At 71.0% G+C, this 57,671-nt stretch carries 44 protein-coding genes and 1 pseudogene (1 of these 45 only partly in view); 20 read left to right on the top strand and 25 right to left on the bottom strand.

What is annotated here, in order from left to right; translation table 11 throughout:
• Positions 1-106: 106 nt before the first annotated feature.
• Positions 107-1,195, bottom strand: coding sequence for an acyltransferase (locus tag ASG32_RS01550; RefSeq protein ID WP_056521737.1), 1,089 nt, complete (start codon positions 1,193-1,195; stop codon positions 107-109).
• Positions 1,196-1,585: 390 nt separating this feature from the next.
• Here ASG32_RS01550 and ASG32_RS01545 point away from each other — a divergent pair, with 390 nt between their 5' ends.
• The 8 genes from ASG32_RS01545 (at position 1,586) to ASG32_RS01510 (ending at position 11,313) form a co-directional block, all read left to right on the top strand.
• Positions 1,586-1,834, top strand: coding sequence for an acyl carrier protein (locus ASG32_RS01545; RefSeq protein WP_199866069.1), 249 nt, complete (start codon positions 1,586-1,588; stop codon positions 1,832-1,834).
• On the top strand, positions 1,831-2,994 hold the full coding sequence (locus tag ASG32_RS01540) for an acyl-CoA dehydrogenase family protein (protein WP_056521729.1): 1,164 nt from the start codon (positions 1,831-1,833) through the stop codon (positions 2,992-2,994). The genes ASG32_RS01545 and ASG32_RS01540 overlap by 4 nt, the downstream gene beginning before the upstream one ends.
• A complete protein-coding gene (locus tag ASG32_RS01535) occupies positions 2,994-3,950 on the top strand; it encodes an amino acid--[acyl-carrier-protein] ligase (protein ID WP_244491762.1) in 957 nt (318 codons plus the stop codon). Before ASG32_RS01540 ends, ASG32_RS01535 begins: the two co-directional genes overlap by 1 nt.
• Positions 3,951-3,954: 4 nt before the next feature.
• Complete coding sequence (locus ASG32_RS01530) at positions 3,955-4,926, top strand: DUF1839 family protein (protein WP_056521726.1); 972 nt, start codon at positions 3,955-3,957, stop codon at positions 4,924-4,926.
• Between the two features lie 8 nt (positions 4,927-4,934).
• On the top strand, positions 4,935-7,370 hold the full coding sequence (locus tag ASG32_RS01525) for a hypothetical protein (RefSeq protein WP_056521722.1): 2,436 nt from the start codon (positions 4,935-4,937) through the stop codon (positions 7,368-7,370).
• Entirely contained in the window at positions 7,360-9,144 is a 1,785-nt protein-coding gene (locus ASG32_RS01520; RefSeq protein ID WP_056521720.1) for an alpha/beta fold hydrolase, read from the top strand. Before ASG32_RS01525 ends, ASG32_RS01520 begins: the two co-directional genes overlap by 11 nt.
• Entirely contained in the window at positions 9,141-10,424 is a 1,284-nt protein-coding gene (locus ASG32_RS01515; RefSeq protein ID WP_056521717.1) for a hypothetical protein, read from the top strand. Before ASG32_RS01520 ends, ASG32_RS01515 begins: the two co-directional genes overlap by 4 nt.
• A 64-nt stretch (positions 10,425-10,488) precedes the next feature.
• Positions 10,489-11,313, top strand: a complete 825-nt coding sequence (locus ASG32_RS01510; protein WP_056521714.1) for an alpha/beta hydrolase — start codon at positions 10,489-10,491, stop codon at positions 11,311-11,313.
• 72 nt (positions 11,314-11,385) lie between these two features.
• Here the strand turns inward: ASG32_RS01510 and cydB are convergent, their stop codons facing one another.
• Together cydB and ASG32_RS01500 are read right to left on the bottom strand one after the other, a co-directional pair.
• Complete coding sequence (gene cydB, locus ASG32_RS01505; RefSeq protein ID WP_056521711.1) at positions 11,386-12,399, bottom strand: cytochrome d ubiquinol oxidase subunit II; 1,014 nt, start codon at positions 12,397-12,399, stop codon at positions 11,386-11,388.
• A 4-nt stretch (positions 12,400-12,403) separates the two neighbouring features.
• Positions 12,404-13,846: pseudogene (locus tag ASG32_RS01500) on the bottom strand (cytochrome ubiquinol oxidase subunit I).
• 184 nt (positions 13,847-14,030) lie between these two features.
• Here ASG32_RS01500 and ASG32_RS01495 point away from each other — a divergent pair.
• A complete protein-coding gene (locus ASG32_RS01495; protein ID WP_056522259.1) occupies positions 14,031-14,843 on the top strand; it encodes a universal stress protein in 813 nt (270 codons plus the stop codon).
• 48 nt (positions 14,844-14,891) lie between these two features.
• Here ASG32_RS01495 and ASG32_RS01490 read toward each other — a convergent pair whose 3' ends face one another.
• Together ASG32_RS01490 and ASG32_RS01485 are read right to left on the bottom strand one after the other, a co-directional pair.
• Positions 14,892-15,842: a substrate-binding domain-containing protein gene (locus tag ASG32_RS01490; RefSeq protein ID WP_056521708.1), complete on the bottom strand. Its 951-nt coding sequence runs from the start codon at positions 15,840-15,842 to the stop codon at positions 14,892-14,894.
• Between the two features lie 36 nt (positions 15,843-15,878).
• The gene (locus tag ASG32_RS01485; RefSeq protein WP_244491761.1) at positions 15,879-17,609 is read right to left on the bottom strand and encodes a methyl-accepting chemotaxis protein; all 1,731 of its coding nucleotides are present in this window, start codon (positions 17,607-17,609) and stop codon (positions 15,879-15,881) included.
• Between the two features lie 892 nt (positions 17,610-18,501).
• On the opposite strand from ASG32_RS01485, the gene ASG32_RS33655 reads away from it, so the two are divergent.
• Both ASG32_RS33655 and ASG32_RS01480 read left to right on the top strand, forming a co-directional pair.
• Positions 18,502-18,690 carry a hypothetical protein gene (locus ASG32_RS33655; RefSeq protein ID WP_157861888.1) on the top strand — a complete coding sequence of 63 codons (189 nt, stop codon included), beginning with the start codon at positions 18,502-18,504 and terminating at the stop codon, positions 18,688-18,690.
• A gap of 233 nt (positions 18,691-18,923) precedes the next feature.
• Positions 18,924-19,625: an HWE histidine kinase domain-containing protein gene (locus ASG32_RS01480; RefSeq protein ID WP_244491760.1), complete on the top strand. Its 702-nt coding sequence runs from the start codon at positions 18,924-18,926 to the stop codon at positions 19,623-19,625.
• A 25-nt stretch (positions 19,626-19,650) separates the two neighbouring features.
• On the opposite strand, the gene ASG32_RS01475 is transcribed toward ASG32_RS01480, so the two are convergent.
• Both ASG32_RS01475 and pucL read right to left on the bottom strand, forming a co-directional pair.
• Positions 19,651-21,135 carry a PAS domain-containing methyl-accepting chemotaxis protein gene (locus ASG32_RS01475; protein ID WP_056521697.1) on the bottom strand — a complete coding sequence of 495 codons (1,485 nt, stop codon included), beginning with the start codon at positions 21,133-21,135 and terminating at the stop codon, positions 19,651-19,653.
• 413 nt (positions 21,136-21,548) lie between these two features.
• Entirely contained in the window at positions 21,549-22,391 is an 843-nt protein-coding gene (gene pucL / locus ASG32_RS01470) for a factor-independent urate hydroxylase (RefSeq protein ID WP_056521695.1), read from the bottom strand.
• Positions 22,392-22,564: 173 nt separating this feature from the next.
• Between pucL and ASG32_RS01465 the strand changes: the two genes are divergently transcribed.
• From ASG32_RS01465 to ASG32_RS01455, 3 genes are read left to right on the top strand one after another with little or no spacing between them, the layout of a single operon-like run.
• The gene (locus tag ASG32_RS01465; protein ID WP_056521692.1) at positions 22,565-23,404 is read left to right on the top strand and encodes an FAD binding domain-containing protein; all 840 of its coding nucleotides are present in this window, start codon (positions 22,565-22,567) and stop codon (positions 23,402-23,404) included.
• Positions 23,401-26,136 carry a molybdopterin cofactor-binding domain-containing protein gene (locus tag ASG32_RS01460; RefSeq protein WP_056521689.1) on the top strand — a complete coding sequence of 912 codons (2,736 nt, stop codon included), beginning with the start codon at positions 23,401-23,403 and terminating at the stop codon, positions 26,134-26,136. The genes ASG32_RS01465 and ASG32_RS01460 overlap by 4 nt, the downstream gene beginning before the upstream one ends.
• A complete protein-coding gene (locus tag ASG32_RS01455) occupies positions 26,136-27,476 on the top strand; it encodes an NCS2 family permease (protein ID WP_056521686.1) in 1,341 nt (446 codons plus the stop codon). The genes ASG32_RS01460 and ASG32_RS01455 overlap by 1 nt, the downstream gene beginning before the upstream one ends.
• 16 nt (positions 27,477-27,492) lie before the next feature.
• Here ASG32_RS01455 and ASG32_RS01450 read toward each other — a convergent pair whose 3' ends face one another.
• The 10 genes from ASG32_RS01450 to ASG32_RS01405 all read right to left on the bottom strand — a co-directional run bounded on the left by ASG32_RS01450 (position 27,493) and on the right by ASG32_RS01405 (position 37,608).
• Entirely contained in the window at positions 27,493-27,939 is a 447-nt protein-coding gene (locus tag ASG32_RS01450; RefSeq protein ID WP_056521681.1) for a PTS sugar transporter subunit IIA, read from the bottom strand.
• A 45-nt stretch (positions 27,940-27,984) separates the two neighbouring features.
• Positions 27,985-28,713: a response regulator transcription factor gene (locus tag ASG32_RS01445; RefSeq protein ID WP_056521678.1), complete on the bottom strand. Its 729-nt coding sequence runs from the start codon at positions 28,711-28,713 to the stop codon at positions 27,985-27,987.
• On the bottom strand, positions 28,710-31,427 hold the full coding sequence (locus tag ASG32_RS01440) for a sensor histidine kinase KdpD (protein ID WP_056522257.1): 2,718 nt from the start codon (positions 31,425-31,427) through the stop codon (positions 28,710-28,712). Before ASG32_RS01440 ends, ASG32_RS01445 begins: the two co-directional genes overlap by 4 nt.
• Positions 31,428-31,627: 200 nt before the next feature.
• Entirely contained in the window at positions 31,628-32,233 is a 606-nt protein-coding gene (locus tag ASG32_RS01435) for a K(+)-transporting ATPase subunit C (protein WP_056521675.1), read from the bottom strand.
• Between the two features lie 21 nt (positions 32,234-32,254).
• Entirely contained in the window at positions 32,255-34,345 is a 2,091-nt protein-coding gene (gene kdpB / locus ASG32_RS01430; RefSeq protein WP_056521672.1) for a potassium-transporting ATPase subunit KdpB, read from the bottom strand.
• 106 nt (positions 34,346-34,451) lie between these two features.
• Positions 34,452-34,646: a hypothetical protein gene (locus ASG32_RS01425; RefSeq protein WP_056521668.1), complete on the bottom strand. Its 195-nt coding sequence runs from the start codon at positions 34,644-34,646 to the stop codon at positions 34,452-34,454.
• A gap of 1 nt (position 34,647) precedes the next feature.
• The gene (gene kdpA, locus ASG32_RS01420; protein WP_056521664.1) at positions 34,648-36,363 is read right to left on the bottom strand and encodes a potassium-transporting ATPase subunit KdpA; all 1,716 of its coding nucleotides are present in this window, start codon (positions 36,361-36,363) and stop codon (positions 34,648-34,650) included.
• A 23-nt stretch (positions 36,364-36,386) separates the two neighbouring features.
• Entirely contained in the window at positions 36,387-36,476 is a 90-nt protein-coding gene (locus ASG32_RS01415) for a K(+)-transporting ATPase subunit F (protein WP_020091582.1), read from the bottom strand.
• A 482-nt stretch (positions 36,477-36,958) separates the two neighbouring features.
• Positions 36,959-37,099, bottom strand: coding sequence for a hypothetical protein (locus tag ASG32_RS34310; protein ID WP_020091584.1), 141 nt, complete (start codon positions 37,097-37,099; stop codon positions 36,959-36,961).
• Between the two features lie 299 nt (positions 37,100-37,398).
• The gene (locus ASG32_RS01405) at positions 37,399-37,608 is read right to left on the bottom strand and encodes a hypothetical protein (protein ID WP_020091585.1); all 210 of its coding nucleotides are present in this window, start codon (positions 37,606-37,608) and stop codon (positions 37,399-37,401) included.
• 302 nt (positions 37,609-37,910) lie between these two features.
• Here ASG32_RS01405 and ASG32_RS01400 point away from each other — a divergent pair, with 302 nt between their 5' ends.
• The 4 genes from ASG32_RS01400 (at position 37,911) to ASG32_RS01385 (ending at position 42,916) form a co-directional block, all read left to right on the top strand.
• A complete protein-coding gene (locus ASG32_RS01400; protein WP_056521657.1) occupies positions 37,911-40,838 on the top strand; it encodes a response regulator in 2,928 nt (975 codons plus the stop codon).
• A 49-nt stretch (positions 40,839-40,887) separates the two neighbouring features.
• Entirely contained in the window at positions 40,888-41,247 is a 360-nt protein-coding gene (locus tag ASG32_RS01395) for a response regulator (RefSeq protein WP_026604690.1), read from the top strand.
• A gap of 33 nt (positions 41,248-41,280) precedes the next feature.
• Positions 41,281-42,336, top strand: a complete 1,056-nt coding sequence (locus tag ASG32_RS01390) for an adenylate/guanylate cyclase domain-containing protein (RefSeq protein WP_056521654.1) — start codon at positions 41,281-41,283, stop codon at positions 42,334-42,336.
• A 97-nt stretch (positions 42,337-42,433) separates the two neighbouring features.
• Positions 42,434-42,916 carry a DUF1203 domain-containing protein gene (locus tag ASG32_RS01385; protein WP_056521652.1) on the top strand — a complete coding sequence of 161 codons (483 nt, stop codon included), beginning with the start codon at positions 42,434-42,436 and terminating at the stop codon, positions 42,914-42,916.
• A gap of 43 nt (positions 42,917-42,959) precedes the next feature.
• On the opposite strand, the gene ASG32_RS01380 is transcribed toward ASG32_RS01385, so the two are convergent.
• The 4 genes from ASG32_RS01380 to ASG32_RS01365 form a co-directional block, all read right to left on the bottom strand.
• Entirely contained in the window at positions 42,960-45,821 is a 2,862-nt protein-coding gene (locus ASG32_RS01380) for an EAL domain-containing protein (RefSeq protein WP_056521649.1), read from the bottom strand.
• Entirely contained in the window at positions 45,818-46,627 is an 810-nt protein-coding gene (locus ASG32_RS01375; RefSeq protein ID WP_056521646.1) for a substrate-binding domain-containing protein, read from the bottom strand. Before ASG32_RS01375 ends, ASG32_RS01380 begins: the two co-directional genes overlap by 4 nt.
• Before the next feature lie 75 nt (positions 46,628-46,702).
• Entirely contained in the window at positions 46,703-47,740 is a 1,038-nt protein-coding gene (locus tag ASG32_RS01370; RefSeq protein WP_056521643.1) for a 2Fe-2S iron-sulfur cluster-binding protein, read from the bottom strand.
• A gap of 14 nt (positions 47,741-47,754) precedes the next feature.
• Positions 47,755-49,527 (bottom strand): ethylbenzene dehydrogenase-related protein, encoded by a 1,773-nt coding sequence (locus tag ASG32_RS01365; protein WP_056521640.1) that lies wholly within the window; start codon positions 49,525-49,527, stop codon positions 47,755-47,757.
• Positions 49,528-50,276: 749 nt separating this feature from the next.
• On the opposite strand from ASG32_RS01365, the gene ASG32_RS01360 reads away from it, so the two are divergent.
• Positions 50,277-51,878, top strand: coding sequence for a porin (locus tag ASG32_RS01360; RefSeq protein WP_082557713.1), 1,602 nt, complete (start codon positions 50,277-50,279; stop codon positions 51,876-51,878).
• Positions 51,879-52,440: 562 nt separating this feature from the next.
• Positions 52,441-52,734: a hypothetical protein gene (locus ASG32_RS01355; RefSeq protein WP_020091594.1), complete on the top strand. Its 294-nt coding sequence runs from the start codon at positions 52,441-52,443 to the stop codon at positions 52,732-52,734.
• A 78-nt stretch (positions 52,735-52,812) separates the two neighbouring features.
• On the opposite strand, the gene ASG32_RS01350 is transcribed toward ASG32_RS01355, so the two are convergent.
• The 4 genes in view from ASG32_RS01350 to ASG32_RS01335 are tightly spaced (at most 5 nt apart) and all read right to left on the bottom strand, a layout consistent with a single transcriptional unit that may run on beyond the window.
• Positions 52,813-54,198, bottom strand: a complete 1,386-nt coding sequence (locus ASG32_RS01350) for an ATP-binding protein (protein ID WP_020091595.1) — start codon at positions 54,196-54,198, stop codon at positions 52,813-52,815.
• Entirely contained in the window at positions 54,185-55,036 is an 852-nt protein-coding gene (locus tag ASG32_RS01345) for a response regulator transcription factor (RefSeq protein WP_348271879.1), read from the bottom strand. Before ASG32_RS01345 ends, ASG32_RS01350 begins: the two co-directional genes overlap by 14 nt.
• A gap of 5 nt (positions 55,037-55,041) precedes the next feature.
• Entirely contained in the window at positions 55,042-56,427 is a 1,386-nt protein-coding gene (locus tag ASG32_RS01340) for an efflux RND transporter periplasmic adaptor subunit (protein WP_056521636.1), read from the bottom strand.
• On the bottom strand, positions 56,427-57,671 hold the 3' portion of the coding sequence (locus ASG32_RS01335) for an efflux RND transporter permease subunit (RefSeq protein ID WP_056521633.1). The gene runs 2,022 nt beyond the window's last position; 1,245 of the gene's 3,267 nt are visible here — the last part of the coding sequence; the start codon falls outside the window, past its right edge; it ends in the stop codon at positions 56,427-56,429. Before ASG32_RS01335 ends, ASG32_RS01340 begins: the two co-directional genes overlap by 1 nt.

Genomic DNA, 57,671 nt, shown 5'->3' with positions numbered 1-57,671 from the left:
ACGTTAAGCGAAGGGTGTTCTCAGACCTGCAATCTTCGGCATGACTCGCCGTGGGTGCCCGCTGCGCCAGGTCGGCACACCTGCGGCGGGGGCCCGGCTGCGCGGCCTACGAAGCGGCCGGAACGGGCAGGGGATCGGGCGAGGGCCGCCGGTCGAGCCGGCGCCGCAGGGCCGCGATCACCGGCGTCTCGACATACCGGAACAGCAACTCGCCGGCGGCGACCGCCGCCGGGAACGCGATCGCGAAGATCAGGGCGGCGCGCGCGAAGCCGGGCGCGACGACGAGCGCCGCGATCTTGGCGGCGCTGTGCAGCAGCAGGTTGTGGACCAGGTAGAAGGAATAGCTGGCATTGCCCTGCGACAGCAGCCAGCGCGACTTCAGGGCGATGCCGCCCCGCTCCAGCAGCAGCATCGCACCGACGATCAGGACGGCCGCTGACCCCCAGATCAGCGGGCGCGCGAAGCCGGACAGCTCGGGGCTGACGCCGAGCGCGTCGGTCACGATCTGGCCGCCGAGGATGAGCAGAAGAGCGGCCGCGACGGCCGCGCACACCACGCGCCGGACCGGGAAGCCCGCGGCCGGCGCCCGGAGCCGCAGGTAGGCGTATCCCAGCCCGATGCCGGCGGCGAACTCGATCAGGATCGGCTTCGTGTAGTACGCCCAGTAGAGATTCGACGCGGGCAGCAATCCGAGCAGGATCAGCGCCAGGAAGATCGCGGCCGCACCGAACGCCCGGAAGGCGGGTCTCGGCACCATGAGCAGCGCCGCGAAGACCACGTAGAAGAACATCTCGTAATTGAGTGTCCAGCCCACGGAGTTGAGCGGCTCGACGAAGCCGCCGCGGGAGAACGGCAGGAACAGCAGGGACTGGACGACGTAATCTGGCCGGATATCCACGATCCCGATGGGCTTCAGGCCCGTCAGCGCGATCAGCGCCAGGGCGAGCGTGACGAGCCAGTAGACCGGGACAACGCGCGACGCGCGGCGGAGCAGGAACTCGCCCGGGCTCTCGCGGCGCCCGCTCGTGCTCACGAACATGATGAACCCGGAGAGCACGAAGAATACGTCGACCCCGCTCGCGCCGAAGGCGAACAGATCCGGCCTCGGCAGCACGGGGCCGATGTAGAGGCCGAAATGCGTGAGGAAGACGAGGTACGAGGCGACGGCGCGCAGGATTTGGAGGTTGTAGATCATCGCGCGCCGGCTGATCGCTGGGCCCGCCCGGGACGGGCGACGTCGCGCCCTTATGGCCGAGATGGCCCCGCCGCGTCACGACGAGTCCGGAAACGTCCTAAATGGCCCGCGTCTCGAATTTAAGATCAGGCGGGGCATTTACACGCATGAGTTGCTAAATGCGCGAAATCTCTGGACGGACGATCACGAAAGCAAGAGCTGGAAAGTGATCGTAAAGGTGGTGCCGCCGAATGTAGGCCGCCGGCCACATCCGGTTCCTGTTTGCACGGCGCGCAACCCTGTGTCGCCCTCTACGGACCGCTATTTACTATTAATCAATAGATAATTTGACGCCGAGCCGATCCGTTCAATAGCGTTGTGATAACTGGAATAAGGAGTTCCGCCTTGAACATCGCTCAAGACATCCGTGAGATTCTCGGGGCGAACGAAGCCTTCGCCGGGAAGGCCGACCAGCTCTCCGAGGATGACAGCCTGTTCGATCTCGGGCTGGACTCGTTCGGTTCCGTCCAGCTGATGCTGGGCCTCGAGGAGCGTTTCAGCATCGAGTTCCCCGACGAGCTCCTGAACCGCAGGTCCTTCTCGTCGATCCGCGCGATCCGCGAGGCCGTCTCCACCCTGATCCAGCAGGAAGCCGCATGAGCACGCTCGCCGCGCGCGCCGAGCGGGCCGCGGCGGTGGCGGCGCACCACGCCGACGCCGTCGACCGCGAAGGCCGCTTTCCCGCGGAGGCCGTGGCCGCGATGAGGGCCGAGCGGCTGCTCGGCCTCCAGATCCCGGGCCAGTTCGGCGGGGAGGGGGCGGGGCTGACGCAGATCGCCGAGCTGTGCAGCACGCTCGGGCAGGCCTGCAGCGCGGCCGCGATGGTCTTCGCGATGCACCACATCAAGGTCTCCAGCCTCGTGACCCACGGCCTCGACAGCCCGTGGCACGGGCGCCTGATGGAGCGCATCGCGCGCGAGCAGCTGCTGGTCGCCTCCTCGACCACGGAGGCGGGCATCGGCGGCGACCTGCGCAACAGCCTCTGTGCCGTGGAGACGACCGGCGAGGTCTTCGCCCTCGGCAAGGACGCGTCGGTGATCTCCTACGGCGCCCACGCCGACCTGATCCTCGCCACGGCCCGGCGCCATCCGGACGCCGCGACGTCCGATCAGGTCCTCGTCGCGCTGATGGCCGACCAGATCTCCCTCGCGCGAACGGGCGACTGGGACACGCTCGGGATGCGCGGGACCTGCAGCGACGGCTTCCGCCTGGAGGCGCGGAACGTCCCGGTCGAGCAGATCCTGCCGAAGCCGTTCGCGGAGATCGCCGCCCAGTCGATGCTGGCCTCCTCGCACCTGCTGTGGAGCAGCGTCTGGTACGGAATCGCGACCTACGCGGTCGACCGCGCCCGCGCCTTCGTGCAGGCCGAGGCGCGGCGCCGGCCCGGGCAGGTCCCGCCGACCGCGACGCGCCTCGCCGAGGTCTCCAGCGCGCATCAGGCCATGCGCGGCACCATCGTGTCGGCCCTGCGCCGCTTCGAGGACGCGCACGGGGACGCCGACACGATCGGCTCCGTCGGCTTCTGCGTGATGCTCAACAACCTGAAGATCACCGTCTCCGACATGGCGGTCGACATCGTCCGGCGGGCGCTCGCGATCGTCGGCCTCGCCGGCTACCGCAACGACACGCCCTTCAGCCTGGGCCGGCCGCTGCGCGACGTCCTCTCCGCGCCGCTGATGATCGGCAACGACCGCATCCTCGCCAACACCGCCAAGCTCCTGCTCGTGCAGAAGGGCAGCGGCCAGCTCATGAGCGCGTGATGGAATCGATCTCCTCTCCCCCCGGCGACGTCGTGCTCGAGGACGAGCTGGCCGGCGGCCCGACCTTCCTCGACCGCCTGTTCGATCACGGCCTGCTCGTCCGGACCGGCGTCGACGGCCTCTACGGCCGCAGCGGCGGCTTCGAGAGCGTCGTCGACGCCCTCGACCGGATGATCACGCGACTCGGGGCCACCGAGGAGGCCGAGGTGCTGCGCTTCCCGCCGGCCATGAGCCGCCCGGCCTTCGAGCGCAGCGGCTACCTGAAGGGCTTCCCGAACCTCGCCGGCACCGTACACAGCTTCTGCGGCGACGCGCGCGGCCATGCCGAGATCCTCGCCTGCCTCGAAGCTGGGACCGACTGGACCGGGCAGCAGGAGGCCACCGACATCGTGCTGACGCCAGCGGCCTGCTACCCGGTCTACCCGGTCGCCGCCGCGCGGGGCGCGCTGCCGGCCGAGGGCCGCCTGTTCGACCTGCAATCCTACTGCTTCCGGCGCGAGCCCTCGCTCGAGCCGACCCGGATGCAGCTGTTCCGGATGCGCGAATACGTGCGCATGGGCAGCCCCGAGCAGGTCTTGGCCTTCCGCGAAGCCTGGCTCGAGCGCGGCACGGCCATGATCCGCGCCCTCGGTCTCCCGCTCGCGATCGACGCGGCCAACGACCCGTTCTTCGGCCGCGCCGGCCGGATGCTCGCCAACAACCAGCGGGCGCAGGGACTGAAGTTCGAGCTGAACGTCCCGGTCAACAGCGTCGACAAGCCGACGGCCTGCCTCAGCTTCAACTATCACCAAGACCATTTCGGCAGCACCTGGGAGCTGCGCCAGGCCGACGGCGGGGTCGCCCACACGGCCTGCGTCGGCTTCGGCCTGGAGCGGATCACGCTGGCGCTCCTGCGCCATCACGGGCTCGATCTCGCCGCGTGGCCGGCCGCCGTGCGCGCCGAGCTGTGGGGCTGAGGCGGTGACCGCCGCGCTGCGCCTGCCGGAGGGTCTCGGAGCCGCGGGACCCTACGTCCCGCACCCGCTCCACGATTCTGGACGCGACTGGCCGGAGACGAACTGCTACGTCGACCTCTGGATCGAGCTCCTGCACGGACGCGGCCTCGTGCCGGAGGCGATGCTGGGCTTCACCGTGAGGCAGGATTTCGAGGGCGACCAGTTCGCCTTCTTCAAACCGCCGACCGGCGATATCGAGCGCCTCTACGGTCTGGAGGTGCTGGAACTCGCGGTCTACGGCGGCCTCGAGAACCACGCCGTGATCCAGGCCGCGGCCGGCCGGCCGGTGCTGGTCGAGGTCGACGCGATCTACCTGCCGGACACCCAGGGGACCACCTACGGACGCGAGCACGGCAAGACCACGATCGGGATCTTGGCCCTCGATCCGGCCGCGCAGGAGCTCGATTACCTGCACAATGCGGGTCGCTTCCGCCTCGCCGGGAAGGATTACGCCGGGATCTTCGGGCCGGCGACGCTGCCGCCCTACGCCGAGTTCGTGAAGACCGTCGCACCGTCGCTCGGCCCGGCGGATCTGCCGGCGGTCGCGCGCGAACTGCTCGTCCGGCATCGCGCCCGGGCGCCCCGGCGCAACCCCGTCCTGGCGTTCCGCGACACCCTCGCGGCGATGGCCGCGGAGCTGGTCGTCCGGCCGCTCAGCGTGTTCCACGCCTACGCCTTCAACACGACGCGCCAGCTCGGCGGCAACTTCGAGATGCTCGCCAGCCATCTCACGTGGCTCGAGGCCCGGGAGGCCGGCGGATTCGGGCCAGCCGCCGCGGCCGCCGCGGACCTGAGCCGCGAGGCCAAAGCCTTTCAGTTCCAGCTCGCCCGCGCGTTCCATCGCCGCTCGGCCGAGGGCCTGGCGCCGCGCCTCGACCGCCTCGCGGCGACCTACGACCGCGTCTTCGCGGATCTCGACCGCGCGCTGGACCGCTGAGAGGCGTCGTGGCCCGCATCCGCAGCGTCGACGACCGCGCGCCGGAGGTCCGGTTCGGGCCCTGGCGGCTCGCCGCGACGCCGGCGGGCGCCTGCGCGGGTCCCGGCGATCTGGACGGGGTCACCGACTGGATCGTCGCCGAGGTTCCGGGCACCGCCGCCGGCGCCCTTCGAGCCGCCGGACGCTGGAGCGAGGCGGCGCCGGAGCCGATCCACGACCGCGACGTCTGGTATCGGACACGCATTACCGGTTCCGGGCCTGCCCGGCTGCGCTTCGGGGGCCTCGCCACCCTCGCCGAGGTCTGGCTCGACGGCGTCCCGGTCCTGTGCGCCCGCGCGATGTTCGAGGAGCACGTCGTCGACGTGGACCTTGGCGGCGCCTCCGACCTCGCGCTGTGCTTCCGCGCGCTTCGGGCGGAACTCGACCGCCCGGCCAAGCGCGGGCGCTGGCGGCCGCGGATGATCACGCCCGGGTCGCTGCGCCACGTGCGCACCAGCGTCCTCGGCTTCATGCCGGGCTGGTGTCCCGAGATCGACCTTGTCGGGCCCTACCGCCCGATAACCGTCGAGAAGGTCCGCCCCCGCGCGAGCGCCGCGGATGTGCGTACGACCCTCGACGGCGACGTCGGCCGGGTGGCCGTGCGGCTGCGGATCGATGGTCCGGTCGGCACCGTCCTCCTCCGGTGCGGCGGCGGCGAAGCCCCACTCACGGAGGTCGAGCCGGGCCTGTTCGCGGGCGCGCTGGCGCTGCCCGGCATCGCGCCCTGGTGGCCGCATACCCACGGCGCACCGAACCTTCACCCGGTCGAAGTCCGCGTCGACGGGGCGCAAATCGACCTGGGCCGCGTCGGCTTCCGGACCCTGTCGCTCACGCGGCCGTTCGCGGAGGGGCTCGCGCTGGCCGTGAACGGCGCGCCGCTCTTCTGCCGGGGCGCCGTCTGGACGCCGCCGGACCTCGTCAGGCTGGGCTCGGACGGCACCCGCGCATTGCTCGAGCTGGCGCGCGAGGCCGGCATGAACATGCTGCGCGTGCCCGGGACGACGCTCTATCCGGCCCCGGATTTCTACGATCTCTGCGACGAGTTCGGCATCCTGGTCTGGCAGGACCTGATGCTCGCCAACTTCGACTACCCGCACGCCGAACCGGCCTTCGCGGCCGCGCTCGACCGCGAATTGACCGGATTCCTCGACCGCACGCAGACCGCGCCGTCGCTCTGCGTGGTCTGCGGCGGCAGCGAGGTCTGGCAGCAGGCGGCGATGCTCGGTGCGCCGCGCGCCATCTGGGCCGACGCCTACTGCGCGGAGACGCTGGCGGAGCGGGTGGCAGCGTGGCGGCCCGATCTCGTCGTCGTGCCGAACTCGCCCTCCGGCGGCGACCTGCCGTTCTCGCCGCGCGGGGGTTGCACGCACTATTTCGGCGTCGGCGCCTATCGACGGCCCCTGGAAGATGCCCGCCGGGCCGAGGTCGGCTTCGCCAGCGAGTGCCTCGCCTTCGCCAACCCGCCCGAACCCGGCACGCCGGACCCGACCGGACCGGCCGACCCGCTCTGGCAGGCCGGCATCCCGCAGGACCGCGGCGCCGATTGGGACTTCGAGACGGTGCGCGACCACTACGTCGGCGCGCTCTACGGCGTCGATCCGGCGACCCTGCGCGCCGAGGACCCGGACCGCTACCTCGAGCTCGGCCGCGCGGCGGTGGCCGAGGTCATGGAGGCGACTTTCTCCGAGTGGCGCCGGCCGCGCTCGCCGACGGCCGGCGGCCTCGTCCTGATGATGCGCGACCTCGCGCCCGGAGCCGGCTGGGGCGTGATCGACTGGACGCAGCGCCCCAAATCGGCCTGGTACGCGCTGAGGCGCGCCTTCCGCCCGGTCCAAGTCCTCCTGACCGATGAGGGCCTCGACGGCCTCCATGTCCACGTCCTCAACGAGACGGCGACGGCCCGGGCGCTGACGCTGTCCCTGATCTTCTGCGCTGTGGCGGGCCGCGTCGCGGCGCGCGCCGAGCGCGATCTCGTGGCCGGCCCGCGGGCGGCGCTCACGTTCACCTCCGCGACCCTTCTCGGGCGCTTCTTCGACGCCACCGACAGCTACCGATTCGGGCCCCGGATCCACGATCTCGCGCACGCGCGGCTGACCGACGCCGACGGGCGCGTGATCGCCGAGAGCTTCCACGTCCTGAGCGCGGGGCCGCTCGACCGGTCGGCCGTCGGCCTCCGGGCCGAAGCTGTCGCGACCGAGTCGGGGCCGGGTCTGCGGATCAGCACCGAGCGCTTCGCCCGCGGCGTCCAGGTGCTGGCCCCGGGGGCACGGCCGACCGACAGCGGCTTCCACCTCGCCCCGGGGTCGAGCCGGATCATCACCTTCGCGGAGGCCGCCCGGCTCCCGCGCGGGCGCGTGCGGGCCATCAACAGCGAAGAGATCGTGGAATTCGGTCATGACGGGTGAAGTCGGGTCCGAGGCCGCGGTGTCGGTGCCGGTGACCTTCGACGGGCTGTTCGGGTGGCTTCATCCGGCGGCCGGGACGCGGGGCGTCGTCCTCTGTGGGGCCTACGGCTTCGAGCAGATGGCCGCGCATCGGCCCTGGCGCTCCCTGGCCGAGGGCCTCGCCGCGGCGGGCTGCCCGACGCTGCGCTTCGACTATCCGGGCGAGGGCAACTCGGCCGATCTGGACGAGGCGCGGGTCGCTGGCTGCGTCGCTGCGGTGCGTGGGGCCATCGCGTACTTGCGCGCGACGACCGGCGTCGCGGAGATCGTCGTCGTCGGCCTGCGGCTCGGCGCGACCTTCGCGGCTCTGGCCGGCGAGGGGGAGGCCGTCGACCGCCTCGTCCTGCTGGCGCCGGTCACGACCGGGCGCGCGTATCTGCGCGAGATGCGGCTGCGGGCACAGACGATCGGCCGCCTGCCGGACGGGTCCGCCCCGGCGCAGGACCCGGACAGCCTCACCGTGGGCGGCTTCCGGATGGAGGCGGCGTTCCTCACCGATCTCGCCGACCTGAACCTCGCGCGGCTCGCGCGGGCGCCGGCCCGCCACGCGCTGCTCCTCGCACCCGAGACCAAGGCGCTGGCCGCGCACCTCGGCGCTCTCGGCTGCGACGTGGCGACGGGAGCGTTCCCGGGTCTCGCGGCGCTCGTCGCCGATCCGATCTTCTCGGATGTCCCGACCGCGGATTTCGCCCGCGTCATCGGCTTCGCGACCGACGGGATTGCGGCCGCCAGGCCGCGACCCGGCGGCATCGCCATCGACGGGCGCCGGAACGAGCTGACCGGACCGGGCTGGGCGGAGGCGCCGGTCCGCTTCGGGCTCGGCCTGATCGGCATCCGCTGCCGGCCCGACCGGGCGGAGAGCGCGGCGCCGACGATCCTGTTCGTCTCGACGGGCATGAGCGTGCATTCCGGATGGGGGCGCCAGACCACGGATCTCGCCCGGCGCCTCGCCGCGGAGGGGATCGCGTCGGTCCGGTTCGACCTGCGCGGCATCGGCGACAGCGACGAGCGGCCGGACGGCCGCAAGCCCCTCTTCGCCGCGGACGGCTTCGCCGACGTCACGGCGGCGGTCGACCTGATCGCCGGCGCGGGCGGCCCGATCCTGCTGGTGGGCGGGTGCAGCGGCGCCTACGCGGCCTTCCACGCGCTCTGCCGGGACCGCCGGATCGACGGCGCGCTCCTGCTCAACCTCTACTGCTTCGACTGGGACCCGGATCAGGACCTCGACCAGGTCATCCGGCAGACCTTCGGGAGCGCGTCCACCTACGCGGCCCTGCTCAAGCGGGGCGCGACCTGGCGCCGGCTGATCCGCGGCGAGATCCGGATCGCCGCCATCGCCTCGGTCCTCGCCCGGCGCGGCATCGAGGCCGGGATCCGCCGCCTGCGCCGGGCTCTCCGCCCCGGTCCGCTCGGGGGCTCGCCCGCCCGGCGGGTCGCGGCCCTCCGTCGGCGGGGCGCGGAGATCCGCCTGCTCTACAGCGCGGGCGATCCGGGCCTCGCGGCCGTCCGCCGCCATCTGGGACGCTCGCCCGGACCGGCCGACCGCCGTGTCGGAGCGCCCGTGACGGTGGTACCGGGCGTGGACCACAATTTCGGTTCCCGCGAGGCCCAGGCCCGGGTCGCGGAGGCGCTGCAGGACCTCCTGCGCGCCGTCCGCCGCGCCCACGCGACGCGCACCGTCGCGGCGAAGGCCGCCGCGCCGGGAAGCGGTCTCACCCTGGCGGGCCGGACGTGACCCGTCTCACGCGCCGGTCGGCCCTCGCCCTGGCAGCGGGCGCCCTCGCGGCCGGGCGGGTCGCCGCGGCCGAGCCGCTGCACCGCTGCGAGGCGCTGATCGACTCGATCGGCGTCAACGTGCATCTCGGCCATCGCGGCACCCCCTACGTCGACCGCTTCGCCGCTTGCGCCCAGGCGCTCGACGAACTCGGGATCCGGCACCTGCGCGACGACATCGTGCTCGTCGGCGACGAGCCGGCCGGGCAGTTCGAGCGCATCGCCGATCTGGCCGACCGGGGCTACCGTTTCAGCCTGATCTTCTACGACGGGCTCACGCCGGGGCCGCGGGTGCCGCCGGAGCGCTTCGCCGAGATCGCCGGCTGGGCCGGCGACGGGCTCATCGTGGCGGAGGGCGGCAACGAGCCGCCGGTCGCGGCGCGGCCGGGCCTCGCGCGGCTCTCGGCCGATCATCAGGCGGCCCTGTTCCGCGCGGTGCGGGCGGACACGCGGGCCGAGGCCGTCCGCGTGGCCGGACCGAGCTACATCCAGGGTAACGTCGCGGCGGCGCAGAACCTCGCGGCGGTCGTCGACCTCGCCAACATCCACGCCTATCCCGGGGCCGAGCACCCGGAAACCGACGGCGGCGGCAGCCTCGCGCGCTTCGTCGCGGCCGCGCGCCCGGTCTTCGGCGACGCGCCCGTGATCGCGACCGAGAACGGCTACCACACGGCACTCGCCACCGGCAGCGCCCATCTGCCGATCTCGCCGGGCCTGCGCGCCCGCTACCTCCCGCGGATGCTGCTCTGGAGCTACCTCCAGGGCGTGCGGCGGACCTACCTGTACGAGCTGATCTCCAGCTTCGACCGCGGCGACGCCGATCCCGAGAGCCGCTTCGGCCTTCTCGCCCACGACGGTCGCCCCACACCCGCCTTCGCGGCGGTGCGCAACCTCGTCCGGCTGTTCGGCGCCCCCGCCGGGGAGATCGCCGCCGTTCCGGCCGATCGCGACGTCACGCTCGGCAGCCCCGTTCCCGATCTCATCACCGCGCGGTTCGCGCGGCGAGACGGGGCGACGCTCGTCCCGATCTGGCTCGGCCTCGACGGCTGGGACCGGCGTAGCCGGGCACCCCGGCCGGACTTGCCGGCGCGGACCGCCGAGCTCCGGCTGTCACGGCAGCCCCGGCGGGTGCGCCTCCATCGCTTCGACGACGACGGCGCCGTGAGCGTGGTGGAGCTTCCCGCGGACAGGCGGGTGCCGGTCCCGGTCACGGACCGCCTCGGCGTCGTCGAGCTCACCTAGGGTCGCCGCCGACGGAGTCGTTCCGTGACGCGCCCGATCTCCGACCCTCGCGGAGGCCTGATCCATGCTGAGCTACCTGGGTGACACGATCGTCGGCCTGACCCTCGCGGTCCTGAACGCGCTGGCGCCGCTCGAAGTCCACGTGGACAAGGGCGTCCCCTATGCCGACGGGAGCGCGCACCGCGCCGACATCTACCGGCCAGCCGCCGGGAAGCCGCGTCCGGTCGCCGTGTTCCTGTACGGCGGCGGGTGGCGGACCGGATCGAAGGACGAGGTTGCCTACGTGGGCGCGGCCTTCGCGCGGCGGGGCGTCGTCGCGGTCATCCCCGAGTACCGCCACGTGCCGGCGGCGAGCCTCCAGGACATCCTCGCGGACAACGCCGCCGCCGTCGCCTGGACCCTCGCGCACGCGGCCGAGTACGGCGGCGATCCCGCCCGCGTCACCGTCGTGGGGCATTCCTCGGGGGCCTGGGCCGCCGCGATGCTGGGCCTCGACGCGACTTGGCTCCAGCGGGCCGGCTCCAGTCCCGCCAAGCTCGCCGGGATCGTCGGGCTGGCCGGACCCTACGCGACTTCGGCGCTGACCGATCCGCTGGATCGCCAGGTGTTCGCGGGCAGCGATCCGGCCCTGCAGCCGATCAACCACGCCGCGGATCCCCATCCGGCGATGCTGCTGGCCACCGGCGCGGCGGATCTCGACGTAAACCCCGCCGGAACCCTGTCGCTCGACCGGGCGCTGCGCGGCTTCGACGGCAGGGAGACGATGAAGATCTACCCGGGTCTCGGGCACGGGCAGATCGTCCACGCGATGAGCTTCCCGTTCAGTCTCCGGTACTCGGTCGCGGACGACGTCGCACGTTTCGTCAAGGGCGCCCGTGCCGGCCCGTGAGGCCGAGCGCGCGAGGGCAGGGACCGGCGCGGCGCGCCGATCCCTGCGTCCCCATTCGACGGGCCGCGGGTCTCAGTGATAGCCCGTCGCGCCCGCCGCGACCTTGCCGCGGAACAGCCAGTAGACGTAGCCGGTGTAAGCCAGGATCATCGGGACCAGGATCACCGCGCCGGCCAGAAGGAACGCCTGGCTGCTCGGGTGGGTCGCCGCGTCCCAGATCGTGACCACCGGCGGGACGATCATCGGCCACAGGCTGATGCCGAGCCCGACATACGACATGAGGAACAGGCCCAGGGCGCAGAGGAACGGCGTCACTTCGGCCCGCCGATCGAGCGCGACGAAGAAGCGCCACGCCAGCAGCGCGACGAGCGCCGACACCGGCGCGGCCAGGGCGAGATTCGGCCAGGACAACCACCGCGCGCGGAACGCGTCGCTGAGGATCGGCATCGCCGCCGAGACGACCACGATGGCCGCCAGCGTGACGAGGCCGAGCCGGCGCGCGAGCCGGTAGGCCCGGAGCTGGAGCTCGCTCTCCGTCTTCCAGATCAGCCAGCAGGCGCCGAGCAGACCGTAGCCGGCGACCAGGGCGGCCCCGGTCAGCACCGAGAACGGCGTCAGCCTGTCCCACCAGCCGCCCGCGTAGGTGCGACCCTCGACCCGGATGCCCTGGACCAGGGCCCCGAGGCAGATGCCCTGGCAGAAAGTCGCCACGTAGCTGCCCCACGAGAAGGACCGGTCCCAGGTCCGCTGGCTCGCGGGCGAGGCCGCGCGGAATCGCATCTCGAAGGCGACGCCGCGGAAGACCAGCGCGAGGAGCATCAGAATCAGCGGCATGTAGAGCGCCGGCAGGATCGTGGCGTAGGCCAGCGGGAACACCGCGAACAGCCCGCCGCCGCCGAGGATGAGCCAGGTCTCGTTCCCGTCCCAGACCGGCGCCACGGTGTTGACCATGACGTCCCGGTCCGCCTTGCCGCGCACCGCCGGGAACAGGATGCCGACCCCGAGGTCGAAGCCGTCCATCACCACGTAGAGGAAGACCGCCGTGGCGATGAGGAGCGCCCAGATGAGCGTGAGATCGAGGGGCATCGGGCTACTCCGCGGGCTGCGCGAGGGGGCGGCCGGCAGTCGAAGCGCCGGCGACGAGGGCGGGGGCGGGCGTGATGCCGGCGGTGCGGATCGGCTGTCCGGGCGGCGGGCCGGGCTCGTGGGCGTGCGGCGCCTGATTGAACAGGTGCAGGAGGTACCAGATGCCCGCGCCGAACACCGCGAGGTAGACCGCCGCGAAGGCCGCCAGCGAGGCGGCTACGGCCGGGGCCGCCACCGGTGACACGCTGTCGACGGTGCGCAGCGCGCCGTAGACGGTGAAGGGCTGACGCCCCGCCTCGGTCACCGTCCAGCCGGCCGTGACGGCGATCAGGCCGGACGGCCCCATGCCGACCGCGAAGCGGTGCAGCCAGGGCGTGTCGTAGAGCCGCCCGCGGTGGCGCAGCCAGAGCGCGGCGAGACCGAGGGCGATCATCAGCAGGCCGAGGCCGACCATGATCCGGAACGACCAGAACACCAGGGGGAGGTTGGTCGGCCAGAGGTCGCGCGGCATGTCGTTGAGCCCGCGGACCTCACCATCGAGATCGTGGGTCAGGTAGAGGCTGGCGAGGCCGGGAATCTCGATCCGGCCCCGCACCGCGCCCGCCTCCGCGTCCGGCCACCCGAACAGGATCGCGGGGGCCCGGCGCTCCGTCCGGAAATGACCCTCCATGGCAGCGACCTTGGCGGGCTGGTGCGCGTAGGAATTGCCGCCGTGCAGGTCGCCGATCATCAACTGGGCCGGAGCTACAGCGGCGGCCAATTACATGGCCATCGAGAACATCAGCCGGGCCCGGGGATTGGCCCGGTCCCGCAGCAGGTGCCACGCGCCCACGGCGCCGACGATCATCGCGGTGGTGAGGTAGGCGCCGGTGACCGTGTGGGCGAAGCGGTAGGGGAAGGACGGGTTGAAGACGATCGCCCACCAGTCGGCCGGGTTGAAGCGGCCGTCCGGCGCGACGACGTGGCCGGTGGGCGTCTGCATCCAGGAATTGGCCGACAGGATCCAGAACGCGGAGGTCAGGGTGCCGACGGCGACGAGGCAGGTCGCTAGGAAGTGGAGCCCTTTGCCGACCCGCTCCAGGCCGAACAGCATGACGCCGAGGAAGCCCGCCTCCAGGAAGAAGGCCGTGAGCACCTCGTAGCCGAGAAGTGGCCCGAGCACCGGCGCGGTCCGGTCGGCGAAGACCGACCAGTTCGTGCCGAACTGGTAGCTCATGACCAGGCCGGACACGACGCCCATCGCGAAGGCGACCGCGAAGATGCGGAGCCAGTAGCGGTAGGTGTCCAGATAGACGGCCTTCCCGGTGCGCAGCCAGAAGCCTTCGAGCACGGCGAGGTAGCTCGCGAGCCCGATGGTGAAGGCCGGGAACAGGAAGTGCCAGACGACGGTGAGCGCGAATTGGGCTCGCGCGAGATTGACTGCACTCGGCAGTTCGAGGGCGGACATCGCGGTCTCCAGGGGACGAACACGGCAGCTCTGCCGTGGCCCGGATCGCGACGCGTTGATTTAGCTCAAGGCCGGTGCCGTGAATCTGAGGGCGTCGGCGCGATTGCGCTGGATCAAGGCCCTCGCCCGCGCGTCGGGCGAGACTTTGGCGCGGGGGCCGGTCACGGCTCGCGAGGAGATCGCCATGTCCTACGCCAACATCCTGGTATCCGTGGATTTCGCCGAGTCGACGCCCGAGCGTGTCCGTCTTGCTGCCGCGCTGGCAGGTCGCTTCGATGCGAGGCTCACCGGCGCCGCGGCCGCCGAGGTGCCGGCACCGCTCTTCGCCCACGACATCCGCGACGCGCAGGCCCAGTACGAGCGCGCGAAGGCGAAGATCCTGCATGAAGTCGAGCGCGCGGAGGCCGTCTTCGCCCGCTGCGCCGGCGCGGCACCCCGCACCGCGTGGCGGGGCGGCACGGACCGGCCCTTCGCCCATCTCGTCGAGAGTGGCCGCGCCGCCGACCTGATCGTGGTGGGCGGCGCCGCCGCGACCGAGATCGATCCGAGCCCGTTCGGCGTGGCGGTCGTGCCCGTCCTGATGGAGGCGGGGCGTCCCGTCCTCGTTGTCCCACAGCAGAACGTCGGGGAGCCGGGCCACCGCATCGTGGTGGCCTGGAAGGATACACCGGAGGCGCGGCGGGCGGTGTCGGGCGCCCTGCCGTTCCTGCGCTCCGCCGATGAGGTCTTCATCGTCACGACCGGTCAAGGGGCCCGCCTCGAGGGGGCTGAGGAGGTCGCGGTTCATCTCAGGCTCCACGGCGCGGCGGTCACGACCCATCTGCTGACCACGGCGGTGTCCGACGGGGAGGAGATCCTGCGGTTCGCGCGCGAGCGGCAGGCCGACCTGATCGTCATGGGTGCCTACGGCCACTCGCGCCTCCGGGAATGGGCCTTCGGCGGCGCAACCCGCGACATCCTGCAGGCGAGCACCCTCTGCTGCCTCATGGCGCACTGACGGGCCGAACCGGCGCCGGGACGACTGGCGTCTGCCCGCCGGCGCGGTCTAGCGCGAGAAGTGCGTGGTCGACATGCGGTCCGTGATCAGCTCGGACGGGACCCAGTCGCTGGGCGGAACCGGCTCGCGACGAATCAGCGCCAGGGCGTCGTCGACCGCGCGCCGGCCCTGGACGCCCGCGTCCTGGAAGATCGTCACGGCGAGGCGCAGGTCCTGCATCGCCTGCATGCCCTCGGCGGTGGCATCCACCCCGCCGATGCGGATCCGGCCCGCCGGAATCCTGGCAGCCTCGACCGCCTCGGCGGCGCCGAGCGCCATCTCGTCGCTGGTCGCGGCGATCGCGTCGATGCCGATGCCTCGGGCGAGCCACCCGGCGACGGTGGCCCGCGCCGTCGCGCGACTCGCATCCGTCGCGGCCTCCGCGACGAGGCGGAGGCGCGGGCTCTCCGCCAGCACCTCCCTGGCACCCCTGCTGCGGAGCGCCGAGACGGGATCGGTGGCGCTGCCCGCGAGGATCGCGACGCGTCCGGCCCCACCCGACATCTGGGCGAGCTTGCGCATCTGCAGCCGCCCGGCGACGAGATCGCTCGGCACGACCTGGGTGACGCGTCCGGCAAACCAGTCGGTCCGTGCGCCGTGGCCGATGAGGACGAGTGGTACGTCGGCTTCCAGGGCCAGCCGGATGATCTCCTCGCGCGCCGCGGAGTCGACCGGCACGACCACGAGGGCGTCGGCTCTCTCGGCGATCAGCCGCCGCGCCTGCGCGATCTGCTCGTCGCCCGCACCGTCGGGCGCGTAGGCGAAGCGAGTCGCGACGCCCCGCGCGCGTGCCTGCTCGTCGAGGCCGTCGTGCAGGCGCCGGGCGACGCCTACCGGTGTCAGGTACGCGATGGTGGTGGCCGAGGCCGGCAGCGCCCAAGCCGCGAGAGCGAGGACGAGGGATCCCCTCCGGAGCGACCCGCCGATCGAGCGGCCGCGCGCCCACTCAATCCAGTTCATGCGGCCAGTTCCGTCCCGCTCTCTGCGGGCCCCGCCTCACGCCGCACGGAGGCTCTCCAGGAGGCCAGCGAGCGCCTCGCCGAGACGGGCGGCGTCCTGGGTCAGGCTGTCGGCCGCGGTCAACACGGCCGTCGTCGGCTCGGCCGCCTCGGGAATCTCGGTGACGCCCGCGCCCTCCGCGTCGAACTCCTCGGTGCCGTCGGTCGCCTCCGCGATGGCCGTCACGATCTCGCGCGCGGTCGCACCCTGCCGCTCCACGGACTCGACGATGGCGTTCGCCGCGCGGCTCATGTCCTCGACCCGCGCCGTGATGCCCGCGATCGCCGACACCGCCGCGTCGGTCGAGCCCCGGATCTCGGAGACGTGCTGGCCGATGATCTCGGTGGCCTCCCTGGTCTGCGCGGCCAGGGCCTTCACTTCGGAGGCGACCACCGCGAAGCCGCGGCCCGCCTCGCCGGCCCGGGCGGCCTCGATCGTGGCGTTGAGGGCGAGCAGGTTCGTCTGTGCTGCGATCTTGGCGATGAGGCGGACCGCGTCGCCGATCCGGTCGACGGCGCTGCTCAGCGCCTGAACGCGGCCGGTCGTCCGGGCCGCGTCCGCCGCGGCGCTTCCGGCCAGGGCCGCGGTGGCCTCAGCCTGCGCCCCGACCTCTTCGACCGCCGCGCCGAACGTGTCGGCAGAGACGGTGATCTGCCGGACCTTCGATCGCGTCTGCGCGAGCGCAGCGCCCAACGTGGTCGATCGAACCGCCCCATCGCGGATCGCTTGGCCCACGTCGTCGGCGGTGACGCGCAGTGCCGCGGCGGTCGAAGACACGGCCTCGACCATGCCGCCGATCGTGGTCTCGACCCGCTCGGTCGCGTACTCGATCACGACGCGGCGCTGCTCACTCTGAGCGCGCGACCGATCGGCCTCCGCGTCCCGCAACACGGCCCGCCGCAGCGTTTCCTGAACAGCTCTCGTCGCGGCCGCCATGACGCCGAGTTCGGTGCAGCCCGCTGCCGCCGGGACCGTGACGGTGAGATCGTAGTCGGTCAGTCGCTGCATGGCGGAGGCCAGCGCTCTCATCGGATGCGCGACGCCGCGTAGGAGGGCGTGCACCAGGACCAGGGCAGCCAGCGCAGCGGCGGACAAGCCGGCCACGAGGCTCGGGCGCAAGGTCGAGCCGGCGGCGTCGACAGCTCCGAGTTGCTCGGCGACCGCGGCGTCGCGGTCGGTCAGCAGCGCGTCGACATCCCGTGCGACGGCTGCCGCGTCGGCCGGAAGAGCCGACGTCCGCACCCTGTCGGCGAGATCGCGTTCCCCAGCCCTGTCGAGGGCGGCCGCCTCCGCCTCCACGGCGAGGAAATGCTGCCACGCGTCCCACAGACCGCGAGCGCGCTCCCGCTCGTCCGCCGTCCTTATCGTGGGAACATAGGTGGTCCAGGCCTTGAGGAATGCCTCGTGCGCCGCGGTTGTCCAATCGATGTCCTGCCGAGGGCCAGCCTCGGACGATACGGCGCGCGCGGGACGTTCCGACGCGCCGAGCTCCTGTGTCCGCTGCTTCATGGTGCCGAGAGCCCGGACAGCCCCGATCTCCTGAGCCAGAGTGCGGCTGGCAGCGTCAATCGCGCCGACCTGCAATAGCAGGACGTAGACAATTCCAAATGTGAGCGAGGTCATCGACCCTGCGAAGACGATCAAGATCGTTCTGAAACGCAGGGTGCAGCGACGGGTTGTTCGGATAAGGAATGGCACCACAATCCTGACCCTAGGAAGGATCACCATGGCGCGTCTATGTTACGGACCAAGAAAAATCAATTGCCTTCAATGGTCCGACAAATGCATCAAAATTTTTGAAACTTTGCTTCGACCCTCGGTAAAGCTGAATTATATGCTTATACGGGCAGACTTATAATTTGCACAATCAAACTATATTAAGACAAATATCGGAATAGCGAGCGAGATGGCGATGCATTATTGTAGGGGAAGCTGCTAGGCGTCCGATTCTGTCGCTGCCGGAGAGTCGCGCGGCCGCGCCCGTCAGTGTGCTTCAGGACCGGCTCGATACAGGCCGACGCGCGGGCCATGGCATGCCTCCGGGCGGGCTGCTCGGAGGGCATATCGCAGCCGAGACGATCGCCGGGCGACGCGGCGACGGAGCCTCAGTCAGAGCGGCTTGGCCTGCTGTGCCCGCATCCATAGCAGGCCGGCGATGCCCATCCAGGGACAGACGAAGACGATGAAGGCGACCAGCCCCATGACGACCTCCCGACAGCGTGCGGCAGACCTCAGGAAACGCTCGTCGTTTTTGCCGGATCCCTCTGATCGGACATGGCCCGGGCTTGGCGCGCCATGGCGATCAGCTCGGAGGCCGTGAGACCGCGCGGCGGCGGCGCTTCAGGCAGGTCGGCCAGTCCCGGCGAACGCGGTGCCGGCGGAAGGGCAGCCGCGCGCCCGGGCCAGAGCCGCTTCAGCCGTCCTGCCTTCCGCAAGCTTTGTCCCGCCACGCATCCGTCTCCCGCACATCGAAGTGCGGCCACGGGTAGGCGACCGGGGCAGGGATGGTTAGCCGAACCGAAACAAGGGTCGGACTCCGGCCCGGCGTGGGGCGTATGCGAGGCCCCCTGGGCGGGCGCGTCCGCCGCCCTATCGCTGGCGTTTTCCGGATCGCCGGCGGATGGTGCAGGTCGAACCGGGCCCGACGACGACGCTCGGATCCTGCCGAAACCGCCATCCGGCATTCGGCCGGCTCGGGATGATCGCGAACGTCGACGCCGCCGGATTGTCGCTCGGGGTGATCAAGGCCGAAGCTTCGCGTTCGGCTTGGAGGTGCCTCGTCGAAGATCGGCCTCTGGTCAGAACGTAGCCTGAAACCTGGACGAATGATCGCCGGTATTGGCTGACAGCATCTCGGAGCTCGATGATCGCTCCGCGGCGGGGCGTGATCAGGTCAGACGGGCACGAGCCGGCACTTCCCGCCCGGTTCAGCGAAAATCTCCGGTCTGTGATGCTGGCGCAGGTCCGCGATACGTTATGTGAGCTGAACGGAACCTCCCGGCTTTCGGCGCTGAGAGAGCGAATATGGCAGAGCCTCAAGCAATGGCCGCGCGCGTCGCGCACCTCGAAGCGGACAACGCCCGTCTTCGCCGCCTCCTGGACGAGTCCGGGACACCGGACGGTCTGCGTCACGGCTTGCGCGACACGTTGGCGATGCTGCGGGCGGTCCTGCGTCTCTCGGCCGAGACCGCCGAGACCGTTGACGGCTACGCGACGCATCTCGAAGGTCGGCTGGACGCCATCGCGCGCGTGCGGGTCGCGGCCGACACGTTCGGCGAGGTGAGCCTGCACACGCTCATCTCCGACGAGCTGATGATCCACCTGATCCGCGAAGGCGAGCAGGCGACGCTGGCGGGGCCGACCGTGCGCCTCCGGCCGAAGGCCGCGCAGCTGATGGCCCTCGCGGTCCACGAACTCTGCAGCAACGCGATCGAGCACGGCGCCTTCGGTCTCTCGAAGGGCGGTGTCGACGTCACCTGGGTCGTCGCCGGCGCCGGGGCGAGCCCGCCCGGCGACCTGACGCTCGTCTGGAAAGAATCGGGGGGTATGGGCGTCGCGCAGCCGAGCCGCCGCGGCTTCGGCATGCAGGTGCTTACCGAGATGCTGAGCTACGAGCTGCGGGCAACCGTCGCGCTCGCCTTCGAGCCCGACGGCCTGCGCTGCACGGTCACCTGCCCGCTGATCCCCCGGATCGGGCGCTTGGTCGAGGACGAGCGCGCGGACGAAGGCGGCGATCCGGGCTGACTGGGCGGCGACCGCCCGGATCGCCTCAGCCGAAAGCCCGCGCGGTCTCCCGGACCTGCCGCGTCGCGCGGTCGGCACGGCCGCTCGCCCGCGCGATCGTGGTCATCCCGCCGGAGATCGCGGAGACGTCCTGTGCGGCGGTCCGCATGGTGCCCGACATCTCGCGCATCACCGCGGATTGCTCCTCCACGGCCGCCGCGATGGTCGACGAGGCCGCGTCCAGGAACCGGATCGTGCTTTGGATCGTGTCGATGGCGTCGACGGCCTCCCGGGTCGCCGCCTGCGTCGAGGCGATCTGCTGGCGGATCTGTTCCGTCGCGCGCCCCGTCTGCGCGGCCAGGGTCTTCACCTCCGACGCCACCACCGCGAAGCCGCGACCGGCCTCGCCGGCACGGGCCGCCTCGATGGTGGCGTTGAGCGCCAGCAGGTTGGTCTGCGCGGCGATGCCGGCGATGAGGCTCAGCACCGTGCCGATCTGCGCGGCCTGGTCGCTGAGGCCGGTCACGATCCGGCCGGTGCGCTGTGCCTGCTCCACGGCCTGCCCGGCCATCTCGGCGGCGTGGCTCACCTGCTGGCTGATCTCATCCACCGAAGCCGACAGCTGCTCGGCGCCGGTGGCCACCGAGCGGATGTCGCCGGACACGCGGTCCACCCGCGTGACCGCCGCGTCGGCCTGGCGCGTCACATCCGCCACGGCGTCGCCGATGGCGTCCAGCTCGGCGCCGATGGCGCTCTGCGCGGCGGCGCGCTGCTGCCGCTCGTGGACCTGGGCGGTGATGTCGGTGGCGAACTTGACGACCCGGACGGGCCGTCCATCCGCGTCCGTGATCGGATTGTAGGTCGCCTGGATCCAGACTTCCCTCCCGCCCTTGCCGGTGCGGCTGAACACGCCGGACTGATACTCCCCGCGTGCCAGGGCGGCCCAGAACAGCCGGTAAGCCTCGCTGGCGCGCTCCGCCTCGCCGACGAACAGGCTGTGATGCCGCCCCACGATCTCGTCGAGCCGATAGCCCACCGCGTCGAGGAAGTTCGCGTTGGCGGTGAGGATCGTGCCGTCGAGCGCGAAGGCGATCACCGCCTGCGAGCGGTGCAGCGCGCTGATCTGCCCTTCCAGATCGAGGGCGCGGAGCTTCTGGGCGGTGATGTCGGTGGCGAACTTGACGATCTTGACCGGTCCGCCGCGCGTGTCGAGCACCGGGTTGTAGGAGGCCTGGATCCAGACCTCCCGCCCGCCCTTGGCGAGCCGCTTGTACTCGGCGCTGGCGAAGGTGCCGCGCCGCAGCTTGTCCCAGAATTCCCGATAGGCCTCGCTCTCCCGCTCGGCCGGCGGGACGAACAGGCTGTGATGCCGGCCGCGGATCTCCTCGAGCGCGTAGCCCATGGCTTCCAGGAAGTTCGGATTGGCGTCGAGGATCGTGCCGTCCAGCGCGAACTCGATGGTGGCGAGGGACCGGCTCAACGCCGCGAGTTTGGCCGCGTGATCCCTCCCAGCCAGAACGCCCTCGAACATCGATGTCTCCGCATCCTGAGATGAGGGTGCGGCCGAAGCGCGCACCGAGCCGGTCGGATCAAGAATTTCGTGATCGAGATAAATTTTTATTGCGCCGGGCGACACCATAAACCTGTCGATGCCCGGCTCTAGCGCGGGCTTCGATAATGGGATGCCGTTGCGCGGCGGTTAAAATGGTTCGCTTTGCTCAAGAAATTCGCGGTGAGCCGCTAAATGCACAGTCCCACTTAATGAAAAGCCATGGGACAGCATAGATCAAGGGCGAGACTATCTTGCGTTGTGCGGCGCCCGCGTTCGCCCGCCGCTTGCCAGCCTGCGGTTGTAGGATTGCACCGCTGATCCACAGCCCACCGATCGACGCGGCGCGCGATGATGCGTGGGGAATCTGGGAAGGGCGTCGCGGCGCGGATTGATCAGTCTGTCCGGCCGATGGTCGCCTCGATCCGGCCGTAGGGCTCGTCGGTCGGCAGGAAGACGACGCCCGGGTTGTCGAGGCCGAACGGTGTCAGGTCGATCGGCAGGTAGTGCTTGTTGGGCATGACGAAGCCGATCTCGGCCAGTTCCGGGACGGCGGCCAGGGCGGCCTCGCCCATCCGGTACATGCTGTCCTGGATCCCCCGGCTGTAGGTGGTGCCGAAGACGGTCAACAGCGTCGCGAGAATGCGGGCGTTGGTTCCGGCGTAATCGTGCGGCGCCGAGGCCCAGGTCCAGGTCGCGTTCATGCTGGTCGCGGCGATGCGGTCGGTCGTGTCGGGCAGGGTCCGGTACTGGTCCGCCACGAACCCCGTCCAGCCCGATTGCGTGGTCTTCATGAAGGTGTAGCCGCGCAATCCGGAGCGCAGGGTCGACCCAGTCCGGTCGGCGGTGAGCCCCACGTAGCCGGCGCCGTTCCCGTCGCGCGTGAAGGTGTGGCCGTGCGGCGCGTCGGCGATCGCGTGGCGGAGCCAGCGAACTTCCTCCGCGTCGATCGTGACGGTCTCGACCTGCGGGTAGGTCTCGAGCAGCACCCGCGCGACCGCGGCGACGAACCCCTCGGCGTCGAGCCCGAGATGCCGCGCCGCCGTCACGTTGACGATGTTCCGGATGCTGTCGGTGGCGATGGAGGCGCGGTTGTCACCCTCTGTCCAGGCCGCCTCGAAGCGCCCGGTCAGCATGACCGACAGCGTCAGCTCGCGCGGCGTGTGGTGGTCGCCGTCGCGGGCGAGGCGCAGCACGCGAACCCGTTCCTTGCCGTACCGCGATGCCGTCAGGGCCATTGGGATCTCCGATCCGGACCGCCGCCGGCCATCTCACGCAAACCTGATTCATCCTAGGCCGACGTGCGTGGGGGCGCCAAGGTTCGAAGTTGCCGGCGCGGCTTGACCGGGGCCCGATTAGAACCGGCATAGTGTCGGGCCGGGCCGAACCGGCCTCGGACCGGCGAGCGGGCATGGACCTCAACACGATCGAGACCGTCGTCCGGCCGCGGAGCCGGACCGAGCTTCCCGCCTGGGCGGACGGCGATGCCTGCCTGGGAGGCGGGACGTGGCTGTTCTCCGAGCCGCAGGTCGGGATGCGGCGCCTCGTCGACCTCGCGGCGCTCGGATGGCCACCGCACGCGGTCGACGCGGACGGCCTGACCCTGGCGGCGACCTGCACCATCGCCCAGCTCGACCGGCTGGAACTGCCGCCGGGCTGGAACGCGGCGCCGCTGGTGGGCCAGTGCTGCCGCGCGCTGCTCGGCTCCTTCAAGATCTGGAACGTGGCCACGGTCGGCGGCAACGTCTGCCTCGCCCTCCCGGCCGGGCCGATGATCGCCCTCGCGACGGCCCTCGACGCGACCTGCACGATCTGGTCCGCCGACGGGGCCGAGCGGGAGCTCCCGATCCTCGACTTCGTCCTCGCGCCGCAGCGGAACGCCCTGGCACCGGGCGAGATCCTGCGGAGCCTGTCGATGCCGGCCGCGGCGCTCGCGCGCCGCACGGCCTTCCGCCGCATCAGCCTCAGCCCGAACGGGCGCTCCGGCGCGCTGCTGATCGGGACGCGCGGCCCGGACGGCGCCTTCGCGCTCACCGTCACGGCCTCCGTCAAACGCCCGCTGCGCCTCGCCTTCGACGGTCTGCCGGATCCGGCCGCGCTGATGCGGGCGCTGGACGAGGCGATCCCGGACGCGCTCTACCACGACGATGTCCATGGGCGGCCCGACTGGCGCCGCCACATGACCCGGCACTTCGCCGAGGAGATCCGCGGGTCGCTCGACGCGGCGCCGTCGCCGGGAGCCGCGTCATGAAGCTCACGATCAACGGGTCCGCGCACGAGGGCGCGCCGAGAGCCGGGCAGTGCCTCCGGACCTACTTGCGCGAGGCCGGCTGGTTCGGCGTGAAGAAGGGCTGCGATGCCGGCGATTGCGGCGCCTGCACGGTCCATCTCGACGGCGAGCCCGTGCACAGCTGCCTGGTACCGGCCTTCCGCGCCGAGGGACGGAGCGTGACCACGATCGAAGGGCTGGCCGGTCCCTGCCGCGCCGACGCGGCCGAGCCGGCGGCGTTCCACCCGATGCAGGAAGCCTTTCTGGTGGCCCAGGGCTTCCAGTGCGGCTTCTGCACGCCCGGCATGATCATGACCGCGGCGAGCCTCGACCAGGGTCAGAAGCAGGATCTCGGCACCGCCCTCAAGGGCAATCTCTGCCGCTGCACCGGCTACCGCGCCGTGCGCGAGGCCATCGCCGGCAGCGCGCGCTCGGTCGAGAGCGGCGGCTGCGGCGATCCTGTGGGCCGCAACCTCGCGGCACCGGCCGCGCCGCTGGTCGTGTCCGGACGCGCCCGCTTCACGATGGACGCGCCGCTCGGCGACACGCTCCACCTCAAGGTGCTGCGCTCGCCGCACGCCCATGCCCGGATCGTCGCGATCGACGCGACGGCCGCCCGCGCCATCCCGGGCGTCGTGGCCGTGCTGACGCACGCCGACGCGCCGACGCGCCGCTTCTCGACCGCCCGCCACGAGGATCCGCGCGACGACGCCTCCGACACGCGGGTCCTCGACCCGATCCTGCGGTTCGTCGGGCAGCGCGTCGCCGCCGTGGTGGCGGAGACGGAAGCCGCCGCCGAGGCCGGCTGCCGCGCCCTGCGGGTGACCTACGAGGTGCGCCCGGCGCTCCTCGATCCGGAGCGCGCCCTCGGCTCCGACGCACCCCGCGTCCACGATCCCCGTGACTGCCCGGGCGAGGACGCGCCGCCCCTCGAACAGCACCCCAACCTCGCCGGCGAGGTGCGCGGCGCGGTCGGCGACGTGGCGGCGGGCCTCGCCGAGGCCGATTTCGTCTACGCCGGGACGTTCCGGTCGCAGCGCGTCCAGCACGCCGCCATGGAGACCCACGGCTGCATCGGCTGGCGCGCCGAGGACGGCCGCCTGACGCTGCGCACCAGCACCCAGGTGCCGTTCCTGACCCGGGACGCGCTGGCGGACCTGTTCGGCCTCGAGAAGGACGCGGTGCGCGTCGTCTGCGCGCGGGTCGGGGGCGGCTTCGGTGGCAAGCAGGAGATGCTGACCGAGGACCTCGTCGCCCTGGCGGTCCTGCACACCGGCCGGCCGGTTCGCTGGGAGCTGACCCGCCGGGAGCAGTTCGTCGGGACGACGACGCGCCACCCGATGCGGGTGGACGTGAAGGTCGGCGCCCGCCGCGACGGCACCCTCACGGCGCTGAGCCTCGACGTCCTGTCCGACACCGGCGCCTACGGGAACCACGCGGGCGGCGTGATCCACCACGCCTGCCACGAGGTGCTGGCCGCCTATGTCTGCCCGAACAAGCAGGTGAGCGGCCGCGCCGTCTACACCCACACGGTGCCGGCGGGGGCCTTCCGCGGCTACGGGTTGAGCCAGACGATCTTCGCGCTGGAATCCGCCCTGGACGAGGTCGCCCGCGAACTCGGCATCGACCCGTTCACCCTGCGGCGGTGCAACGCCGTCAAGCCGGGCGACGCCATGGTGTCGAACAGCCTGGAACCGCACGACGTGATCTTCGGCAGCTACGGGCTCGACCAGTGCCTCACCCTGGTCGAGGAGGCGCTGCGGTCCGATCCGGGGCCCGAGCCGGAACCCGGCTGGCGCGCCGGGACCGGCATGGCGATGGCGATGATCGACACGATCCCGCCGCGCGGCCACCACGCCGACGCGCGGGTCAGCCTGGACGCCGACGGGCACTTCACCGTGCGCGTCGGGACGGCCGAGTTCGGCAACGGCACCAGCACGGTGCATCGGCAGATCGCGGCCTCGGCGCTCGGCGCCGCGCCGGAGCGTGTCCGCGTCGCGGGCGCGGACACGGATATCGTCGGGCACGACACCGGCGCCTACGGGAGCACCGGCACGGTGGTGGCGGGTCTGGCGACGCTGCGCGCCGCCGAGGCGCTCGCGCTCCTGATCCGGACGCGGGCCGCCGAGGTCGCGGGCGCGACCCCGGAATCCTGCCGCTTCGACGGGGAGCGGGTCGAGACGCCGGCCGGGCCGGTCACGCTGGCGGCGATCGGCCCTCTGGACGCGGCGGGCCGGGCCGACGGCAGCCCGCGCTCGGTGGCGTTCAACGTCCACGCCTTCCGGGTGGCGGTCGACCCGGTGAGCGGCGCGGTGCGGATCCTCAGGAGCGTCCACGCCGCCGATGCCGGGCGGGTGATCAACCCGATGCAGTGCCGCGGTCAGGTCGAGGGCGGTATCGCGCAGGCGCTCGGCGCGGCGCTCTACGAGGACGTCCAGGTCGCCGCGGACGGGAGCCTCGTTACCCAGACGTTCCGCGACTACCACATCCCCGCCTGCGCCGACGTGCCCGACACCGAGGTCCTGTTCGCCGACACGCACGACAGCGTCGGCCCCCTCGGCGCCAAGTCGATGAGCGAGTCGCCGTTCAACCCGGTGGCGGCGGCGCTCGGCAACGCCATCCGGGACGCGACCGGGGCTCGCCTGACCGCGACCCCCTTCGCGCCCGACAGGATCTACCGGGCCGTCGCGGCCGGCCGGGCGGGGCACGCGTGATGGACCGCCCGCGGGACGCGGTGCCGGCGTCGAGGCCCGGCTTGCTGGAACGCACCTTCCGCCTCGCCGAGCACGGCACCAGCGTGCGCACGGAGGTGCTCGCGGGCCTGACCACCTTCATGACGATGGCCTACATCGTCTTCATCAACCCGAGCATCCTCGGGGATGCCGGCATGCCCCGGGGCGCGGTTTTCGTGGCGACCTGCCTCGTGGCGGCGCTCGGCTCGATGATCATGGCGCTCTGGGCCAATTACCCGATCGCCCTCGCGCCCGGCATGGGGCTCAACGCCTACTTCACCTACGTGGTGGTCCAGCAGCTCGGCTTCAGCTGGCAGGCCGCCCTCGGCGCGGTGTTCATCTCGGGCGTGTGCTTCCTGATCGTCACGCTGACAGGCCTGCGCGCGCTGATCGTCGAGGGGATCCCGCGCTCGATGCGGATCGCCATCACGGTCGGGATCGGCCTGTTCCTGGCGATCATCGCGCTCAAGAACGCCGGCCTCGTCGCGGCGAGCCCGGCGACCTTCGTCACCCTCGGCGACCTGCACAAGCCCGAGGCGATCCTGGCGGTGCTGGGCTTCCTGATGGTGGCCGTCCTCTCCGCCCGGAAGGTGCGGGCGGCGCTGCTGTCGAGCATCCTCACCGTCACGGCGCTGAGCTTCGTCTTCGCGGGCAACACCTTCCAGGGAATCGTCTCCCTGCCGCCCTCGATCGCCCCGACCCTGTTCGCCCTCGACATCCCGGGTGCCCTCTCGGCGGGCCTGCTCCACGTCATCCTGGTCCTGTTCCTGGTGGAGCTGTTCGACGCCACGGGCACGCTGATGGGCGTGGCGAGCCGGGCCGGACTCCTGACCGACGGGAAGATGCGCCGCCTCGACCGGGCGCTGATGGCCGATTCCGTCTCGGTCTTCGCGGGCTCGCTCCTCGGCACGTCGAGCACGACGGCCTATCTGGAGAGCGCCTCCGGCGTCGAGGAGGGCGGCCGCACCGGGCTCACGGCCGCCACCGTGGCGGTGCTGTTCCTCGCCTGCCTGTTCTTCGCGCCGCTCGCGGGCGCGGTGCCCGCCTACGCCACGGCGCCGGCGCTGTTCTATGTCGCCTGCCTGATGCTGCGCGAGCTGGTCGAGCTCGACTGGGACGATATCACCGAGGTCGTGCCGGCCTGCGTCACGGCCCTGCTGATGCCGTTCACCTACTCGATCGCCACCGGCGTCTCCTGCGGGTTCATCACCTACGCGGCGCTGAAGCTGCTGGCGGGCCGCGCCCGGGAGGTGAAGCCGATCGTCTGGGTGATCGCCGCGGTCTTCCTGTTCAAGTTCGTCGAGACCGGCGGCGCGCACTGACGGCCGCGCGGCGCCCTTACCGGCCCGTCGCGGCCGCGTAGAGCGCCGCCGCGTCCCGCGCGGCGCGCATCGCCGCGGCGGCCCCGGGGTCGCGCAGGCGCCGCGCCACGCAGGCCAGCGCGTTCAGCGTCTCGCCCTCGGCGACGGCCGGGAGCAGCAGCAGGACGACGAGGTCCACCGGCCGATCGTCGACCGCGTCGAAATCGATCGGGTCGCGGAGCCGGGCCAGGATCCCGTAGGGGCGCGCGATGCCCTCGAGCCGCGCGTGCGGCAGGGCGATGCCGTCGCCGACCCCGGTCGAGCCCAGGCTCTCGCGCCGGATCAGCGCGGGGAGGATCGTCTCCGCGGCGAGGCCGAGGGCGCCGGCGGCGCGGCGCGCCAGCTCCTCGAGCAGCGCGCCCTTGCCGGCGGCGCGCAGGCCGACGAGCGCGTCGGAGGGCGCGAGGATCCGGTCCACACTCATCGCGCGGGATCGCGGGCGCTGGGACACATCGGCTCGTCCTCGGGATCAATGGGCGGTCGCGCCGCCGGCGCCGCGGTGCGGCGGGGCCGGCTCGTCGTCGGGCGCGCGCAGGCGGTAGCCGACACCGGTCTCGGTCAGCAAGATCCGCGGGCGCTCGGGATCCGCCTCCAGCTTCTGGCGGAGCTGGCGCACGTAGACGCGCAGGTATTGCGGATCGGACGAGGACGGCACGGAGCGCATCAGCTGCGCGTGGGTGAGCACCTTGCCGGCATGCAGGACCAGGACGCGCAGGAAATCGTACTCGCGCGGCGTCAGCTTCACCTCGGCCTCGTCGACCTTCACGATCCGGCGGACCAGATCGACGGACAGGGAGTCGACGCGGAAGATCGGCCGCTCGCCCCGCGCGGCGAGCTGGTGGCGCATGGCGGCCCGCAGGCGCGCCAGCAGCTCCGCCATGCCGAACGGCTTGGTCACGTAGTCGTTGGCGCCGAGATCGAGCGCCTCGACCTTGCCGCTCTCGTCGTCGCGGCTCGACAGGACGACGACCGGAAGGTCGGGATGGCTCGATCGAACCGACCGCAGCAGGTCGTGGCCGCGCATGTCGGGCAGGCCGAGATCGAGGATCACGAGATCGACGCCCTCCCGGCCGAGCAGCGCCAGGGCGGTCCGGGCATCGGGCGCCTCCAGGATGGCGTAGCCCTGGGTGGCCAGGCCCATGCGGAGGAGCTTGCGGATCGGCGGCTCGTCGTCGACGACCAGGATCGTGGGGCTCATGCGGCGATGTCCCTGGGCGCGCTCCGGGCCGGAACCGGCAGGCTGACGGTGAAGCAGGCGCCGCCGCGGTCGGGGCGATTCTCGGCCGTGACGGTGCCGCCCATCGCCTCGACGAAGCCCCGGGAGATGGCGAGGCCCAGCCCGGTGCCGGCCCGGACACGGTCGCCCTTCCGGACGCGGTAGAACTTGTCGAAGACCCGCTCGACATCCGCCTCGGGCAGGCCGTCCCCCTCGTCCAGCACGGCGATCCGGATTCGGTCGTCCGCGCGGCGCGCGCGCACCGTCACGGTCGAGCCCTCGGGCGCGTACTTGGCGGCGTTGTCGAGGAGGTTGACCAGGACCTGCTCGAACAGGACCGGGTCGAGCGCCAGCGGCGGCAGGTCGGCCTCGACCTCCACGGCGACGCTGTGTTCGGCGAGGATCTTCTGGGTGCGGCGCAGGGCGGTGTCGACGGTCTCGGCCACGTCCTGCGCGGAGAGGTTCGGCGCCACCGCGCCGGCCTCCAGCCGGGTCATGTCGAGGAGGTTCGCGATGAAGCGGTTGAGCCGCTCCGATTCCTCGATGATCGTCGCCAGCAGTTCCGCCTTGGCGTCCGCGGGCAGCGCCGCCTCGAGGTCGCGCAGGGTGCTGGCCGCGCCCAGGACCGAGGCGAGCGGCGTGCGCAGGTCGTGGCTGATCGAGGTGAGCAGCGCCTGGCGCAGGCGGTCGGTCTCGGCCGCGCGCTCGGCCCGGTCGAGATCCTCCACGAGCCGGACCCGCTCGATGGCCAGAGCGCCCATGTCGGCCAGGGCGTCGAGGAGGCGGCGGCCCTCCGGCGACAGGATCGGTCCGGTGCCGTCGGAATCGAGGCCGATCACCCCGATCGTCCCGCGCCCGGTCCGCATCGGCAGGAACAGGCGCTTGGCGCCCGGCAGCGTGTCGGCGCCCCGGCCCGCGGGCCGGTCGTTGTCGAAGGCCCACTGCGCGGCCGCGAGATCGGCCTCGTCCAGCATGTCCTCGGGCGGGTAGCCCGCCCGCACCGTGACGGCCTGGCCGTCCGGCAGCAGGAGGACGACGCGCACCTTCAGCATCGCGGCGACCTGGGCGCAGGTGGCCCAGAGCACGTCGTCGAGGGTGCCGCAGGCGGCGAGCTTCCGCGAGAAGCCGAAGAGCCGCTCCGTGGCCCGCGCCCGGCCCTGGCTGACCACCGCGACGCGGCGGGCGCGGGAGGCGAGGTTCGAGACCAGGACGGCCACCAGGGTGAAGAGCAGGAACGCCGCGACGTTGGTCGGATCGGCGATGGTGAGCGTGTAGACCGGCGGCAGGAAGAAGAAGTTGTAGGCGAGCGAGGCCGCCACCACCGAGACGAGGGACGGCCCGAGGCCCCAGCGCACCGCCACGGCCACGACCGCGGTCAGCAGGAACAGGTCGGCGTTCTCGACGCCCGCGTAGGGTTCCGCGACGATGGCCGCGCCGAGGCCCGCGGCGATCGCCGCCAGTCCGATCGCGTAGGGCCGCGCGTCGCGCCCCGGGCGCGGCGCGGTCACCGCCACGGCGCGGCGCGCCGGCTTCTCGTCCGGGACGGCCTCGCCGGGGACGACGTGCACGCTGATCGCGCCGCTGTGCCGCACGAGGTCGTACACAACCGATCCGTTGACCAGCTCGAAGAGCCATGAGCGGTTCGCCTTGCCGACGACGATGTGGTTCACGTTGGCCGAGCGCGCGTAGTCGAGCACGTCGTCGGCGATCCGGCGCCCGCCCGGCAGGGTGACGGCATCGCCGCCGAGGCGGTCGGCGAGCCGCAGGGCCTCGGCGATGCGGTCGCGCTCGGCCTCGCTCAGGGCCGCCGCCCGCGCGCCCTCGATGGAGAGCGCCGTCCAGGGGGCGTGCAGGCGGTCGGCCAGGCGCTTGGCGTGGCGCACGAGGCCGGCGGAGCGGGGATCCTCGTTCACGCAGACCAGCACGCGCTCGCCCGCTGCCCAGGGACCGGCGATCGCGTTGGCCCGCATGTGGCCGAGCAGCTCGTCGTCGACCCGGTCGGCGGTGCGCCGGAGCGCCAGCTCGCGGAGCGCCGTCAGGTTGCCGCGCGAGAAGTAGTGCTTGAGCGCGCGCTCGGCGTGCGTCGGGACGTAGACCTTGCCGTCCTTCAGGCGCTGGATCAGGTCGTCGGGGTTGAGGTCCACGACCTCGATGTCGTCCGCCCGGTCGAGGACGCCGTCCGGCACCGTCTCGCGCACCCGGATGCGGGTGATCGACGCCACCACGTCGTTGAGGCTCTCGACGTGCTGGATGTTGAGCGTCGTCAGGACGTCGATGCCGGCATCGAGCAGCTCCTCGACATCTTGGTAGCGCTTCGGGTGGCGCGAGCCCGAGGCGTTGGTGTGGGCGAGCTCGTCGACCAAGGCGAGGGCCGGCCGGCGCGCCAGCAGGGCGTCGAGGTCCATCTCCTGCAGGACGGTGCCGTGATACGGAACGGAACGGCGGGGGATCGTCTCGAACCCGTCGAGCAGGGCCTCGGTCTCGGCGCGGCCGTGCGTCTCGACCACGCCGACCACGACGTCGAGCCCTGCCTTCAGCCGCGCCCGCCCGACGGTCAGCATCTCGTAGGTCTTGCCGACCCCGGGGGCGGCGCCGAGGAACACCTTCAGTCGGCCACGCGTCCGCTCCTCCCGGCGCGCCGCTTCGAGCAGGGCGTCGGGGGAGGGGCGGGTCGGGTCGCGGCCGGTCTCGGGCATGATCGCCATCTTAGCAAAACGCCGCGGACAACGCGGGATCGTCGCGTCATTGCGAGCGGAGCGAAGCAACCCAGAGCAGCGGGACGCCGGTGGACGTGGCGCGGCTGGATTGCTTCGCTTCGCTTCGCTTCGCTTCGCTCGCAAAGACGAAGCGGGATCCGCAGCGCAGCTTCGGGGTCCCCCCTGCTGCCGGGCGCACCTCAGCGACGGGCGAGATCGTCGACCGCGAGGTTCAGCGCCAGCACGTTGACGCGCGGCTCACCCAGGATGCCGAGGGTGCGCGCCTCGATGCGGGACGACACCAGCGCGCGCAGCTTGTCCGCTGGGATGTTGCGGGCCTTGGCGACGCGGGGAACCTGGAAGTAGGCGGCCTCGGGCGAGATGTCCGGGTCGAGGCCCGAGCCGCTGGTCGTGACGAGGTCGACCGGGACGGGCGCATCCGGGTTCTCGGCCCTGAGCGCGTCGAGATCGCCCTTCACCCGCTCGGCGAGGGCGGCGCTGGTCGGACCGAGGTTTGAGCCCGACGAGTTCGCCGCGTTGTAGGGCGCCGGCACCGTCTTCGAGGCGTCGGACGGGTCCGGCGCCGTCGTCGCCGAGGGCCGGCCGTGGAAGTAGCCGGCGCCCGTGAAGTTCTGGCCGATCAGGCTGGAGCCGACGACCGTGCCGTCGCGCGCGATCAGGCTGCCGGCGGCCTTCGCGGGGAAGATGGTACCGGCGAGACCCGTCATCGCGAGGGGGTAGGCGAGGCCGGTGATCGCCGTCAGGGCGGTGAGCAGGACCAGGGCGGGGCGAAGCTGGTTGAGCATGGCGGGTCTCCGGGGACCGGTTCAGGCGAGGTGGAGGGCGCTGACGGCGAGGTCGATGGCCTTGATGCCGACGAAGGGCACGAGGACGCCGCCGAGGCCGTAGATCAGGAGGTTCCGGCGCAGCAGCGCGGCCGCGCCGACGGCCCGGTAGGTGACGCCGCGCAGGGCCAGCGGGATCAGCGCCACGATGATCAGGGCGTTGAATATGATCGCCGACAGGATCGCGCTCTGCGGCGAGGCCAGGCCCATGACGTTCAGCGCCTGGAGCTGCGGGTAGAGCGTGAGGAACATCGCCGGGATGATGGCGAAGTACTTGGCCACGTCGTTGGCGATCGAGAAGGTCGTCAGCGCGCCGCGGGTCATCAGCAGCTGCTTGCCGATGCCGACGATCTCGATGAGCTTCGTCGGGTCGCTGTCGAGGTCGACCATGTTGCCGGCCTCGCGGGCCGCGACGGTGCCGGTGTTCATGGCGACGCCGACATCGGCCTGGGCGAGGGCGGGGGCGTCGTTGGTGCCGTCACCGCACATGGCGACGAGCTTGCCGTCCGCCTGCTCCTTGCGGATCAGCGCGAGCTTGTCCTCCGGAGTCGCCTGGGCGAGGAAGTCGTCGACGCCGGCCTCGGCGGCGATCGCCGCCGCGGTCATCGGGTTGTCGCCGGTGATCATCACCGTGCGGATGCCCATCTGGCGCAGCTCCGCGAAGCGCTCCCGGATGCCCCCCTTCACGATGTCCTTGAGGTAGACCACGCCCAGCAGGCGGCCGTCCTTGGCCACGGCGAGCGGCGTGCCGCCGGCCTTGGCGATCTCCTCCGCGATGGCGCGGATCTCGGTCACGACGCCGGTCTCGGCCTCGGGGCGGACGGCCAGGGCGACGTTGGAGCCGCGCGAGGCGATGGGCTGGCCCGAGACCGAGGCGATGACGGCATCGACGGCGCCCTTGCGGATCGACGTGCCCTGCAGATCCACCCCGGACATCCGCGACTGCGCGGTGAACGGCACGAAGGTGGCGTTCAGGCTCGCCATGTCGCGGGCGCGGATGCCGTACTTCTCCTTGGCCAGCACCACGATGGAGCGGCCCTCCGGCGTCTCGTCGGCGAGCGAGGCGAGCTGCGCCGCGTCGGCGAGATCCTGCTCGCTGACGCCGCGGACGGGGCGGAACTCGGTGGCCTGCCGGTTGCCGAGGGTGATCGTGCCGGTCTTGTCGAGGAGCAGGGTGTCGACGTCGCCCGCCGCCTCCACGGCGCGGCCCGACATGGCGAGCACGTTGAAGCGGACCAGTCGGTCCATCCCGGCGATGCCGATCGCCGAGAGCAGCGCGCCGATGGTCGTCGGGATCAGCGTGACGAACAGGGCGACCAGAACGATCACGGGGATCGACCCGCCCGCGTAGCTCGCGAAGCTGGGGATCGAGGCCACCGCGAAGACGAACACGATGGTGAGGCCGGCGAGCAGGATGTTCAGGGCGATCTCGTTCGGCGTCTTCTGCCGCGAGGCGCCCTCCACGAGGGCGATCATCCGGTCGACGAAGGTCGAGCCGGCCGCGGCGGTGATGCGGACCTTGATCTCGTCCGAGAGGACCTGCGTGCCGCCGGTCACCGCCGAGCGGTCGCCGCCGGATTCGCGGATCACCGGGGCGGATTCGCCCGTGATGGCCGCCTCGTTCACGGAGGCGACGCCCTCGATCACCTCGCCGTCGGAGGGGATCAGGTCGCCGGCCTCGACCAGGACGACATCGCCGACCTTGAGCGAGGTGCCCGGCACCGTCTCGAAGGCCCGGCCCTGCCCAATGAGGCGCTTGGCGGTCATCTCGGTGCGGGTGCGCCGCAGGCTGTCGGCCTGGGCCTTGCCGCGACCCTCCGCGAGGGCCTCGGCGAAGTTGGCGAAGATCAGGGTGAACCACAGCCAGAGGATGATCTGGCCCGAGAAGAGCAGGTCGCTGCCGCCGGTGACGAGGTCGCGGACGAACAGCACGGTGGTGAGGAGCGCCACGACCTCGACCACGAACATGACCGGGTTTCGGATCATGGCCCGCGGATCGAGTTTTCGTACCGAGCCGAGGAGGGCCGGCCCGATCAGGGCGGCGCTGAACAGGGATGACGTCTGACGCGACATGGGAGATGTCCGGAGGAGAGATTGAAGTGAGGCTGCCGTCCTTGCGAGCGGAGCGAAGCAACTCAGGGCCGCGCTTCGCTGCGCGCGCGTTCAGCGTTGCGGAGGCTCAGCCCACGGCGCCGAGGGTCAGCGCGTAGGCGGCCAGCAGGGCGAAGCCGCCGAGCATCACGACGCCGAGGAGCGCCAGGATGAGGTCGGAGGTCCGCAGGGGCTGGGCGCCGTCGCGGTCGTGCCGCAGTGGAGGGCGGTGCAGCGCGAGGTGGTGGCGCGGGACGCGCCGGGCGGGGAAAGCGCGCGGCATCTCAGCCCCCCGTCGCGAAGGTCTGGCCGGCCGCGCCCGCGAAGTGCTCCACGATCGGGCCGAGCGCGAGCGACGGGAAGAAGGTCAGGCCGCCCATGATCAGCACGACGCCGACCAGCAGCCCGACGAACAGACCACCGTGGGTGGGGAACGTGCCCGCGGAGGCCGGGACCGTCTTCTTGGCCGCGAGCGAGCCCGCGATGGCGAGCACCGGGATCTTCACGAAGAACCGGCCGACCAGCATGCCGACGGCGAGCGTGCTGTTGTAGAACAGCGTGTTGGCCGTCAGCCCGCCGAAGGCCGAGCCGTTGTTGGCCGCCGCCGACGTGTAGGCGTAGAGGATCTCCGAGAAGCCGTGCGGGCCGGCATTGGCCGGGCCGGCGAGGCCCGCCGGCACCACCGTCGCCAGGGCGGTGAAGCCCAGCATCATCAGCGGCAGGCAGAGGATGCCGAGCATGGCCATCTTCACCTCCTTCGCCTCGATCTTCTTGCCGAGGTATTCGGGGGTGCGGCCGACCATCAGGCCCGCCACGAAGATCGCCACGATGACGAAGATCAGCATGCCGTAGAGGCCGGCGCCGACGCCGCCGATGATGACCTCGCCGAGCTGCATGTTGAGCAGCGGGATCAGGCCGCCGAGCGCCGTGAACGAGTCGTGCATCGCGTTCACCGCGCCGCAGGAGGCCGCCGTGGTGATGACTGCGAACAGCGCCGAGGCGCTGATCCCGAAGCGGACCTCCTTGCCCTCCATGTTGCCGCCGGTGAGCCCGAAGCTGCTGAGCACCGAGCTGCCGTTGGCCTCGGCCCAGTAGGTGACGGCGACGCCGGCCAGGAACAGGATTCCCATGGCGCCGAGGATCGCCCAGCCCTGACGCTCGTCACCGACCATGCGGCCGAAGACGTTGGTCAGCGCGGCGCCGATCGCGAAGATCGAGGCCATCTGGACGAAGTTCGACAGGGCGGTGGGGTTCTCGAAGGGGTGCGCGGCGTTGGCGTTGAAGAAGCCGCCGCCGTTGGTGCCGAGCATCTTGATCGCCACCTGGCTCGCGACCGGGCCCAGCGCGATGGTCTGCTTGGCGCCCTCCAGCGTCGTGGCGTCCGCGTAGGCGCTGAGCGTCTGCGGCATGCCCTGCCAGACCAGGAACAGCGTGTAGGGGATGCAGATCGGCAGCAGCACGTAGAGGGTCGCGCGGGTCACATCGACCCAGAACGAGCCGATCGTGCCGCTGGAGGCGCGGGCGAACCCGCGGATCAGCGCCACCGCGACCGCGATGCCGGTCGCCGCCGACAGGAAGTTCTGGTGCGTCAGGCCCAGCATCTGGGACAGGTACGACAGCGTGGTCTCGCCGCCGTAAGACTGCCAGTTGGTGTTGGTGATGAAGCTGGTCGACGTGTTGAACGCGAGATCGGGCGCCACCGCGCTCTGATCGGCCGGATTCAGCGGCAGTACCGCCTGCAGGCGCAGGATCGCGTAGAGCACCGCGAAGCCCAGCACGTGGAACAGGATGACCGCGCCCGTATAGGCCAGCCAGTGCTGCTCCTGGCGGTCATCGATGCCGGACACGCGGTAGAGCCCGCGCTCGATCGGTCCGAGAACGGGCGAGAGGAGGGTGCGCTCTCCGGTGAAGACGCGGGTCATGTACGACCCGAGGGGCTTCACGAGCGCCAGAACGATCGCGCCGTACAGCGCGATCTGGATCCAGCCGTTGAGGGTCATGGGGGGAGATCCGTCAGGGCCGCTCAGAACCGCTCGGGGCGGACGAGGGCGTAGGTGAGGTAAACGAGGAGGCCGGCGGTCACGCAGGCGCCGAGGGCGAGATCGAGGGTCATGGCGGCCTCTCTCAGAGCCGGTCGCAGGCGGCCGCGTAGCCGGCCGCCGCGGCGAAGAAGGCGAGGCCCGCTGCGAGGAAGACGATGTCGAGCATGGTGGTCGGGTCCGGTTCGGCGGACCGGCCGCGGAGGCTCCGCGGCCGGCCTTGGCCGACCGGCAGTGTCGCCGGGAACCGCGTTAGGGTTCGAGCGAGGACCGGGCGAGAGTTTATAAGGGCCGCGTTAGGATCCGGCGTCCCCGCCGAAGCTGGCCCGGAGACCCGCGCAGGCGGCCGGCACGGTCAGCCACGCCGCGCCCGGGCAGAGACGGCGCCACCGGGCGCGATCGAGCCGGATCACCCCCGCCTCGCGGCCGAGGATGCCGCCGTAGGCGAGGCCGCAGACGCGGCAGCGGCCCGCCAGCGGCTGGATGGATAACCCCGGGGGTGCCGTGCCGGACGGCGACGCGGCGTCGCCGCGACAGGGCGGCGCGACTCCGGCGCTCACTGGACCCGCAGGGGTTCGAAGACGTTCAGCGCGAGCAGCGCGAGGGACACGGCGGACCACCCGCCGAGCGCGACGACCATCAGCGCGAAGACGCGGTCGGCCCTGCACTCGGCGAGGATGTAACGGACGATCGGCATGCGGAGGCTCCATCCGGGCTGATGCCCGATGGCGCGACCACGTCCGCATCGGCCGTGAGGGACCAAGACGCGTGCGGGGCGTCCGGCATAGGGATGTCATCAGGATGGGGGGCCGGCGCGCCCGTCAGCCCGAGAAAGCGCGGATCGAGCGCGTGCAGGACGCGGGGCGGTAAGTCGTGGGCGCCGGATCCCGGTTCGGCGCGGCCCACCGAGGCCGGGACGGGCTCGGGCGCACGGAGGGGATCTGGTGGCACGACGCAGCCCCTCCGGGAGCGTCCGGTCCGCGGCCGGGCGACGCCCTAGACCGTCGCGGCCTCGGGCTGCTCGGTCGAGTTGAACACGACCTCGCCGGTCCGCTCGCAGACCACGGTGACAGAGGTCGCCCCGTTCTCGCGCTGCTGCAGGGGGAGCTGCGCGAGCGCGTAGGCCGTCGCCGCCTCGAGGTCGCACGGCCACAGCTTGGTGAAGCTCTCGCGTTTTCCGCGGCGAAAAGTGATCTTGTAAGCCATCGTTTCCTCCGTTTTCACGGAAGATACACCTTCTCGGCGTGCCGCCACGCCGCGCCGAGACATGGCACCGATGCGTTCCGGACGGGATTGGAAGCGAGAAGCCGGCAGACGGGCGACGAACCGGGCGACGAACGGCGAGCCCGTGACTGGGGCGGGACAGCGATTCCCGTACAGCTTGATCCGCAAAATAGACCATGCGACGGTGCCGAATAATGAATTGCGCGCCCGCGGGCATCGCGCAGATCAGGCTTGGCAGGGCAAGGCGTCACCCCTGGCGCGTCGGTGTCGGAGTGGTTCGAGGTATGTCCCACGCGCCGGCCGGATCACCCAGCGAGACAGGTCGGGCCGCCGACGCCGGCCCTAGCCGGAGCGCCGGGCCTCTCGACGAGGCCGGGGTCGCCAAGCAGAAGCTCGTCGAGGCGATCGAGAGCAGCTCGGAGGGCTTCGCGCTGTTCGACCCGGACGATCGCCTCGTCCTGTACAACGGGCACTTCCAGGATTTCCATCCCGGCCTGTCGGCCATCATCGTGCCCGGCGTGACCTTCGAGGCCATCGCCAACGCCGTCGCGGAGACCTGCGTCGTACGGCCGGACGGGATGAGCGTCGAGGCCTGGGTCGCCGAGCGCATCGCCCATTACCGCGCGCCGCGCGGTCCGCTTCTCCAGCAGCGCGTCGACGGCCGCTGGGTCCAGGTCAACGAGCGCAAGACCAACGACGGCGGCGTCGTCGCGGTCTACACCGACGTGACCGAGATCAAGCGCGCCGAGCAGGTGCTTCAGGCAACGCAGGGGCGGCTGACCTACCTGCTCACCGCGTCCCCGTCGATGATCTGCAGCTTCGAGGTGGGGGGCCGCAACGCGCCGACCTTCATCAGCGAGAACGTGCGCGATCTCCTCGGCTACGAGCCCGGCGATTACCTGGCGGGCCCGGAATTCTGGCTGGAGCGGCTTCACCCGGACGACCGGGACCGGGTGCTCGCCGAGTTCCCGCACCTGCTCGCGGACGGGCACAACGTCATCGAGTACCGGTTCCTGCACGCGAACGGCACCTATCGCTGGGTCCGGGACGAGCAGCGCCTCCTGCGGGACGCGACGGGCCAGCCCGTCGAGGTGGTCGAGTCCTGGAGCGACATCACCGAGCGCAAGGAGGCCGAGCTGGCGCTGCAGAAGCAGACCGCCTTCGTCGAGCTGCTCCAGGCCGCCGCCGCGGCCGCCAACGAGGCCCCGACGGTCGAGGACGCCTTGCGCTTCTGCCTCGAGCGCGTCGCGCAGCACGCCGGCTGGCCCGTCGGTCACGCCCATATCCTGGCCCGGGACGGGACGCGGACGCTGCTCCCGACCGGCATCTGGCACTGCGACCCCGGCGCGGATGTCGCGCGATTCCAGGCTGCCACGGCCGCCACGTCGCTGGCTGCCGGATCGGGCCTGGCCGGCCGCGTTCTGGTCTCGGGCGCGCCGGAATGGAGCGTCGGGGACCCGACGCTGGCCGCGGACCCGCGCGCGCCGGCGGCGGTCGAGCACGGCATCCGGGCGGGATTCGGCTTTCCGGTGACGGTCGGGCGCGACGTCGTCGCGGTGCTGGAGTTCTTCGCCCGTGACGCGTCCCCGCCGGACGCCTCGCTGCTCCGGGTCATGAGCAATATCGGCGCGCAGCTCGGCCGCGTGATCGAGCGCAAGCAGGCCGAGGAGAGCCTGCGTCAGGCGAAGGAGGCGGCCGAGGAGGCGAGCCGCGCCAAGAGCAGCTTCCTCGCCAACATGAGCCACGAATTGCGGACCCCGCTCAACGCGATCATCGGCTTCACCCGGCTGGTGATGCGGCGGGCGAAGGATGTCCTGCCGGTCAAGCAGTTCGAGAATCTCGAGAAGATCCTGGCCAGTTCCGAGCACCTGCTCTCGCTCATCAACAGCATCCTCGACCTCGCCAAGGTCGAGGCGGGGCGCATGGAGGTGAAACCCTCGGACTTCGCCCTGGAGCCGGTCCTCGACCTGTGCCTCCGCACCGTCGAGCCCCTCGTCAAGAAAGAGGGCGTGCGCCTCGTCCGGGACGTCCGGGACCCACCCCCGATGCTGCGCACGGACGAGGAGAAGCTGCGGCAGATCCTGATCAACCTGCTCAGCAACGCCATCAAGTTCACCGAGGCCGGATCGGTCACGCTCCGCGTCCGCTCGGTCGATGAGGGCATCGAGTTCGCCGTGATGGATACCGGCATCGGCATCCCGGCGGGCGCCCTGAGCGCGATCTTCGAGGAGTTCCATCAGGTCGACAACAGCGCGACCCGGTCCCACAGCGGCACCGGGCTCGGGCTCGCGATCAGCCACCGGCTCGCGCGCCTGCTCGGCGGCCGGATCGGCGTCGAGAGCCGCGAGGGCGAGGGATCGACCTTCACGCTCACCATCCCGCCGCGGATCGCCGGCGGCGCCGAGATGCCGCCGCCCCCGAAGCCGGCGCCCGCCTCCATCACCGCGCCGCGCTCGGGCGCCAAGGTCGTGCTGGCGATCGACGACGATCCCAACGTCGTCTACCTGCTGAAGGAGAACCTCGCCGATGCCGGCTACACGGTGGTCGGGGCGGCGAGCGGCCAGGAAGGGCTGGTCAAGGCCCGGGAGCTGCAGCCGCGGGCCATCACCCTCGACATCATGATGCCCGGCACCGACGGCTGGCAGGTGCTGCACGCGCTGAAGACCGATCCGCTGACCCGGGACATCCCGGTCGTCTTGATCTCCATCGTCGACCAGAAGGAGCTCGGCTTCCGGCTCGGCGCCACCGACTACATCGTAAAGCCGTTCGAGCGGGAGGCCCTGATCGGCGCCCTCGCGCGGATCGCCCCCGACAACGAGCGCGTCCTCGTGATCGACGACGATCCCAACGTGCCGGACCTCGTGCGGCAGCTGCTCGACTCGGAGCACTGCACCGTCGACTGGGTGGCCGACGGCGCGGCCGGCCTGGAGCGCATCGCGCAGGCCCGCCCGAGCGTCATCCTCCTCGACCTGCTCATGCCGCGGATGGACGGCCTCGCCTTCCTGGACGCCCTGCAGGCGGATCCCGCCGCCCGGTCGATCCCCGTCGTGGTCCTGACCGCCGCGTCCCTGGATCCCGCCGAGCGCGGCATGCTCCGGGATCGGGTGCTCGGACTGATCGACAAGGGCGGGCTCGATCGCGCCGCCCTGGTCCGGGAGGTCCGCCGCGTGTTGCCGGTCCTGGAGACCGAGACCGCCGACGGTGACCGATGAGGTCGGCAACGACCCGCCCGTGGCGGCCCGCGACGCCTGGGACCGGCCCATGAAGCGGATTCTCATCGTCGAGGACGTCGCGCTCAACCGCGATCTGCTGACCCAGTTGCTCGAGGACGAGTACGAGATCCTGATCGCCGTCGACGGGGCCGCCGGCGTGGACATGGCGATCGCGCACCGGCCGGATCTCATCCTCATGGACCTGTCGCTGCCGCTCGTCGACGGCTGGGAGGCGACGCGCCGGATCAAGGCGGACGCGACGACCGCCGCCATTCCGGTGATGGCGATCACCGCCAACGCGATGACCGGCGACGAGGACCGCGCGCGGGCCGCCGGCTGCGACGACTTCATGACGAAGCCCGTCGACGAGGACCTGCTCTTCGCCAAGCTGCAGCACTGGCTCGGCTGAGCGCGGCCGTCTCACGCCAGGAAGGGAGGACCCGTGGAGCCAGCCCGCATCCTGATCGTCGACGATGAGCCCTTCAACCTCGACCTGCTGGAGCAGGAGCTGGAGCTCCTCGGCCACGCCAGCGTGCGGGCGGCGAACGGGCGGGCGGCCCTCGATCGGCTGAGCGAGGAGCCGTTCGACCTCGTGCTCCTCGACGTAATGATGCCGGCCCTGGACGGCTACGCCGTGCTCGAGCGGATGAAGGCCCACGAGGCGTGGCGCCACACGCCCGTCGTGATGATCTCCGCCCTCATGGAGATCGGCAGCATCGTCCGGTGCATCGAGCTCGGCGCCTTCGACTACCTGCCGAAGCCCTTCGAGCCTGTGATCCTGGAGGCGCGCATCCGGTCCTGCCTGGAGCGGAAGCGGGCGCACGACCGCGAGGTGGCGCATCTGCGGACCATCGAGCGCGAGCGCAAGCGCGCCGACGAGCTCCTGCACGCCATCCTGCCGGTCTCGGCGGTGGCGGAGCTGATGGAGACCGGGCAGGTCAAGCCGCGGCTGTTCGGCGACGTCGCCGTCCTGTTCATAGACCTCGTCGGCTTCACCACGTGGTGCCACGACCAGAGCCCGGACGTCGTCGTCGCGGAGATCCAGCGCCTCGCGGAGGCCTTCGAGGTGGTCGCGCAGGCGCGCGGCCTAGAGAACATCAAGACGATCGGCGATGCCTTCATGGCCACGGCCAACCTGCTGCGGCCGCACGACGACCCGGTCTCCGCCGCCATCCGCTGCGCCGCCGACATGGTGGCGATCGCGGCCGAGGGCGAGCCGGGCTGGCGGATCCGCGGCGGCATCCATATCGGGCCGGTCGTCGGCGGCATCGTCGGCCGGACGAAGTTCACCTTCGACCTGTGGGGCGACACCGTGAACGTCGCCGCCCGGCTCGCGGGCCTCGGCGACGGGTGCGCGCTGCACCTGTCGCGCGAGGCCTTCGCGCGCCTGCCGGACCCGCGCGACGTCCGGCCGATCGGCCCGGTGACGCTGAAGGGCAAGGGCGCGGTCGACGTGTACTGCCACGCCCTCGCGGCCGGCGACACGACCCCGGCCTGAGACGCCCGCGGCGGCCGCGGAGCGTTCCGGATTGCGCAGCAAGAAGCGGGATGCGGCGCGCCGGGACGGAGCTTAGGGCCCGTCCCGGAGGTGCACCATGACCCGTTATCGCTGCGTTCCGATCCCGACGGAGACCGCCGATCGCTTCCGTACCACCGGCCTTGACGACCGGGACAACCCGGTCCGTCGGGTCGTCGCGACGGCGGATGGTGGCTTTCCCTGCCGACACTGCCTGCAGCTCGGCCGGCCCGGCGAGACCATGCTGCTCGGATCCTACGATCTGCCCGAGCCGCGCGGGATCTACTGGACACCCAGTCCGATCTTCCTGCACGCGGACGAGTGCCCGCGCGCCGAGACGGTCGACGGCCTCGCGCCGATCGTCCGCGCGAACACGCTGGTCTCGGTCCGTGCCTACGACGCGGACCATCTCTGCCTCTACGATCTCGGACAGGTCTGTCCCGGGAGCGAGGCCGAGATTCCGCTCCGCCGCGCCCTCGACGATCCGCGCACCCGCTTCGTCAACATCCACACGGCGCGGCCCGGGTGCCTCCTGTCCCGCGTGGAGCGCGTCGCCGACTGAGCGCGAGCCGCCGAGCCGCCCAACGGGCCGTTGCGCGGCCCGCTCAGGCCGCGACGTGGATATGCTCCTGCGCGTTGATGAAGGCCGCCACGCCAGCCGCCGGGATCGGCCTGCTCAGCAGGTAGCCCTGGACCTCCGAGAACCCGCTCGCCCGCAGCCGGGCCAGTTGCTCCGGGGTCTCGACGCCCTCGGCCGTCGTCGTGATCTTCAGGCTGCGGCCGAGTTCGGCGACGACGTGGACGATCGCCGCCGCCTCGTCCTTCTCCAGAAGGTTCCGGACGAAGGACTGGTCCAGCTTGATCTTGTCGAATCGGAAGGTGTTCAGGGAGGAGAGAGACGAGTAACCGGTCCCGAAATCGTCCATCGAGAACCGCACGCCTAAGGAGCGCAGGCGACTCAGCATCTCGAAGCTCGCCTGATCCTGGCTCAGGATCACCGACTCGGTGATCTCCAGCTCGAGACGGTGGCTCGGCAGCTCGGTCTTCAACAGCACCTCCTCGACGAAACGGTCGAGATTGCCTTCGCGGAACTGGATCGGCGAGATGTTGACGGCGACCCGCAGGGAGCCGGGCCACGTCATGGCATCGGCGCAGGCTCGTTCGAGCACGTAGGCGCCGAGGGCGTCGATCAGCCCCGTCGCCTCGGCGACCGGGATGAACTCGCCGGGCGAGATCATCCCGCGTTCCGGGTGGTGCCACCGCGCGAGGGCCTCGAAGCTCGTCACCGCGTTCGTCGCCAGGTCGAACAGCGGCTGATAGTGCAGCTCGATCTGCGCAGTGCCGATCGCCAGCCGCAGCTCGCGTTCCAGCCAGCGCCGCTGGTTCTGACGCTCCTCCATCTCCTGCTCGAAGACGCGGACGCGCCGACCGCCGTCGGCCTTCGCGGCGTAGAGGGCGACGTCGGCGCGGCGCAGGAGATCGTCGCCGTCGGCATCCTCCGTGCCGGAGACGGCGATACCGAGACTCCCGTCGACGGACACGAACTGGCCGGCGAGGAAGAACGGCCGCCTGAGCTGGATCAGGATCTGCTCCGCCAGGGCGAGGACGCCGTCCGGCAGGTCTGCCTCGAAGAGGACCATCGCGAACTCGTCGCCGCCGAGGCGCGCCACCGTGCCGCCGGACGGGCACAGTCCGGTGAGGCGGCGGCCGACCTGTCGGAGGAGTTCGTCGCCGGCCGGATGTCCGAGGGTGTCGTTGATGCCCTTGAAGTCGTCGAGGTCGAGACAAATGACGGTCACCGCCCGGCCGCCGACCGCATGGTCCGCGAAGGCGGCGGCCAGACGGTCGGCCAGGAGCGCTCGATTCGAGAGGCCGGTCAGCGCGTCGTGGGTCGCGAGATGCGCGATCCGCGCCTGCGCGGTGACGCTCGCGGTGACGTCCTCGTGGGTCTCCACCCAGCCGCCATCGGCCATCGGCTCGACCGTGATCTCGATGCAGCGGCCGTCGGCCAGCGTCCGGGTGAGGGTCCGGCGGATCGGCCCGCTCTCCGCGGCCGACCAGTCCGTGAGACCAGCGAGCCGGTGAACCTCATTCTGTGTCGGGTCGAGATCCAGCACGCCCGGAGCGATTCCGTAGATCCGGCAGAACTGGGAATTGTAGACCTTGAGCCGGCCGTGGACGCCGAACATGCACAGGCCCTGGGACATGTTGTTCAGGGCGGCGTCGAAGCGCTCGTTCTGCTCCTGCAGCTGCCGCTCGCGCTCCGTCAGGACCGTGTTCTGCCGGAACACGTCGTCGCGCAGCTGATCGCGCTCCGAGAGGGAATGCTCGAGCACGACGACGGCCCGGGCGATATCACCGACCTCGTCGGCACGGTCGATATCGGGCACGCTGACGTGCCAGTTGCCGCGCGCGACCTCGGAGACCGTCTGGGTGATGCGCACCAGGGGACGGGTGATCCGGCTCGACAGGAAGAGCATGACGACGGCGACAAGGCACAGCGTGAGACCGGCGACGACGCTGAGCGTCCGCAGCAGCGCGCGCGAGCTCTCCTCGCCGATGCCCACGACCTTGCCGGAGAGTTGCTGCAGCTCCCGCAGCGGCGCCGCGACGCAGAGGCGTATGTCGGGCGGCTGCGGGATGCAGCGCGCGACCTTATCGGCGCCGAGCACGGCGTGCAGCTCAGCGCCCGACGCGGGTCCGAGCTGGGCGTTGGAGACCTCCGAGCCCGCCGAGGAGAGGAGGTTCTGGTCGGCGAGGATCAGGACGTCGCGGTTGCTCAGGGACGCGAACGCCGTCAGGGTCGGCTCGTGCGCGCGCAGAACCCGGTACCCGACGAGGCCGCCGATCACCTCGCCGAAATCGTCGAACAGCGGCTCGCCGAAGATGTCGGCGACCGTTCCGCTCTCGGTGGCGGCGAGCGCCCGCGCGAGCGCGTCGTCCCAGCGCAGCGACAGCACGAACCCGTCCGCGTGCTCCCGATCGTTGCGGGCGAGCACGGCCCGCAGGGACGCCGCGACGGGCGACGTCCGGAACGCCGCGTTGGCGGCGAGAAGGTCCGCCTCGACGCGGTCGGCGGTCAGGGCGCGGAGATTGAGGTCGAAGGCGATGGCGCCGTCGAGATCGGCGAGGGCGAGAGCCGGCCGCAGAAGCTCCGAGGCCGCCACCGTGTTGCCGGAGAAGACCGCCTTCGCGACGTCCCAGCGCTTGGACATGGTGGCGAAGCGCCGCTCGACGTCCTCGCGCTGCATCTGTAGCCGCGCCGCGGCGAGCTTGGCGTCGCTGAGCAGGCGGTCGGAGAGCTGGGCCTCGGACCAGGTCGAGACCTCCTGCGCCTGCTCGCGGAGCGTCTGGCCGGAGCGCAGAACCACGAGGAAAACCAACGCCGCCAGCGCGATCGCGGCCGTCGAGAGCGTGGCGCCGACGAGGCGCGCGCGCAGGGAACGCGAGAAGACGGTGCCCGTCACGGCCTGAGCGGGGCGCCGCCCCGCTCCGCCATGACCTGTCCCGCGCGGTCGGAGGTCGCGAAGGCGAGGAACGCCGACGCCGCGGCGTCGCGCGTGGCGGCCTTGTAGATCAGCGCGAGGGTCACGGCGCTCGGATAGGCCGGATCGCGCGGGGCCCGGCCGTCGATCGTCAGGACCGCGAGATCGCCCGCGAGCGCCGGCGAGAACGGTCCGAAGCCGATCGCGCCGGGCGTCTCCCGCACCGTGGCGATCGCGTCCTGGGTCGTGGTCGCGGTCTTCGAGCGGCTGGTCAGGACGAGGTCGCGCCAGCCCGGCATGGTGGCCCGCAGGACCGTGAGCGTGCTGTCCGTTTCCTCGCGCCGGACGACGCGGATCTTCAGATCGGGGCCGCCGAGGGCGCTCCAATTGTCGACCGTGCCGGCGAAGATCGCGGCGGTCTGCGCGCTGGTCAGGTTGGTGACGCCGACGCCCTGATGGACGAAGATCGCCGAGGGGATGCGGGCGAGCGGCACCTCCACGAGTCCCTGGGTCTTCTCGGCCTCGGTCAGCGGGCGCGCGACCCGCCCGAGCCTCTGGCGCTCGCCGCCCACGGCCGCGACGGCGCCGCCGGAACCGATGCTCGGCGGCACCGACACGCGCGCGTCGCCGCTCTCGGCATTGTAGGCGGCCGCCACGGCCTGGAGCATCTCGATCCCGTCGCCCGTGCCGACGACCGCGAGGTCGTCCGCGCGCGCGGCGGCCGGCAGGGCCAGGAGGATGATTCCACCCGCGACGATGCGCCGAAGAGACGTGAATAACAGTGCCATAACCCGAGAATGCGCCTCGAGTGCTTAACCCGAGGTCACCGGATACCGTACACCGAAGGTGTGGTTGACGATCTGCTAGGCGACAGGCTCCGTTTTAGCGGTCCGATGACCTGCGACGCGCTGGAGGAAGCGCTGGAGGAAGTTGGTGTCGGACGGCGGTTTCCCGTCGGCGCCGCGCGCGGCCGCGTAGAAGGGATCGGCGTAGCAGGTCGCACCGGTGGCCGCGGCCAGGAACTGGACAGCCGCGACCATCTCGGGGGCGCCGGCCGCGAGGACGGTGTCGTCGCGCGTGAGCATCGGCAAGTGGAGCGTCGGCCGCCCGGGCCGGGCATCCGGAGGCGGGTTGCCGCCGCTGCAGGTCAGGACCGTCGTCGCCCCCCGCGCGCGCAGCCAGTCGAGCGCCGGGCGCATGTAGAGATTCTGCGGGTGCCGCGCGCCGGCCACGACGAGCAGGTCGCGCTCCGGCTCACGCATCCGGCTCGCGCGGGCGACTGCCCAGGCGGGCGCCCAGCCGACGCCCGATGAGACGATCACGAGACGGCCGCGCCCGAGCCGGTGGAAGGCGGTCCCGAACGGGCCCTCGACCTTCACGGCGGTTCCCGGTCCGATCCTGCCGCCGAGCAGCGGCGAGACCGCGCCGTCGGGCTGGCGGCGGATCTGGAAGATCAATTCGTTCAGTTCGCCCGATCCGTCCGCGCGCAGGGTCGGGCTGTAGTCCCGCGCGGGCAGCCCGGCGAAGGAGACCCGGACATACTGGCCGGGCAGGTAGGTCATCCGCTTGCGCAGCGCGACCGTCACCTCGACGATCTCGGCGGTGAGATCGACGACGCGGTCCACGGTGCCGGCCCGCCGGACGGTTTCCGGAACCTCGTCGAACTCGATGACCGCGTCGGTGGTCAGGCGGGCCCGGCAGGCCTGCACGGTCTCGCCGATGCGCGTCCCCGCATCGTCGACTGCGCCCGCATGGATCCGGACGCGGCAGGTGTCGCACTGCCCGGTGGCGCAGTCGTGCGGGATCGCCTGGCCGGCCGCCAGACCCGCGTCGAGCAGGGTCTGGCCGGCGCTGGCGCTGACCCGCCTTCCGTTGATGACGAGGGTGACGCGTTCGGCCACGGCGCGCTCCCGGCTCAGCGCAAGAGGACTTCGACCGGCCGCATGTGCCGCGTGTGCCGCGTCTGCGTGTGATCGAAGGCCGAGACATACAGGTAGAAGGTGTTTCCCGGCAGGAAATCGACGTCGTACTTGCTGCCGGTCGCGATCTTGCGCGCGGCGACGAGGGTCCAGTGGTCGTCGGCCCAGTCGGCGGCCGCCGAGATCCCGGCGCGATCCCCCGTATAGCCGTCGGTCATGAGCACGCCCGGCATCACGGTGCCGACCGGGATCTCCGCGTCGGCGGCCGCCGAGTACGGCACCGTCTCGGTCTTCTCGACCATCCACCACGCCGAGCCCGGCGACGTGCTGGCATCGAAGTCCAGATCCACGGTGCCGAGCTTGGCCACCGTCGCCTGCCAGTCCTTGGGAAGCCGCAGCGGCTCGACCGCCCCCGCGTAGCCGCCCGGACCCTCGAACTTGAAATTGTAGCGGTACGCGCTGGTGCCGGGATCGCCCCAGTAGCCGGCCTGGTAGCGGCCCTTCACGGCCCGCTCGGCGGCGGTGGGGTCTGTGGGCGGGCCGATATGCATGTCCTCGACGACGCCGAGCATGCCGCCGCGGGCTGCCTTCCACTGCCACATGTCGATGTAGCTGCCGTCGGTGGTGTAGTGGTAGCCGCGGCCGTTGAGCGGGGCGGGGGCGTCGGGCAGCGGCCGGGCGCCGAGATGGGTCGACCCGCCGCTGCCGAACGCGTCGGATCGCGAGAAGATCACAGCCAGCTTGTCCTCGTAGTAGGCGGTCACGTCCGCGCGCGCCGCGTCCGCGTCGAGGAGGTGCCAGCCGTCCGCCTTCTTGATCATCGGGACGCGCTTGAGCGAGCGCGACGGGTCCCACCAGCGGAAGGCGAAATACACGTTCGTCGCGTCGCGCACGGCGCGGATCTCGACGGTGGTCTCACCGGTCCCGCCGAAATTGGCCCCCTGCATCGTCCGGACCGAGACCGGGCGCGCGGTGCGCCAGACCGGGTCTTCGAGGAGCTTCGACAGGTCGGGCCCGGCCGACACCTTGTCGATCACCAGCGTGGAGCGGCCTCTCACGTCCGCGAAGGCGAGGCCGCCGACGACGGGGAGGCCGATGATGGCGGCGGCCAGGAGCGGTCGCCGCCGCCGCGCCGCACCGTCCGCCAGGGCCGCCGGACGGAACAACCGAAGGAGCTGCCACAGGCCGCCGTACATGAAGTGCGCGAGGGTATGGACCGCGATGTAGGCCAGGGCGACCAGCGCGCAGGTGGCGTGCAGCCAGACCACCCAGCCGCCATAGCCGAGGTAGAGCGCGACCCCGGTGCCTGTCAGGACGAGCGTGACGGCGTAGATCAGCCAGTGCAGCGCGACGTTGATGCCGCCCCACCGTGCCTTCCGGGCGGCCTTGCTTCGCCCGCTGACACGGAGGGCTCGGAGCCGCGACAGGCCGTTGCGATCCGTGAGACGCCCGCGCACGAGGTAGACCAGATAGGCGGTGATTCCGAAGAACAGGGTCAGGCCGGCCACGAAGTGGACCGTCCAGACTTCACCTTGCGGAAGCAGGGGCGCCAGGAACTTGGCGGTCCGCGCCACGGGCGCGTCGGCCGAGATGCGCAGGCCCGTGAGCAGGCTCGCCACCATGGCGATGGCGACCACCCAGTGAATCACGATGGTCCCGACATCGGAGCGGGGATGCCGGTCGACCTGCGCGGCGGCTGTACTACGCCACCCGGGGGCGGTCTCGGCTCCGCCGGGCGGATGCGGCGCGAGGGTCAGCGGTTCCGACATTCGATCCTCCGCACCGTCGCCGCAAATTGGACGCGCTACGTTAGAACTTTGTAAATCATGATGCCGGCCGCGCGATATAGCCGAGCTTTGCAATCTATAACTCTTGATCGATATGCTTAACGGCGATCTCGGCTCGGTCGGTCAGCCGGGAAGACGGCTCCGCCCCGCCGCGGCGCAAATCGTTTCGGGTCGCGCGTCCGATCGAAGGCGGACGCGGCCGACAGGCTACGGCCTCAGAGCGGCACCTCAGCCATCTGTCACGACAGAGCGCTCAGTCAGGAATGCCCGGAGACAGGGTCTCATAGCGCCGCCACGGGATCTGTCGCCGAATTTCGGGAAGCAGGCCTGATAGGGCGGCAGATGCCTCTTCATCCCTGATAGCGACATCCACGGCGCAGAACTCAAGGTCTCGGTCGGCGGAGTCCACGCGATGGACCGCGCCATCAACCAGCCTCGCTGAGCCGACGCGACCGCGATCCGCAGCTCGCCTCGCCCGCGCACTCCCATTTCCGTGATCAATTCAGATACATAAACTAATTTTAGGAAGTCAATTCCGGTTGAAAAACGCAATCGCAATTTATTTGTAAAATCAAATCTTGACGGATACGGTCAAGCTGCCGAGCGATAGAGCGGCCAATTCTCAAAAACTACTGCGACGTCGCACCGTGTCGGAACCCGTACACGTGCGTGAACGCGGATCATTGGGTTGACGCTGGCAGTGGCACGACCACGGCGTCGGATGCGGGGATATGATGACCAGAATCAAGGCGCTGTTACTGGGCTCCTCTGCCCTGATGATCCCGATCGGCGGTGCGTACGCTGCCGATCTCCCGACGTTCAAGGCTGCGCCGGTCGACTTCGTACGCGTTTGCAACGCCTACGGCGCCGGCTTCTTCTACATCCCCGGGACCGATACCTGCATTCGTCTGTCCGGACGGGCGCGGTATGACTTCCTGTATCAGACCAGCAAGGTTCGCACGGGCGGCGGCGGCGACCTCACCGGCTATCTCGGCCTGATGCGTCTGAACCTCGATTCGCGGACCCAGACCGATTACGGAACCCTGCGCGCCTTCCTGCGCATCGATGTCGCCAACCGCAGCGGCCCGTTCCTGACCTCGGGATCCCGGCAGCGCGAGAGCTTGGCCATCGCGGGCCTCGGCGCCGACGCCTTCGGGCGCACGCAGACCTACGTCAACGCCGATAAGGCCTTCATTCAGTTCGCCGGGCTCACTGCGGGCCGCGCGTCCTCCTTCTTCGACTTCTATGCGCACGACTTCGAGTTGATCGGCGGCACGGCCGGCTCGGATACGTTCAGCACGAACCTGCTCGCCTACTCGGCGATCCTCGGGAACGGCATCACGCTGACGGCCTCGATGGAAGATCCGACCTACCGGCGCTTCCCGATCTTCGGCACCGGCTCGGCCGTCGGGGCCTTCACGGCCGGTGGCGGCTTCGCGGGCTACAGCAACGCCTTCAACCCGTTCACCCCCTCGACCTGGCTGGCGCCGATCGTCGTCGGTCCCGGCAATGTCGCCTTCGTCGACGTCACCCAGAAGAGCCGCATGCCGGACTTCGTCGGCGCGGCCCGCATCGACCAGGCCTGGGGCTCGGCGCAGCTCTCGGCCGCCGTCCACGAGATCAATGCCGGCGACGCCGGCAGCACGGTCGCGGGCATCACCACCGCCACGACCGGCCTGGGCATCTCGCCGACGGGACGCGCCTCGAACGCCTACGGCTGGGCGGTCCAGGGCGGCCTGAAGGTCAACCTGCCGTTCATCGCGACGGGCGACACGCTCTACCTCCAGGGCGCCTACGGGCAGGGTGCCATCGCCTATACGGGCATCTCCAACTACACGGCGCCGTACGACGCCCTCGGCGCGGCGCCGGTCGGCGGCGGCTCGTTCGCGCAATACTACGCCGACGCGGTACTCAATCCCGCGACCGGCCGCCTCGAACTGTCGACCTCGTTCTCCGCTGTCGCCTCCCTGCTCCATTGCTGGTCGCCCGCCTGGCGCTCGGCCTTCTTCGGCAGCTACGCGCAGATCGACTACAACTCCAAGGGGCGCAACGCGCTGGGCCTCCTCGGCTTCGGCTTCGCCCCGGCCGGCGCCAGTGCGTCGAATGCCCTGGCCTTCGCCACGAGTCCCATCCTGCGGGGCAACAACCAGATGATCACCGGCGCCAGCCTGATCTGGACCCCCGTGAAGGATCTCGATATCGGCGTCGAGGGCGAGTACATCCGCACGGCGCTCAACAGCGGCGTCACGCCGGACATCTCGAAGAACGCGCTGCGCTACGTCAATTCGCAGGATGCGGCCCAATTCCGGTTCCGCGTGCAGCGGGATTTCTGAACCGATCCGACGCACCTTCGCGGGCGCAACGTCCAGTCTCGAGCCCGGCCGCAAGGCCGCGCTTCTCTATTTGGAACGCCAAGTAAATTATCTCGTAAATTGGGCCATATTCAACAAATAAAAGATCTTTTGCTTGCGATCGTCGCAAAATCATCTACAAGAGAGTCAGCTCTCCAGCGGCTTGCTTCGCCGCCGAGCGAGCGGATGCTATGGTTTCAGAGCGGCTGGCCCGGGTACCAGGGCAGGGCCGGTCTGACCCAGAGCTTCAGACCCATACGACTTCGCCGACCGGGCAACCGGTCGGCTTTTTCGTGCTCGCTGCCGGCGCAAGCCGTTCAGGATTGTCCGTCAGGCCTGGGCGACACAAGCCCCGATCCCGGTGACCGGGATGTGGCCGACCTGAGGCCATCCTCCACGAGAAATTCAAAAATCGTTTCAAGATTGAAGGCTGTCCAAAGAGCGAAAGAATTATTCCGCAATAAAATATAGAGTTTAAATGGGCATTGCAGCATCTTACTACCACGTCGCCGGTGAGCGACAGCTTGTGTAACGGGAGATCATCATGAAGAACATCGTCCTCGCCTGCTCGATGGGCGCGATGCTGATCGCGGGACCTGCTCTCGCTCAGGACGGTGGCGCGACCATCGATCCCAGCCTCATCGTCCGGACCAACGGCAGCGGCCTCGACGCGTGGTCCGCCTCCGAGGGCAACGACAAGGCGGGCGGCATGTGGGAGGGGGCGACCGGCTACAGCGCCGCGATTCAGCGGCCCAGCGCGGTCGAGACCGTCCCGGCCAATCGCCAGTGGAGCCATCTCAACAGCCGCGAGCGCCGCCGCGGCCAGCCCGCCTACTGAGCGCCTACCCGGTACGGCCCCGCGCCCGGCACGCCCCGCGATGCGGGACCGGCCGGGCGCGACGGCGTGACGACGGCGTCAGAGGGATGCGGCCGGCAGGAGGTCGATCGACGGGTGACCCGCGACGCTGTGGGTCCAGCTGAGGGTCACGCGGCAGCCGCTCCCGTCGGAGGCGATGTCGAAGGTGGCGCTGTGCAGCCGCGCGATGGAATCGACGAGGCTCAGGCCGATCCCGAAGCCGCTCTTGTCGGTCTTCAGCGCACCGCGGCGGTAGCGGGCGCGCACGGCGCTCAGCTCCTCCGCGGGGATGCCGCAGCCCGTATCGGTGACCTGGATCCCCGTCGGATTCCGGAGCAGCGCGACCGTCACCTGCCCACCGGCCGGCGTGAACTTCAGGGCGTTGTCGATCAGGTTGCTCACCGCCTCGAAGATCAGGCTGCGGTCGCCCTCGATCGCGCACGGGCCGTCCGGCCGGTCCCAGAGAAGTCGGATGTCGCGCTCGATCGCCAGGGGCTCGTAGTACTCCACCGCATCCTCGAGCAGCCGGCCGAGATCGACCTGGGTGAAGCCCGATCGGCGCAGGCGGTCCTCCATCTCGGAGATGCGCAGCAGGGCCGAGAACCGGACGACGATGCTCTTGACCTCGGCCAGGACGTCCTCGTTGAAGGCGCGGAAGGCCGCGACGCTGTCGGCCTTGCGCAGCGACCGCTCCAGCGTGCCGACCACCCGGGTCAGCGGGGTGCGCAGGTCGTGGGCGATGTTCTCGTTGACGCCCTTGATCTCCAGCATCAGCCGCTCGAGCTGGTCGAGCATGTCGTTCACGACGCGCGTGAGGTGAGCGAGGTCGGCCGAGACGCCGCGCGTCGGCAGGCGCTCGCTCAGGTCGCCGCGCATGATGCGCTCGACCGCCTTGGTGATCGCATCGTTCTGCCGCAGCGAGCCGGCGCCGAACACGACGGCGCCGATCAGGCCGATCACGATGGTGGCGGCCATGCCCCAGACAAAGGTCTCGACCAGCGCCTTCTCGAGGGACTGGAGATCCTGGGCCGAGCGGCTGACCAGCACGTACTCGCCGCTCGGAAGCTCGGTGAGCTGGCTGAAGAGCGTGCGGCTGCGGTGATCCAGCGGCTGCGCCAGGATGAACGGCTTCCCGATCGGCGCCCTGTCGGGGAAGGCGATCGGCGCGCCGGCCCGCCGCACGTGGTCGGGCCCGAACAGGACGAGCGGGCGGCCGCCCTCGGCGAAATCCTCGGACGCGTCGATCCGCTCGCGCAGCGCGCGCGGCGACAGGTTCAGGAGGTGCTTCGATTCCCACTCGACCCACTCGAACGCGGCCTTGCGGCCGTAGCTGCGCGTGTCGACGTAGAGGAAGCCCGAGAGCGCCAGCGAGGCGGTCCCGAAGGTCGCGAAGAACAGGCACGCGACCCGGAAGCCGCTGGTGCGCCGGACCTCAAGAAGGCGCACGGAGGATGAAGCCCGTGTTGCGCACCGTGTGGATCCGCGGGTTCAGCCCGTCGGGATCGAGCTTCTTGCGGATCTTGCCGATGTGGACGTCGATGACGCTGGACTGGTGATTGAAGCTGTAGCCCCATACGGATTCGAAGATCATCTTCCGGCTCACCAGCGTGCCGGCGTTCTGCATCAGGAACTCGATTATCGCGAATTCCTTGGGCAGGAGCTCAATTTCCCGGTTCCCGCAGTGGAGGACGCGCTCGATCAGGTCGAGGCGCAGGTCGCCGACGACGAGCTCGTTCACCGCCTCGGCCGCCATCTTGCGCCGCGCCAGCGCGTCGACGCGGGCGGTCAGCTCGATGAACTCGAATGGCTTGGCCAAGTAGTCGTCGCCGCCGGCGCGCAGCCCGTCGACGCGCTCGTTGACGGCCGACAGGGCGCTGAGGATCAGGACCGGCGTCGAGACCTTCGCGGCGCGCAGCTCGGTCAGCAGCGACAGGCCGTCGATCTCCGGGAGCATCCGGTCGAGCACGATCACGTCAAAGTTACCGTCCAGGGCCTTGCGTAGTCCGATGCTGCCACTGGGGGCTTCGTCGACCTGAAATCCGTATTCCGCGAGGGCCGAACCGATCTCCGCGGCGACCCGCCGGTCGTCCTCGACTACCAATACGCTGGCCATTCGTTTTTCCTTCTTATTTTGTATTCGCCGGCCCTGTCTGGTCTCCTGCGGCTCGGAGGGAGAGGTGGAACTATCCTCTTCGGAGCCGGAGTCAAATGCGGTTCGGTCGCGGCGGCCGACCTGCGTCATCCCGCCGGCGAAGCTTACAAGGGAGCGAGGGATCTGGACCATGCGCCTCACTCCGCGCTCGCCTGCTCGGAGAGCTTGGCTGTCGGGACCTGGGAGGCGACGGAGCCGCGGGGGACGACGCGGCTGCCGTCCTGAAGGCCGGCGGGCGGGTTGAGGACGACGGTCTCGCCGCTGTCGAGGCCGCTGCGCAGCTCGAGGCGCGTGCCGAGATCGCGCGCGATCGTGATCGGCCGGAGCCGGACGGTGTCGTCCGCCCCGACCACGGCCACGCGCGTCCCCTCCGCGTCGAAGATGAGTGCCTCGGACGGCACGATCACCCGCGGATGCGTGCGCGGCACCGCGAAGGTGACGGCGACGTAGAGGCCCGGCCGCAGGATTCCGTCGGGATTGGCGACGTCGACCTCCGTGTCCAGCGTCCGCACCGAGGATTGGAGAGCCACCGAGCTGCGCGAGACCGTGCCGTCGAAGGTCCGGTCCGCGATCTGCGCGACCTGGACCCGCGCCTTCACCCCGTCGCGGATACCCACGGCGGCCGATTGCGGCACCTGCACCGCGACGCGCAGGACATCGGTGCTGTCGACCGTGAAGAGCGGCGTCCCGGAGCCGGCATCGCCGTGGACGAGGTCGCCGACATCGACTTTGCGGGCGGTCACGATGCCGTCGAACGGCGCGACGACGTTCTCGAAGGTGGTCAGCGTGCGGAGTCGGTCGACGGTCGCCTGCTGGGCGGTGATGTTGGCTTCCGCGACCTTCACCTTCGCCTGCGCGGCGGCGAGGGTCGCGGTGGCGGTCAGCATCCCCGCCCGGGTCTGGTCGGCGTTCTGCTTCGAGGCCCAGCCTTGTCCGGCCAGCGTCGCGGTGCGGGCGTCGGTCACGTTCGCGAGCGTCACGCTGGCCTTGGCCTGCTCCACATCCGCCTGCGCCACGGCGAGCTGCGCCTTGAATTGGCCGAGCTGGGCCTCGGCCTGCCGGGCCTGCTGGTCGAGGTCGGGCGCGGCGATCCGGACCAGCAGGTCGCCCTTCTTGACCCGCGACCCGATGTCGACCCGGCGCTCGGCGATGTAGCCGGTGGCGCGGGCGAAGATGTCGGCATGGTCGAAGGCCTCGGTCTGGCCCGGCAGGGTCAGCGTGATCGGCCCGTCATCCACCTGCGCCGGCCCGGTGCGGACCGTCGGAACGAAGTTCACGGCCTCGGCCTGGGTCTCCAGGGAGGCCTGGTAGGTTTCCCAATGGTGCCAGGCGCCGAGCCCGAGGGCGCTGCCGAGCGCGAGGAACGCCACGAGGAACGGGCGCTTGCGCGGCGGCGGCGGCACCGCGTGGACGAGGGCCTCGCCGGCCCCGTCCTGCCGCAGCGGGTCGATCTCGACCGCGTGCTGGTGCGCCCGCGCGGCAGCCTCGGCGCCGCTCCCGGGGGCGTCGTTGAAACGGGTCATCAATAATCCTCGAGGGGCTTGATCGGGTTGCGGCGGAGCAGGGTGTAGAGAAGGGGGACGAAGAGCAGGGTCGAGACGGTGCCCATCCCGATCCCGCCCATCACCGCGCGGGCGAGGGCGGCGTTCTGCTCGGCGCCTTCGCCGGACCCGATCGCCATAGGGATCAGGCCCAGGAACATCGCGGAGGCGGTCATGAGCACCGGCCGGAGGCGGGTATGGCCGGCCATCAGGGCGGCCTCGCGGGCAGAGCAGCCGGTGGCCTCGCGGTGCTCCTTGGCGAAGGTGACGAGCAGGATCGAGTTCGCGCTCGCCACGCCGACCGACATGATCGCGCCGAACAGGGCGGGGATCGAGAACGCCGTGCTGGTGATGAACAGGCTCATCACGATGCCACAGAAGGCCAGCGGCAGGGCGGCGATGACCACGAAGGGGTCGACCCAGGTCTGGTAGTTCAGGACGAGGAGCAGGTAGACCGCCACCAGCGCGATCCCGAGCCCGAGCTCGATGCGCGAGAACGCGCTCTCCATGCTCTCGATCTGGCCGCGGACGAGGATCTTGTCCGGGGCCGGGAGCCGGACCTGCTCCTCGGCGACGACCCGGTCCACGGCGTTGCGGACGCTGCCGAGATCGGCGTTCTGGACGTTGGCGAGGATGTCGAAGGTCGGCTGCTGGTTGACGTGGTTGATCACGGTCTGCTCCGGCTGCCGCTGCATCGTGGCGATGTTCGACAGCAGGATCGGGATGCCGGGCCTGTCACCCGCGTCCGTGTGCACCGAGACCGGCGTGTTCATCAGCTGCGTGATGTCGGCGTTGCGCCACTCCGGCGTCTGGACCCAGAGCTGGTACGGCATGCCGGACTTGGGATCGGCCCAGAAGTTCGGGCTGACCTGGAAGGAGCCGGAGAGCGAGACGTTCAGGTTCTGCGCGATGGACTGCTCGCTGACGCCCATCTCGGAGGCCAGCCTGCGGTCGACGTTCACGTACATCTGCGGGGCGTCGACGATCTGGTGCAGGTGGACGTCGACGGCGCCGCGGACCGCCGCGATGCGGCGGACGAGGTCCTGCGCCACGGCGAGGTCCTCGGCATCGTGCCGCCCGGAGACCTGCACGTCGATCTGCGCGACGGTCCCGAAATTCAGGATCTGCGTGATGATGTCGGACGGCTGGAAGTAGAAGGTGTCGTCGGGGAAGGCCTGGTGCAGGACCTGGCGCAGCCGCTTCTCGTAGAAGGAGATCGGCTTATG

This window comes from Methylobacterium sp. Leaf361 (genome assembly GCF_001424445.1).
GTDB lineage: Bacteria > Pseudomonadota > Alphaproteobacteria > Rhizobiales > Beijerinckiaceae > Methylobacterium.
The sequence above is the reverse complement of the archived record's forward strand: the minus strand, read 5'-3'. Positions and strand labels throughout refer to the sequence as shown.

Bases quoted from the DNA above. Each gene is read 5' to 3' on its own strand.
- ASG32_RS34310 (WP_020091584.1), bottom strand. From the start codon at position 37,099: ATGCCGATCGTCCGTTACATCCTCGCCGAGTGCAGGGCCGACCGCGTC.
- ASG32_RS01375 (WP_056521646.1), bottom strand. From the start codon at position 46,627: ATGGCACTGTTATTCACGTCTCTTCGGCGCATCGTCGCGGGTGGAATC.
- ASG32_RS01520 (WP_056521720.1), top strand. From the start codon at position 7,360: ATGACGGGTGAAGTCGGGTCCGAGGCCGCGGTGTCGGTGCCGGTGACC.
- ASG32_RS01540 (WP_056521729.1), top strand. From the start codon at position 1,831: ATGAGCACGCTCGCCGCGCGCGCCGAGCGGGCCGCGGCGGTGGCGGCG.
- ASG32_RS01435 (WP_056521675.1), bottom strand. From the start codon at position 32,233: ATGCTCAACCAGCTTCGCCCCGCCCTGGTCCTGCTCACCGCCCTGACG.
- kdpA (WP_056521664.1), bottom strand. From the start codon at position 36,363: ATGACCCTCAACGGCTGGATCCAGATCGCGCTGTACGGCGCGATCGTT.
- ASG32_RS01395 (WP_026604690.1), top strand. From the start codon at position 40,888: ATGAAGCGGATTCTCATCGTCGAGGACGTCGCGCTCAACCGCGATCTG.
- ASG32_RS01490 (WP_056521708.1), bottom strand. From the start codon at position 15,842: ATGAACTGGATTGAGTGGGCGCGCGGCCGCTCGATCGGCGGGTCGCTC.
- pucL (WP_056521695.1), bottom strand. From the start codon at position 22,391: ATGGCCCTGACGGCATCGCGGTACGGCAAGGAACGGGTTCGCGTGCTG.
- ASG32_RS01360 (WP_082557713.1), top strand. From the start codon at position 50,277: ATGATGACCAGAATCAAGGCGCTGTTACTGGGCTCCTCTGCCCTGATG.
- ASG32_RS01425 (WP_056521668.1), bottom strand. From the start codon at position 34,646: ATGCCGCGCGCTTTCCCCGCCCGGCGCGTCCCGCGCCACCACCTCGCG.
- ASG32_RS01445 (WP_056521678.1), bottom strand. From the start codon at position 28,713: ATGAGCCCCACGATCCTGGTCGTCGACGACGAGCCGCCGATCCGCAAG.
- ASG32_RS01415 (WP_020091582.1), bottom strand. From the start codon at position 36,476: ATGACCCTCGATCTCGCCCTCGGCGCCTGCGTGACCGCCGGCCTCCTC.
- kdpB (WP_056521672.1), bottom strand. From the start codon at position 34,345: ATGTCGCGTCAGACGTCATCCCTGTTCAGCGCCGCCCTGATCGGGCCG.
- ASG32_RS01385 (WP_056521652.1), top strand. From the start codon at position 42,434: ATGACCCGTTATCGCTGCGTTCCGATCCCGACGGAGACCGCCGATCGC.
- ASG32_RS01465 (WP_056521692.1), top strand. From the start codon at position 22,565: ATGGACCTCAACACGATCGAGACCGTCGTCCGGCCGCGGAGCCGGACC.
- ASG32_RS01400 (WP_056521657.1), top strand. From the start codon at position 37,911: ATGTCCCACGCGCCGGCCGGATCACCCAGCGAGACAGGTCGGGCCGCC.
- ASG32_RS01340 (WP_056521636.1), bottom strand. From the start codon at position 56,427: ATGACCCGTTTCAACGACGCCCCCGGGAGCGGCGCCGAGGCTGCCGCG.
- ASG32_RS33655 (WP_157861888.1), top strand. From the start codon at position 18,502: ATGGTGCAGGTCGAACCGGGCCCGACGACGACGCTCGGATCCTGCCGA.
- ASG32_RS01345 (WP_348271879.1), bottom strand. From the start codon at position 55,036: ATGGTCCAGATCCCTCGCTCCCTTGTAAGCTTCGCCGGCGGGATGACG.
- ASG32_RS01365 (WP_056521640.1), bottom strand. From the start codon at position 49,527: ATGTCGGAACCGCTGACCCTCGCGCCGCATCCGCCCGGCGGAGCCGAG.
- ASG32_RS01535 (WP_244491762.1), top strand. From the start codon at position 2,994: ATGGAATCGATCTCCTCTCCCCCCGGCGACGTCGTGCTCGAGGACGAG.
- cydB (WP_056521711.1), bottom strand. From the start codon at position 12,399: ATGCCCCTCGATCTCACGCTCATCTGGGCGCTCCTCATCGCCACGGCG.
- ASG32_RS01495 (WP_056522259.1), top strand. From the start codon at position 14,031: ATGTCCTACGCCAACATCCTGGTATCCGTGGATTTCGCCGAGTCGACG.
- ASG32_RS01440 (WP_056522257.1), bottom strand. From the start codon at position 31,427: ATGCCCGAGACCGGCCGCGACCCGACCCGCCCCTCCCCCGACGCCCTG.
- ASG32_RS01405 (WP_020091585.1), bottom strand. From the start codon at position 37,608: ATGGCTTACAAGATCACTTTTCGCCGCGGAAAACGCGAGAGCTTCACC.
- ASG32_RS01480 (WP_244491760.1), top strand. From the start codon at position 18,924: ATGGCCGCGCGCGTCGCGCACCTCGAAGCGGACAACGCCCGTCTTCGC.
- ASG32_RS01475 (WP_056521697.1), bottom strand. From the start codon at position 21,135: ATGTTCGAGGGCGTTCTGGCTGGGAGGGATCACGCGGCCAAACTCGCG.
- ASG32_RS01450 (WP_056521681.1), bottom strand. From the start codon at position 27,939: ATGAGTGTGGACCGGATCCTCGCGCCCTCCGACGCGCTCGTCGGCCTG.
- ASG32_RS01355 (WP_020091594.1), top strand. From the start codon at position 52,441: ATGAAGAACATCGTCCTCGCCTGCTCGATGGGCGCGATGCTGATCGCG.
- ASG32_RS01485 (WP_244491761.1), bottom strand. From the start codon at position 17,609: ATGGTGATCCTTCCTAGGGTCAGGATTGTGGTGCCATTCCTTATCCGA.
- ASG32_RS01460 (WP_056521689.1), top strand. From the start codon at position 23,401: ATGAAGCTCACGATCAACGGGTCCGCGCACGAGGGCGCGCCGAGAGCC.
- ASG32_RS01455 (WP_056521686.1), top strand. From the start codon at position 26,136: ATGGACCGCCCGCGGGACGCGGTGCCGGCGTCGAGGCCCGGCTTGCTG.
- ASG32_RS01510 (WP_056521714.1), top strand. From the start codon at position 10,489: ATGCTGAGCTACCTGGGTGACACGATCGTCGGCCTGACCCTCGCGGTC.
- ASG32_RS01550 (WP_056521737.1), bottom strand. From the start codon at position 1,195: ATGATCTACAACCTCCAAATCCTGCGCGCCGTCGCCTCGTACCTCGTC.